We start from the raw sequence: 57,671 nt of genomic DNA on the forward strand, positions 1-57,671 counted from the left end.
TCAGCAGGGAACTGGACAAATCCATCAACCGCCTCTCTTTCAGCCTGATCATCGCCGCCCTCATCATCGGTTCATCCATCGTCATGCAAACCAACAAGGGTCCTCTCATCTTCGAATTTCCCGCCTTTGCCTTCCTCGGCTATACCATTGCCGGGCTGATCGGCTTCTGGTGGGTAATCGCCATCATCCGCTCCGGCCGCCTCTAGATAAGCGCAGTTGTTGCATTTTTGCAACAGCACAATCTTTTTTGCAACACCTTCCCACCTCCTGGACGACGGTTATTTTTTGTTTATGACAGCATAACAATTGTAAATCACAGGCCTTTTAAGATTATTGATTTCATGGCCCGCAATTTGCTAAATAATAAGCATACTGATTATTTTTAGCAAAGGAGTTAGCCATGGCTCTTCAGCAGACTGTGAGAAACAAAATTACCTTCACCGGCATCGGACTCCACTCGGGAAAGGAAACCCGTGTTACCCTTCGCCCTGCAGAACCGGGCAACGGCATTGTCTTTCACCGCACCGATCTTCTTCGGCCCATAACCATTGAAGCCACTGCTGCAAACGTCGTCAGCACCCGGCTGTCCACTACCATCGGCAGGAACGGCGCCGGCGTCGCGACCATCGAACACCTGATGGCGGCCCTCTTCAGCTGCGGCATTGACAATATCAACGTGGACATAAACGGCCCCGAAGTCCCCATCATGGACGGCAGCGCTGCCCCTTTTGTGGAAGCGATCAAAAAGGCAGGCATCCTGGTCCAGTCCAGACAACGCCGGTACCTTGTGGTGAGAAAGCCGGTAACCATCAGGGATGGGGACAAACGAATAACCATCATCCCATCCCGCCATTTCCGCATTTCCTTTGACCTCCGCTTCAACCATCCGGCCGTGACGCGCCAGTTCAGAACCATGAGGTTCGACCCGGAATGTTTTGCCGACGATTTCTGCCCCGCCAGAACCTTCGGCTTTGTCGCCGACATGGAGGCACTCCAGTCCCGCGGCCTTGCCCTCGGTGCCTCCCTGGCCAATGCGGTGGGCATTGATGACACGGGTGTCATCAATGGAGAAGGATTGCGCTTCGCCGATGAGTTCGTGCGGCACAAGATTCTTGACTGCGTGGGGGATCTGGCCCTTGCCGGCATGCCGATTATCGGTCATGTGAAGGCAAGCAAATCGGGCCATGAGCTGAATCGGCAGCTGATCTCCGAACTCCTTTCCCGGCCCGATTGCTGGACGGTGGCGGAAGACAGAAAGAGAGAGAATATTCTGCCTGTGGCGCTCGGCATACCAGAGTTGGGATGGCTTGAAGCCTGCTGAGGCATTTATCGACTAGATTTATCCCAAAAAGCAGCCCATCCGGCTGCTTTTTCTGTTTTTTTACCGGCTCGGCGGGTTGAAATATAGCCGGCTTTCATATACAGTGGGCAGGCATGACTACGGGAAAAGGATCAAAAGTGGGAACAAGTACGGAAAAGGGGCTGCCGAAAGCTGAGCTGCGCAAGAGAAAACGCGAGGGATTCATCGTCGCCTTTTCGCTCCTGCTCATCATTTTTCTCACCGTTACGGAAATCCATCTCTCCAAGCTCAGTTCCGACGTGCCCATGGGCAACAACATCGTCATCTTCGGCATCATCAACATCATCATTCTCCTCATCATCCTGCTCATCTTCATGGTCTTCCGCAACGTGGCAAAGCTCATGATCGAGCATCGCCGCAACGCCTTGGGGGCCAAGCTCCGCACCAAGCTGGTTCTCGCCTTTGTCGGCCTTTCGCTGGTGCCGACCATGCTGCTCTTCTTCGTCTCGGCAGGATTCATCACCAACAGTATCCAGAACTGGTTCAACAAACAGGTGGAGACCTCCCTGGACGAATCCATGGAGGTTGCCCAGACCTACTACAAGACCTCGGCGACGAATGCCCTCTACTACGGCGAACAGATCAGCGCCATCATAAAGGAGCAGAAGCTCCTCAACGAGGAAAACCTGCCGCTGCTCAAGGCGGTCATCAGACAGAAGCAGAAGGAATACAATCTGGGGGTCGTGGAGGTATATTCATCTCAGAAAGAAGAGCTGGTCAGAGCTGCGAACCCGAAGCTTCCTCTCGGAGAATTCACCAACCCCTCTTCTGAAGACATTAAAATCGCCCTGCAAGGCAAGCAGGTGACCAAGGTTAACTCCGTAGGCAAGGCAGACCTTATCCGGGGCATTGTTCCCGTTCATTCCAACTGGAACGAGGCAGAGGTGGTAGGCGTTGTTGTCGTGAACTACTATGTCCCCTACTCACTGGTAAGTAAGATGAAGGAAATTTCCACGTCTTACCACGAGTTCAGGCAATTGAAGATTCTGAAAAACCCCATTACCACCGGCTACATCCTCACACTGTTTCTCATCACCATGGTGATCATCTTCCTGGCGGTCTGGTTCGGTGTCTACCTAGCCAAAAGTCTCACCATTCCCATCCAGGAGCTGGCCGAAGCAACCAGGCAGGTGGCCGAGGGGAACCTGGACGTGCATCTGGGTGAGAAAGGTAATGATGAAATCGGCATGCTGATCGCTTCATTCAACAAGATGACCCAGGATCTGCGTAACAATCAGCTCGCCTTGAAAAACACCAATGAGGAATTGAGCCGCAGCAACTTTGAGCTGGAACAGCGCCGGCGTTACATGGAAATCGTGCTGAAAAACGTCAATGCCGGGGTAATCTCCGTGGATAAACAGGGGGTGCTGACAACGGTCAACAAGTCGGCCGAGCGGCTCCTCAATATCAATACCCAGAAGGTAACGGGCAAGAGTTTCCGCGAGGTCCTGCAGCCGGCCCACCTGGACATGGTCAAGGGCATGTTGCGCGACCTGATCGTCTCTCAGCAGGATACGGTCAACAAGCAGGTAACCATACCCATACGGGATACCAAACTCACCCTCCTCGTCAACCTGACGGTGCTCAAGGACGAAAATGACGAATTCGTCGGCACAGTCGTCGTCTTCGACGATATGACACAACTGATCAAGGCCCAGCGCATGGCCGCCTGGCGGGAGGTGGCGCGGCGCATCGCCCACGAGATAAAAAACCCCCTGACTCCCATCAAGCTCTCCGCCCAAAGACTGCGAAAGCGATATCTTGCCCGGTTCGAAGGGGAAGAAAAGATCTTCGACGAGTGCACCGGCATGATCATCAAATCCGTTGACGAGCTGAAGACGCTGGTGGATGAATTCTCCAATTTTGCCCGCATGCCGGCGGCACAACCATCGCCCAACAACTTGAATGAGATCCTCCACGAGGCGATAACCCTCTACCAGGAGGCACACCGCAACATTGCCTTTTCCCTCCGCACCGACGAAACGGTTCCTTTGATCCAGTTGGACCGGGACCAGATCAAGCGGGTGCTGATCAATCTGCTCGATAATGCAGTAGCCGCCATCGATGGTGATGGTAGCATTTCCATCGAAAGCATCTACAATCGGGAGTTGAAAATGGTTACCTTCACTGTGGCTGACACCGGCCACGGTATCCTTCCCGAGGACCGCTCCCGGCTCTTCGAACCTTATTTTTCAACCAAAAAAGCGGGAACGGGACTGGGGCTTGCCATAGTCAATACTATTATCTCCGATCACCACGGCTTTATTAGAACCAGGGACAACCAGCCCAAGGGTACCGTCTTCACCATCGAGCTCCCTGTCAGCGGCGCCTGGGTTTAGGCGGACGCCGGAACTGTTCAATCAAGGTGATGAGCAAACTTGCATTACCATGACGGGGGCTGTAACGTCGGATCGGGCAACGGTCCCGACATCTCACACGCTGTCCGAAACAGGCTTACATAATGACGACAAAAAAACGCTGCTTCATCTTCTTTCTCTTCCTGCTGCTGCTCTTTCTGGCAGGGGGGGGACTCTCCTTCCTCCTGGACAAACTGCTCCATCTGGATACCTATAAGGAGCAGATCATCGCCGAAAGCCAAAGGTTGCTGAAACGGCAGGTTTCCTACGAGGAAGGTCGGTTCGCCTTTCGGTTCGGTCCTTCTTTTACCTTCAGCAACGTCACGATCAAAGAAAAGGACGGAACCAGGGACTTCATCAGCGCCGAAAAAATCACCTTCAAGGTCGGACTACTCCCCTTACTGGAGAAGAAAATCGCCCTCAACGAGATTATTCTTTCCAATCCGAAGATAAACGTGAGCAGAGACGACAAGGGGGCCTTTAACTTCGACGATCTCCTGAAACAGACCGATTCCCCGGTGTCGGTACACCTGAAGGAAATAAAGATGGTCGGCGGCAGCATCAACTTCACCGACCATCTGGTCGATCGGGCAGGCTTGACCACCAGGCTGGCGGATCTCGATCTCCATCTCAGCCACCTGTCCAGGGGGAAGAAGTGCCGGGTCAAACTGGCCGCAACCGTTGCCGGAGGCCCTCCCAGCAAGGTCTCCGTCTCCGGTGCCATAAAGATTGCCTCTGCCGGCAAGCCGCTGATCGAATCGACGGCCGATCTGGATATCAAGACGAAAAATTTCGATGTATCCCATTACTGGCCCTATTACATGGCCCATGTTCCTTTTAAAAAAATTCTCGGTCGATTCGATTCGGAATTGAGTTTCAAGGGGAAACTGGGGGCCTTCACATCCAAAGGAGAGATTCGGGCTTCCGGGGTTCGCTTCGACTATCCCCAGGTATTCCATTCCGTCCTGACCCCCAAGAATGTCCATGTCCGTTACGCCATGGAGCTTACCGATCGCGACATCGCCGTCAAATCACTCGACCTGACCGTAGACCGGCTCAATGCCAAGGGGAAGTGCTCGATCCTGGACCTGCATAGCCAGGACCCCCGCATCGTCGCCGAAGCGGTTACCTCCACCTTCAGGCTGGAAGAGTTCGCCGGCTACATTCCCTATGGCATCATAGTCACCGACACCGCCGATTTCATCGAAAAACACATCAAGGGAGGCACCTACAAGCTTGACGAAGGACGGCTGAACGGGAGAGTAAGCCAGATCCTGCACATGGAACTGGGGCAGAACTATAACGTCCTTTTCATCAAGGGAACGGTGGAAAAGGGCCTGGTCTCCTTCGGCTCCCAGGTTCCCACCTTCAACACTATCAAGGGGGATCTGGAGATGCATGGCAAGGACTTCAACCTTATCCGCATGTCAGGCAACTTCGGCACTTCCCCCTTTACCCTGGACGGGAAAATCGCCGACTATCCGCTGACGACCCCCTCCTCATACCCCTTCACCATGAAAATCCTCCCCCGTCAACCTGAAGCGACCTGGCTTCTTGGTCAGCGCCGCGGCCAGTATCTGACCTTCGCTGGAAATTCGGAATTGAACCTCGCCGGCAATGGATTCACCAGCGGCTACAATTTGTCCGGCAGTTGGAATCTCAATAATGCAATCTATGCCTATCGGGATTACCTGAACAAACCCGCCAGGCAAACCAGCAGGCTTTCCTTCAAGGGAAGCCTCAACAAGGAGGAGGCGATACTATCATTCCTCTCCTACGACCTGGGTCCTTTGCATCTGGCCGCCAGCGCAGGCTATCGCTATACCGGAGCTGACAACCTGAACCTGGGGCTTCAGATCAAGACTGTCTCGGCCGGAGACGTGGTGCCGATGCTCCCCTTCATAAGGCAGTACAGTCCCACGGGCAAGCTCAAGGCAACGGTGACCGGCAAGGGTTCGGCCGACGACTTCGCCAGTTTTCGCTGGGGAGGGGATATCCAGTTCTCCGGATTTGCCTTAAAGCCCCCCGGTCCGGTAAAGATGCTGAGCAACATGACCGGCACCATTCATTTCAAAGGAGACGAGCTGGAAACTTCCCAATTATCTGTAAAAATGGGCAGTTCGATCATTTCCGGCAAAGGATCCCTGACCGGTTTCAAAAATCCGACCCTGAGCCTTGCCTTCTCATCCCCTGCACTGAATCTGGCAGATATCGGGTATGTCCTCCCCACCGCAGGCCAGGTGGTGGCGGAAAAGGTGCACGGTTCCATCTCCCTGCAGAACAGAAATCTTCAGATCAAGGAGCTTTCCGCCCAGATCAGAAACTCTCACCTTTCCATCAGGGGAGCCGTCAGGGACATGGACAATCCGGAAATAGATGTGGCCATCGCCTCACCCCATCTGGATTTGGAGGATCTGCTGGTGCTGACCAAATTGCAGCCGACCGGCAAGGGCAAACCGACTGGGGTCAGAGTGAAAGCCGCGATCAGAGCAGCATCGGGTAAATATGGCGAGTTTCCCTTCAAGAGCCTTAAAACAGACGCACTGATCGAAGACAAGATATTCTATCTGCAGCACCTGGAATTCGCAGCCTTTGATGGTACTATCTCCGCTAAGGGACGATTCGATACGGGATCAAACGACATACCGCACTACCAGGTAAATTTCAACATTGACAAGGTTTCCGCGGATAAGGTCACCCGCGCCATCGGTATGAAAAAGCAGGAGATCACTGGCACACTCAGCCTTCAGGGTGACCTTTCCGCAAAAGGAAGTACCGGCGCAGACATGAAGAAAACCGCCTTGGGATCGGTAAAGATTTACAGTGAAGAAGGGTCGCTTCGGCGATTCGCAACTCTTTCCAAGATATTCTCCATTCTCAACGTATCGCAGCTGCTCAAATTGCAATTGCCAGACATGGTTTCAGGGGGCATGCCATATAACAGCATTGCCGGGACGCTGGCTATTCGTGATGGTATCGTCTCCACCAACGACCTCTTCCTCGATAGCGATGCCATGAACATTTCCTGCGTCGGAAAACTGGACCTGTCAAAGGAAGAAATTGACGCCACCATAGGCGTCCAGCCCCTTCAGACCGTCGACAAGGTGGTAAGCCACATACCCATAGTCGGCTGGATATTGACCGGCAAAGACAAAACGCTGGTTACGGCATATTTTGAGGCAAAGGGGAAAATAGACGATCCCAGGGTCTCCGCTATACCGGTAAAATACCTGGCCAAGGGAGTATTCGACATATTCAGAAGGATGTTCGAACTTCCGGCAAAACTGTTTACAAACACCGGTGAGGTCATCATAGGCAAGTGAGATCATCGAAGAAGCAAAAATCAAGTGAGCTACCTGTAATTTTTTATTGTAAAAGAAATCGAAGGTATGTTATTTTAGCTCCCGTTTTATAACATCCCAACAGGAGGATTACGGTGAAGAAGACATTGGTAGTCATGCTGGCAATCGCTGCACTTGCAGTAACCGGCTGCAAGAAAAAAGAAGAGGCCCCACAAGGCCAAGCACCCCAAGGTGGAGCCCCCACACAGCAGGCACCGGCTGGTACACCGGGCGGCGATCCCCATGCCGGCCTGAAACCCCAAGAGATTCCTGCTGGCGCAGGACACAAAGGCAAAGTGCTTGAGACCATGGACTCCGCCGGCTACACCTACGTTCAGGTAGACGAGAACGGCCAGAAACTGTGGGTTGCCGTTATGCAGACTAAAGTGAAGGTCGGTGACGTCGTTGAATTCCCCGATTCCCCACCGATGGTCAATTTCCAGAGCAAGACCCTCAAGCGCACTTTCGACAAAATCATCTTTGCTCCCGGTCTGAGAATAGTAAGCAAGTAAATCCTGTTGAAACACGGGCGAAACCTGCAAAGGTTTCGCCTTTATTTTTCATTTTTGCCGGAGTGCCTCCCTGGCCTTGGCATCGTACGGATCGAGCTCAAGCGCCTTTCGGAAGTATTTGAGCGCCTCCCCACCTCTTCCCGTCAGCATCATCAGCTCTCCCAGGTCCGAAAAGGCCGGAGCATGCGCCGGTACAATGGTCATTACCCTTCTGTAGGCCATGCAGGCTTCATCCACCAAGCCCCGTCCGCCGTATAGCCCACCAAGAAGCAGCCAGCCCCATGGATTTTCCGGCTCTTTCTCGGTTATCTCGCGGTATTCTCTCTCTGCCAGGTGCCACTGGCCTCGCTCTTCGTACATTTCCCCGGCCATGATGTTCGTTCCATGGCAATAGCCGAGCACTTTCTTGTGGGAGCGAAAGTGTTCAGCACCGTACGAGGCCTTCTTGCCGGTCCGGACAACAGCTTGCAGCAACCTTCGGGTGGAAGCTTCGACAAACTTGTCTTTTCGTACGTATAGGGCTTCCTGTTTGTCTCTCTCAAAACTGTCCCCGGCAATAGAGCCATCAGCGACACCTTTGTTGAAGATCTCGGTGCCGGGATAGTAGGCCAGCGGGGATACCTGGCCATCGTGGGCTTGAATGGCCTCAACCAACCCGATGGTGGCATACGTGTCCCCATCGGTCTCGCCGCTTACCCCGGTAATCAGGTAAATGGACAGATTCATCCCTGCTTTCCTCACCAAGGCAGCGGCTTTTTTAACCTGATCGGTACCAATACCCTTGCCGAGAGCTTTCAGTATCCGGGGGGATCCGGATTCAACTCCGAACTGGATACACTCGCACCCTGCCCGTTTCATCTCAAGGAGCATCTCCCCGTCCACGGCAGTGACCCTGGATTGACAGTTCCAGAGAATATAGACCTTTTCCTGGCGGATGATGCGGCAAAACTCCAGAACCCGTTTCCTGTCGGCGGTAAAGGTATCATCGCGAATGGAAAAATAGATGAGCCCGAACCGGTCCCGGATCAGCTTTATTTCATCAACCATATTCCGTGGCGACCGCAGACGCAGGGACTTACCCCAGAACAAGGGTGAAGAACAGAAAAGGCAGGCTGCCGGACAGCCCCGCGAGGTAATGAGGAATTCCAGTTGTCGGTGCAAGTCTACGCCCACGCAGGCTCTATCCATTTGAGCTGCCGGAAAGGGAAGAGAATCAAGGTCGGCAATGGGGGGCCTTGCCGCGGTCTCGATAATGCCTTGGGCAGAGCGGAAGGCAATTCCCCTTACTTCCGAAAGGTCCCTGACCTCTCCCTCGAGGGTTGTCACCAACTCGCAAAAGGTCTCCTCACCCTCCCCCAGAACGACTGCATCCACATCCTGATGTCGCTCCAGAAGTTCTCGGGACTGATGGGTGGCATGGGGACCGCCGAAGACGACGAAGGTACCGGAATCGAGCTTCTTAGCCAGGGCTGCCAACTTTAATGCTTCGAACCGGTTGTGGGTAAATTGTGAAATACCCAGCACTTTTGGGCGCAGCCGCGTGACGGTCGCCTCCGTCTCCTTCCAGCTGAGCCGGGAAAAATTGGCAATTGTGGCATCGTATCCCCGCACCTTCAGCACGGCATGGAGGTAGCCGAGCCCTACCGGCAAAAGAGATGTATAGGGATCATTTGCCCCGGCAAGATTCGATTTATAGGCAAGAAGGATCTGGGTCAAGGAATCTCCATTGACAGCATTGCATAAAAAAAGATCCAGCTAAAAGCCGGATCTTTTGTGTAATTATTTGAAGGTGAAATTTTTATTTAGCCTGGGTCAGCCCCAGGGAGTCGTTGACCGTGACGTCATCAATGGTTTCCTCTTCTACGCCCAAAAGAAGATCGTCAAATTTGAAAATGTCGGGGTTGATCTCCACTATTCTCTTGGCGCCTATGAAGCGGGACCGGTAATAGTAGGTGTTGATGGGGGACACGACGACCCGGCGATCCCGTGACGAGGCATGAATCATCTTGTTGTTGCCCAGATAGATGCCAACGTGAGAGGGATAGGATGCATAGGTGCGGAAGAAAATGAGATCGCCTTTCTGCAGATCGCCTGGGGCAACCTCGGCCCCCATGCCGAACTGTTCGCGGGCCGTTCTGGGAAGAGAGACTTCCAGTTCGCGGAATACCTGCTGCACGAAACTGGAGCAGTCGATGCCACTCCTGGAGCTTCCGCCGAAGCGGTACCGGGTACCAAGGAAACCATAGGCAGACTTCTTCAATTCCTGAATATTGTCCACCTTCAATTCGGCGCTTTTTTTCAAGTCAACCTTCTGGTCAGGGTCGAGTTCGGCCAGTTCGGCCAGGCTCTGCTCGTAATCCTTTTCATTGAACAGATCGCTGTGGCGCAACTGGAGTTTTTTCGCCACATGCTGCACCGGCGCCTCATCTGCAACTTCCCGCTCACGAAGAACCAGGACCGTACCAGGTTTTACCTTGCTTCTGCTCAAATTGTTGAGGCGCTTGAGATCATTAACGGAAACGCCTGTTTTTTGGGCTATGCGGGAAAGGGTTTCGGTCTTTTTCACCTTATAGGTGGCAACCTTTGATTTGCTTTCACCACCATCTGCAGAGGAGGCCTCTACGGAGCGGGGTGGAATAACGAGCAGCTGTTTCGGTTTAATATGATTGCTGACTAGATTGTTGGTTGACTTAATATCTTGGACGGTGACGTGGTATTTCTTGGCAAGGGTGAAGAGAGTTTCGTTCTTTTTTACCCGGTGAGTTTTTGCTGCAAAGACAAAAGAAGGAAAAGTAAGAATAATGACACAGATTAATATAAACCTAATGTTATTAGTCATCTGCCCCCCTTTTTTGTTTTAGAATCACATAAAAAACAGCCTTTTTATATAACAATTTTTTGATCTTGTCAACCCCGGAAGCTCAGCCACCTGTTAAAAGACGTACAGTAACAGGCTCATCCCGCAATACCCGCAACTGGGGAGATGGTGAAAGCACCCTTCTCTCAACCACCGAGTTCTGCCGTATTGTCGACAAATCGATCTCTTCGGTCTGCACCTGATCGAACTGATTTATCACATGGGCAGGCCCTTCCACAACAACGGTCGGGGGTTCCACCCTTGCGGCACGCAAGCGCAATTTACCCGGCAGCCTCGAAACTGTCCCGGCTTTCACCGTCATATGGCGAACAACCTTCCGATCGGCAACAACCCTGATGGTGGAGCGGCTGACGCCGGCAATGATGACGCCCGGTGGAAGCTTGATCTCTTCGCTGCGGATCGCGATATTGTTAACCCCCTCTTTTATCCGCGACAGATCCACATCAGCAATGATGTCCATCTCCTTTGGAGATGGAATGAGATTGGAAAAAACCTTCAGCTGGACCTCGACCTCTTCGGGCGTGGTCTTGATCAGGGACAGCTCTTTGGGAAGGCTGTGGAACTTGACCGGCGCGTTGACAGTAAGGATTGCTCCCTGGCGGGACGTAATCAACAACCAGCACGCAAGGACGAAAAGCACAATGGCCAGTTTGGGTCCCATGTTTCCAAAGACGGTGCGACGTAGCGTCATGGTGCTCACCTCCTGGACAGGGGGCGAGAGAAGTGCATTAAGGGTATCATACAACTCTTCAGGCGAATGGATGCGGGACAGTTCCCCGGCCAGTGCAAGAAATACTGTTCCTCGCTCTTCCGAGACAATGACAACAGCTGCATCAGAACGCTCGGTCAGACCCACACCTGCGCGATGCCTGGTACCGAAATACTGGGGAATCTCGGTGCTGGAGGAAAGGGGAAGATGGCAGGAAGCCTGGGCGATGCGCCCGTCCCGAATGATGACGGCACCATCGTGGAGCGGTGCGCCATCCTTGAAGATGCTGTTCAAAAGCTGGTTGCTTGGAAGGCTGTCCAGCTGGATACCATGCAAAAGATAGTCATCCAGGCTCTCCCTGCGCTGAAAGACGATCAGCGCGCCTGTCTTCTCCTGGGCCAGAGCAAAAATGGTGCTTGCAATGTCCATGAGGTCAAGCTGGGAAGGACTATCCTGGCGGCCGAAGAGGTTCCTAAGAAGGCTGAAGCGATACAGAGCCTGACGTATTTCCGATTGAAATATGACGATAAGCAGGATGAAGAGGACGGTCCCCAGTTCCTGGAGAATCCAGCTGGTCATGAACAGCCCAAGGTTTTTGGTTATCACGTAGAGAAGCCCCAGGAATCCAAGGCCCATGACCACCTGCAGAGCCCGGGTGTTCTTGAACCAGCTGTAGAGCTGGTAGACAAGAAAGCTCATGATCAGGATATCGGCAATGTCTTGGGGGCGGAAATAGGAAAACAACGGTAACCCTCGTACGGCAGGGATTGAACCTGACGCCATGCTACGGCTGGGGCAGTGCAGCCGCATAACATTTTTTCTGGTATGCGTGCAACCTTTGTGTTAAAGATTCTGTCTCTCAATGGGAGCAAAACCACCGGACTTATATCATTTATACGGCCAAAAAGGTAGGAAAAATGTTCAGACTTACTGAAAAGGGTGAAAAGATCCAGGAGATGTTTGACACCATCGCCCCCCGCTACGATTTTCTCAACAGAGTCCTCAGTTTTGGCATCGACCGAAGCTGGCGGCGCTTTGCAGTAAAGAAAATCAAGTATGCTCCAAACGGTCGTGTCCTGGATGTCGCCACCGGCACCGGAGATGTGGCTTTGGAAATAGCAGCCCGGACCCCCTCGTCCGTCTCCATCGCCGGTATCGATTTCAGCAAGGAAATGGTCGAGCTGGGAAAGCAGAAAGTGGCCGCCTCCCCCTATGCCGGGCGCATAACCATACAGGTTGCCCCCTGCGAGGATATTCCCTTTGCCGATGGCACCTTCGACTCCATCACCATTGCCTTCGGCATCAGAAACGTGGTCGATCGCCTTCAGGGTCTGAAAGAAATGCATCGAGTCCTTAAGCCGGGAGGCCGAGTGGTCATACTTGAGTTTTCCACACCACGTTTCATACTGTTCGAACACCTTTACCGCTTTTACTTTCTCAAGGTACTCCCCGTGATCGGCGGGCTCTTCTCCAAGTTCAGCGCCTACAAATACCTGCCCGACTCGGTCCTTGAGTTTCCTTCCCAGGATCAGTTCAAATCCATGATGTCCAAGGCGGGATTCAGGGATTCTCAGCACTACGACCTGACCCTGGGCATCGCCACGGTCTATACCGGCGAAAAATAACCACTACCGGCCGGTCAGTTCGCTCCGCAGTGCATGAACCGGCTGTACTCCCCATCACTGCCTTTTATATGCTCCACGAGCCATCTCTGGAGGAAACCGAGCACTTCCACGGTGGAGGTGCCTCCATTCAGGATCAGTTCCCGCTGGAAAGCCACTACCCGGGATGAAAATTCCTCATGCTGTTTCTTGTGTTCTTCCCGTTTTGGGTAGCACAGCTTCACCATCCACAGTTCCTCGGCAGAAAAGTGGTAGGTGGCATAATCGATAAGTTCGTCTATTACCTCTTCCATGCATGATGGTTTTTCTCCGGCAATTAAGAGGTCGTAAGTCTCATTCAAGAGCCCCACCAGGTGCCGATGATGGTCGTCAAAAGGCTCGACCCCCAAGGCCAAAGACTCATCCCATTTTACCAGTTGCATGATCTCCCCCCGTAGATGAGAAATGCCATACTCTTCGGCATGGTTCTGCAGTTTGTAAAGCAAAACTTTGCCGACGAACGGGTTCACTTCCCCGGATTTTATGGTTAACTGAATACAGGGATTCCGGCGTATGTATGGAGATGAAGGATATTCAGCACAAAAAATCAGGTGGGAGAAGCCATGCAGGTACCGGTAACGATTCAGACCTATTCGGGGTACAAGGCCGACGAACGACCCAGCTCATTTACGCTTGGCGATCATACTTTTCGCGTCATGGAGATACTGGACCGCTGGTATGGCCTTGACGCGAACTATTTTAAAGTGGCAGCAGACGACAGCAGGGTTTATCTGCTGCGCCACGACCTGAATGAGGACCAGTGGGAGCTGGATGCGGAATGACTATTGTAATGGCGGTAATTCGTGGCGACAGTTCTTACACACCACCGCCCGCCACCTGACAAATTCCTTGCAGTTAGGGCATGACCTGAATTTCCCCTCAACCTGGCACAGCGGCCGGGAAAAGTAGATTACCAGCAGAAAAACCGGCAGCAATCCGGCAAGCAGAGACCAGCCGATAAAGTTCCGGCCCCTGTTTGCCGCCATCCAGCCCCCGCAAATCCCGGAAACAGCAACAATCAGAAATATCACCACTTCGGGTTTGACATAGCCAGACATCCCGACCTCGCTCGTATGGATCAGCATTTCCGATCGATCCGGCAATTAAAATTTCACCCGCACCCCCACTGCAGCATTATGGCTTTCATAGCGGAATTCCGCTGTGTCCAGGCCATCGCTGAATCTGGCCCTGGAGGTACCGAAGTAACGGTAACCGATATCAAGGGTAAGCCTGCGATTGAGCGCTATCCCTACGCCGGCGCCGGCCTGATAGGCAAAGACCGTATCATCATCCTCGGGATAGAGAAAAACGCGTTCTGGTCCATTGGAAGTGATATCGGTGCCGAATGTATCGCTCAGGTGCAGATTGGCAAAGCCAATCCCACCCCCCAGGTAAGGGGCGACTGGGCCTTTGTTGTGCAGATCAAAGAAAGCATTGCCCATCATGGCAAACACACCGATATTGCCGTCAGGGTTGCCAAATCTGAAACCATCTGCCCGGTCAGTAATGGTATTTATTTCTGAATGTTTGTATGAAAGCTCTCCTTCCAAGCGAAGAAATCCGAAATCATAGCCGCCGGTGCCGCCAATATTGATTCCCGGATCAAATTCCACCTCATCTCTGGCAGATAGAAAGGACCCATCTGCGGCAAGCTGGCTGCTGTCCACATTAGTGCTGCGTGGAACGCTAGCCCCGATGAAACCTGAGACATAAGCTCCCGGTCTGATAGAAGCCGACCAGGACAGTGCTGGAAGCAACAGAATGCAGGTGATGGCAAGCAGCTTGAGTCGTCTCTTCATGGTAATCCACCTCCCTGGATTTTTTCATCCTCCTAGAAGCCCCTTGGAGGAGAGAATAAGATTCATCGTTTCCATGTTATCACCACCAGCCCCACGAGCAACCAGAATGCCTCCCGTACTCTTCGCATGATACTGAAAGCCAGTCCCGCAGCAGCGCCGAGTCTGAAGCCGAGGGCAAGCAATACATTGCCCCCGTCCTGAACGCCAAGCTGTACCGGAATCATGAATCCGAGCGCAGTGAATATCATGGCCAGTGCGTCCAGGCACAATGCAAGCTGCCATGTTACCGGCTGGCCGAGCAGATGGAAGATGAGATACACCTCACCTCCCTGCAGAAGCCAGTTCAGGAACAAAAGCAGGAATGCCAGTGCACCTTTGCGCGGATACTGTCTGTAAAACCCGGCCATTGCAGCGTCCAGGCTTGCCAGCTCCGCCTCCTTCGCCTTGAGGACAGCGGGGCACTTACCCCACCGTTCCAGCATTCTGATCACCTGCACGCAGGGGTTTCGATGCTGCAAGACGACAAAAGCAACCCCTGCCCCGGACAATAGCAGCGTGCAGGAGAGGAGCAGCCCCAGTCTCACTCCGCCGGCAGGCATGACGAACGGCACCAGTGCAAGGCTCAGGATTATGTAGAGGGCGAGGCTCATCACCATCAGTCCTTTGTGGATGATGAGCGAGGCAGTGGCCTGTTGCCATGGAACACCGGAGTCTTTCAGCCTGATTGCCTTGAACGGCTCCCCCCCCAAGGAAGCGGTCGGCGTCAGTTGATTCAGTGACTCGCCCGCCAGCCTGAGCCAGAATAATCTCACCACCGGTACCGCTACAACTGAATCAACCAAGAGCAGCCGCCAGGCTACGGCAGTCAAAAGATTCATTATTCCGTAAGGCACGAGCAGGAGGATTCCCGGGTAACCGACCTGGTGAAAATACTGTTCCAGGGATCCCCATCCCACCTGCTTCAGCATCCCGTAAAAGAAGAAGACCGCTATGAGAAGCAGAATCAGATTGAGGCGTCCCATGGAACCCACCGACTTAACCAGCAATGAGCCTATGCACCTTATTTTAAGTTGTATGACCTGGTTCACATCTCTGGGGGAATTGAAAAGTGATCCATGTAAAACTGGAAGCGCCGTTTTTCAGTTTCCCGGTCCAGACCGAACTCCTCCAGAGAATAGTGGTGGGCACCGTTCTTATCCTTTGGATTGCCGGCAATGAAGGTTTTCATGGCCAACTCGGCACTGTTTTCGAGATCCCTGCCAAAATGGCGATAGATACCTTTGACCACGGACATTGGATCCCTCTCCAAATCGGTGAAATTTACATCGTAGAAGTGTTTCTGCAGATGGGGCCTGCTTTGACGGAACTGCAATGAGTGCCAGGCGCTTCCTTCCCAGCGGCTGCTCACTTCGATGCCTATTTTCCCGTTGTCCAGACCATTGGTAAAAGGCTCCCGCAGAACCCGGGTAAAGCTGGCGCACGAAGGAAGAACCTTGAGGGGATCACGATGGGTGACGACGATATCCGCGTCTGGATAGACGTCAAGCAGCGACTCCAGCGCCATCAGATGGCTGGGTGCCTTGAGTACCCAGTGGGTTCCCGGAGCACGCCACTGCAAGTGTTGTAAAAACCACCGGTGGAAATCGTAAACCGGGCGTTTGTCCTGTTTGTCATGCCATATGCGGTATGACGAAACGTGGTACATGGATTCAAAGACATAGCTCATGAAGGCATGACTGGTGATGGCGATGCATTCCTGTGGATAGCATTCGTGGATGAGATGAACCCGCTTGAAGTAAGGGATGAGAATGTCCAGCCATTTCAATTCCTTACCAGTCTTTGTAATGCGCGGATCGGAAGCATAGGAGACAGTCTCGGGAGGTGGTGAAGGATGCATGACTTCCCAGACCTGGGGCGCCCGGCATTTGGGGTCCTGGGCCAGCAGAGCGTGCAGGAAGGTCGTTCCGCTCCGGGGGAGACCGGTAATAAACAGGGGGCGGACGATGCGCTCATCGTCGATGGCGGGATAACGCTTCCTGTCTGCTACCATGAGAAGCCTGTTGCTCAGCATCCTTATCAACTCGGAATAGACACTGATGCGGCCGAATAAATTAAGATCGGCATCAGACTCGAATGATCGGAGCAGAACACCAAGGGGATGGAGAAAATTCTCTCCGCCGAAATCATCGAGCCCCGTACGCCTAATGCTCTTTTCCATCAATGCATGGGATTCGAGCTTTACAAATTCATAACCTTTTTTTTGAAAAAAGTGGTTTACTGAATTGATGCCGGTAAGAAGCCTGGACATCTTGATGTAACCCGGCTTGAAGAAGGGGGTGCCGTTGAGCTGGGGGGTCAGGATGGCTGGTTCGGTCACGGGCTGCTCCTCGGGATACCTTTAATTATTAACCGAGTTTAATTTTACTCCTTCCAGAAGGACCGTCAACCGGCCTTGCGCAATTAAGCTGAGGCGGATCAGTTCTTGATGTACAGGTTTTTACCCGTTTCAAAACTTCCTCTCGACAAATTGAATATTTTCCAATATATTTTCGCATACTGTATACAATTCACCGTTCGTATTACCGTGGCATGGCGTTCAGCGATCAGTTTTGCTTTGCACCTGCCTTAACCCATTCGAAAGGAGAAACATAGATGGCTGCAGCTAAAGAATTTCACTATCAGGACCCGTTTCCCGTCGCCAAGGACGAAACCACTTACCGCAAGATCGAAGGCTCTGAAAAGTATGTGCAGGTTGAGCAGTTCGCCGGCAAGGATGTGGTGAAGGTTTCTCCCGAAGCACTGACCATACTGGCCAACGAAGCCATGAGAGATGTCTCTTTCCTGCTGAGGCCGGCCCATAACGAGCAGGTTGCCAAGATCCTGCGCGATCCCGAGGCATCCATGAACGACAAGGGTGTGGCCATGGCCTTCCTGCGCAATGCGGAAATAGCCGCCAGCTTCGAGCTCCCTGTCTGCCAGGACACCGGCACCGCCACCATTGTTGCCAAAAAAGGACAGCAGGTCTGGACCGGCGTAAAAGACGAGGAATATCTCTCCAAAGGGGTGTACAAGACCTATACCGAGGAAAACCTCCGCTATTCCCAGACGGTAGCCCTTGATATGTACAAGGAAGTGAATACCGGCACCAACCTGCCGGCCCAGATAGACATCATGGCCACTGAGGGCGATTACTACAAATTCCTCTTTATGGCCAAGGGGGGTGGATCGGCAAACAAGACCATGCTTTACCAGGAGACGAAAGCGCTTCTCACCCCTGATAAACTGGAAAAATTCCTCATCGAAAAGATGAAATACCTTGGAACTGCCGCGTGCCCTCCCTATCACATCGCCTTCGTCATCGGCGGCACCTCTGCCGATGCCTGCATGAAAACAGTCAAACTGGCTACAGCCAAGGAACTGGACGGACTCCCGACCAGCGGCAATGAGCATGGACAGGCATTCCGGGATGTGGAGCTGGAAAACAAGCTACTTGAGGCGGCATATAAATTGGGAATAGGCGCCCAGTTCGGCGGCAAATACTTTGCCCACGACGTGCGCGTCATACGCCTGCCGCGCCATGGCGCCTCCTGCCCCGTAGGGATGGCTGTTTCCTGCTCCGCTGACCGCAACATCAAGGCGAAGATCACCAAGCACGGCCTTTTTGTGGAAGAGATGGACCGGAACCCGGGGCGGCTCATTCCCGACCAGTACCGGGGCAAGCATGAACACGGCGTCAAGATCGATCTTAACAGGCCCATGAAAGAAGTCCTCGCCGAACTCTCCAAACACCCCGTTTCGACACCGCTCCTTCTTTCCGGAACTATCGTCGTCGGCAGGGATATCGCCCATGCCAAATTCAAGGAGATTCTGGACAGTGGCAAGCCACTTCCGGAGTATCTGAAAAACCATCCCATTTATTATGCCGGCCCGGCAAAAACCCCGGCAGGCAAGCCGTCCGGCTCCTTCGGTCCCACCACCGCCGGACGCATGGACTCATACGTGGATCTGCTCCAGTCCCACGGCGGCTCCATGATCATGATTGCCAAAGGTAACCGCAGCCAGCAGGTTACCGATGCTTGTAAAAAATACGGCGGATTTTACCTTGGCTCCATCGGTGGACCGGCAGCAGTTCTCGCCGAAGAAAATATCAAGAAGGTAGAATGCATAGATTTCCCGGAACTGGGCATGGAAGCGGTATGGAAGATAGAAGTGGAGAATTTCCCCGCCTTCATCCTGGTGGATGACAAGGGAAATGACTTCTTTAAACAGCTGGGCCTCTGATAATAGCGCGGGGGGACAGAGCTTTTTCTGTCCCCCCCTTCATCAAATACCCGTCAGCTCCTGGATCTTCAAATCAAGATCGTCGCCGTTGACCCGGAGCACCGTCCCCCCTTTTTCCTCTGTTCTGATTACGCCTTCCGCGACCCATTCCAATATTCGCCCTTCATCGACGCCGAACTTGGCTGCTGCCTCTTCGAGGGTGTACCATGTCTTGATCAATGACATATGATCCTCCTATTGCTGATCTCCTCGGTATGTTTCTATTTACTTTCCTTTAGCCGATTGTCAATCTTTAGTGGAAGCCCCAGCATTAAATAAAACAAGGACAAGTTAATATAACGCCTTTTGAAATGTTAAAACCTGTTATTTCAAATAGTTACAGTGACAATAAAAATAAAACAAAAAGCCCATCCAAAGCAATAGCGATTCAAATAACACGACATTATAGACAACACCTTAATTTTTAACAGATTTTTTTGTTTTATTTCTTGCAATTGCCATGGCTTCTCTTTATAGTTTTATTAAAACCAAACAAAAAGAGAGGATATCACATCATGAATTGTCCGGTCTGTGGCAGCAATGAACATGTGGACATAGATTTACAGTCGGAAAGTTTCTACGAAGGGATACGGGAATGCACCGTCTGCGATTCTGTTTATGCCATAAATCACAACGTAGCCAACATCATAACGGATACCCAGGAGGATTCCTTCCTCGGCAACGCATCGCGACTTTCTTACAGTTTCGCAGCTTGAAAAAAGCAAATAAAAACACTTAAGCCCCGCAGGCAACAGCCGCGGGGTTTTTTTATGCAGGTCCGTCAAAAAGGGGACAGGTCATTTTTAATTTGACAGCTGATACCTCTAACGTATACAACTTCGTCGTTGCGCGACATAGTGTTCCGCCGCAACAGAAGCAAAACAGCCCAGCTAAGGAAGAGAGAACATTCTATGATGACCCTGAAACCGGAAGTTGTAGCACAACTGGAGCGCGTCCTTAGCTCAGTCGAGATGCTGCTGCCGAGAGCAATTGCCCCCATAGACTGGTCAGCCTGTTATGCTGCGAACTGGCGCCGACATTCCTTTTCAGGGTTTCTGGAGCCGGTACGGGTTACCGACACCACCACGCTGGAAGAGTTGCTGGGCGTGGAAAAGCAGAAGGAAATTCTGGTGAGCAACACCAGGCAGTTCCTTAAGGGACTGCCTGCCAACAACGCACTGCTCTGGGGATCGCGAGGCACCGGCAAATCCTCCATAGTCAAGGCACTGCTTAATGAGTACGCTGGACAGGGGCTGCGCATCATTCAGGTTGAAAAGGAAGATCTCGTCTATCTCTCGGATATTTTCACCCTGGTTCGTGAAGAGCCCTACCGCTTCATCCTTCTCTGCGACGACCTCACCTTCGAAGTGGGCGAGCTTAGCTATAAAATGCTCAAAAGCGCCCTTGACGGTTCGGTATATTCTTCACCGGAAAATGTGCTTATTTACGTAACATCCAATCGACGGCACCTCATTCCGGAATACGATTCGGACAAAATAGGGGGCAAATTCGTCAACGGCGAGTTACAGCAGAGCGAGGCAATGGAAGAGAAGATTTCCCTCTCCGATCGTTTCGGACTCTGGATACCCTTCCATGTGTTCACCCAGGAGCGATATCTACATGCAGTGCGCATGTGTGTGGAAAAACATGCTAAGGAGCGCCAGATGCAGATCCCTTGGACCAAGGAACTCGAAGAGGAAGCGATCCAGTGGTCCCATGACAAAAGCAAGCGCTGTGGGCGGACCGCCTTTCAGTTCTCCAAGAACTGGGTCGGCAAGCATCTGCTGGATAAATGAGCTTAAGCGAAAAGCCCGCTGCGAAGCGGGCTTTTTCATACCTGGGAAACATCACTTGTGGGAAACTTTGACAAAAAAATAGACTGCCAGCAAAAAGGGTAAAGATGAGAAGGCAGCCTCGAAGTTGCCCAGAAACAGCTGCCATGTACCGAAGGAAACAATGGAAAGTACGGCCGATATCAAAATCAGTGCGGATATTCTACCCATGGCACATAGTAGCTCTTTCCCGTAAATAATGTCCACGCTTTTACCCCCTCTTTTTGAAAAAATTAATTCTAAGGAAGCCTTTTTAACCTGCCAAGTGTGTGTTATTCTCCTGCAATCCTCAGGAGGACCTGCTCATTAGGAAATTGAGTCTGAAAATAACCATGGCTTTGGCAGTATCCGCGCTTTTCATCTGCTCCCTGGCGATACTGGCTTTCTTATCCATTTCTTACATGGAGGGCGAATACAAGCAGAGTATTGCCCGGCAGCAGTACACGCTGGTCTCCGCACTGGCCGAAAACGTGGACGACAAGCTGAGGATTGCTCAGAATGCCCTTGCTGCAGCCGCTGCAAATATCCCCCCCGATAAACTCAGGGAATCGGACAAGGCACAGCGATTCCTCGACGCCCAGTATTCCCTGCTGGCACTGTTCGATAATGCCCTTTTCATCTTTTCCCCCAAAGGGAGCATCATCGCCGAAAGCCCTTACATTGAGGGAAGGCGGGGGAGAGACATCTCCTTTCGCGACTATTACAAGGAAACGGTAAAAAGCGGCAAGCCGGTTATTTCAAGTCCGTATTTTTCCACCCACAATCCGGGCCAACCTTGTGTCATTCTAACTGTGCCCATCTTCGGCACAGACGGCAAGCTCACCGCCATATTTGCAGGAAGCTTCAACCTTCTCGGACAGAACTTTCTGGAGGATCTCTCCCATACCCGCATCGGTCAGACAGGCTACGTGTACCTCTTCGACAACCACCGGACCATCATCATCCATCCCGATAAAACCCGCATCATGCATCGGGACGTTCCGGTGGGAATCAACAGGCTTTTCGACAGGTCCATTGCCGGGTTCGAAGGAAGTGGAGAAACCCGCAACTCCAAAGGAATCGAGACCTTTTCCTCATTCAGGCATCTTAGGACCACCAACTGGATTCTTGCCGCAAGTTTTCCCATTGCCGAAGCCTATGCCCCTTTGAAAACCAACAGGATCTATTTCGTTACAGTCATGGTCGCCGGTGCGGCAGTGACCCTTATCCTTGTCTGGTTTCTCATGCAGCGCCTCACCGCCCCCCTGTCGGTCATCACCAGACATGTGGAAGCAGTGCCGAAAAAACCGGGAGTACACAATCTGATCGACCTGGACAGGAAAGATGAACTGGGAACACTGATCAAAGCATTCAACCGTATGGCCATTTCCCTCGACCAACATCAGAACGCCTTGCAGGAAAGCGAAAGCAACTTCAGAGCCCTGGCCGACAACGCCAACGATGGTCTGCACATTATCACCGGCAGCAACCGCCTGGCCTACGTCAACAGGAGAGCGGCGGAAATCATCGGCTACACCGTTGAAGAGATGCTCTTTGCCACCACTGAAAACATCGTCCATCCCGACCACCTGCCGGTGATGAAAGAGCGCACTATAAGAAAGGAGGCAGGAGAACCGGTACCCGAGCAGTTCGAAACGATGCTGGCTCACAAAGACGGCAGCTGCATCCCCGTCGAAGTCACGACCGCAAGAACTCTTTGGCAGGGGAAGCAGGCTGAACTTGCCATTGTCAGGGATATCACCGACCGAAAGAAGGCAGCAGTCGAAATCCAGCAGCTTGCCTATTACGATACCCTGACCGGGCTGCCGAACCGCTCGCTCCTCCATGACCGAATTAATCAGAGCATCGTTCAGGCAGTACGGTGCAACCGCAAGGTTGGCATCTTGTTTCTCGATCTCGACCGTTTCAAGGGTATCAACGATACGCTGGGGCACCTGGCAGGTGATGGTCTTCTGGCCGCTGTTGCCGAACGGCTGATGGGATGCATACGGGAAACCGATACGGTTGCCCGCATCGGCGGAGATGAATTTGTCATTATCATTCCCGCCCTTGAACACACAGAAGATCTGAGCAAGGTAGCGGAAAAAATTCTCGCGGTCATCTCCAAGCCCCTGGACTTGAAAGGGAAGGAGATTTTCATCACTGCCAGCATGGGCATTGCCGTATACCCTGACGATGGCAACGATGTCTACGGACTGCTCAAGAATGCCGACTTCGCCATGTACCAGGCCAAGGATCAGGGGAAAAATGCCTTCCAGTATTATTCACAGGAATTAAATGCCCAGGCGCTGGAGCACCTCATGCTGGAAAGCGATCTGCGCCGGGCACTGGAACGGAACGAATTCGTCATCTATTATCAGCCACAAATGGACCTGAACATAGGGCGGGTTGTAGGAATGGAAGCGCTGCTTCGCTGGCAGCACCCGGACTTGGGGCTGCTCCCCCCATCCAGGTTTATCTCCTTGGCGGAGGAAACAGGTCTGATCCTGCCCATCGGCGAATGGGCCCTTGAGACCGCATGTGCCAAGGCCAGGAAGCTGCTGGATATGGGATTAACGCAGCTCCGGGTGGCGGTAAACTTTAGTGGGAGCCAGTTCCGGCAGAAAAGGTTCGTGGAAATGGTTGAAGCGGTGTTGCAGAAAACGGGCCTGACGCCTCTCCAACTGGAGCTGGAATTGACGGAGAGCATGATCATGTCCAACGCGGAAGAAAACACCAACGTCCTGCGCAAACTGAAGGAGATGGGGGTAAGCCTGGCCATCGACGACTTCGGTACCGGCTATTCCTCCCTGAGCTACCTTAAGCACTTCCCCATAGACAGGGTGAAGATAGACCAGATGTTCATACGTGACGTGCCGGACAGTGCCGATGACAGCGCCATTGTCAGTGCTATAATTGCCATGGCCCACAATCTGAATTTGAAAGTAACTGCGGAAGGAGTGGAAAACATGAATCAGCTGGAATTCCTCTGCTCCAGGAATTGCAATGAGATACAAGGTTACGTGCTCTCGGCACCGTTGTCCGAAGTGGAATTAACCAGGTTCCTTTGGGGAGCATAACAACAGGTCGATCATCCGGTGAAAAACCATTAGTAAACGGCGTAGTTGTCAGGATCCGAGAATACTTGGCGCAGGAAGAGATTGTTCAGGTAATGTCCCGTTTTGTGCGCCTCCACCTTGCCAAGAAGGCGATACCCGCAGGTGTAGAAGTCGCCGATCAGGTCGAGTATCTTGTGGTTCACCAGTTCCTTCTTGTAACGAAGCCCCTGGGGATTGACGATGCTGTCGCCACCGATGACGACGGCATTTTCCAGCGACCCCCCTTTGGCCAGTCCCGCCTTTTTGATGGCCTCTATCTCTTCATGCAGGACGAAGGTCCGGGAGTTGACAATGGAGATTGCATTTTCCACGTCCATGACCCGCTTGCGCTGTTTTCCAACCGGCGGGCGAAACTCGATGGTCATGGTGATGTCCAGGGTATTCAGCGGTTTGACCTTGACAAAGGCATCGTTGTGGCAAACCTCGACCGGGCGGACAATTTTCAGATAGACTCCCGACTCGGGAAATTCGTAGATTCCGGCACGCCAGAGTTCGTGGTAGAACTCCCAGGCCGAGCCGTCCATGATCGGCACTTCGGGACCGTCAATGTAGACCAGACAGTTGGTGATGCCGGAAAAATAAAAGGCGGCCATGAGGTGCTCGATGGTGGCGACGGATGCCTCCCCCGCAGCAACCTGTGTGGAAAGCCGGGTGTCGGCGACCATGTCGTAGCGGGCAGGAATGAACTGACCATTGAAGATAAAAGCAATGCCGAATTCCCGCCGGGGCAGAAATTCCATGGTAACCTCACGGCCGGTATGTAAGCCAATGCCGGAGAGCTTGAAAATGCGATTTATGGTGGTCTGACGTTTAATCATGGTAAATAAAAAGACCTTTCCTGGAATTCGGTGGCAGTCCCTGCCGCCGATCGCAACTGGGGAAAGATACAAAAAAATCCGGCTTTTTGAAAGAAAAAAGGCACCGGGTGTCGGACCTCGGTGCCTTTATGCCGGCTAAACAATTCTGATCTCCGGCTTGCCTGGACGATTGCCGCGGCTTACTTGGCGTTCTCAAAACTCGGCATGCCGGGGGGTGCGCGGAAAGGGAATCACGTCCCGGATATTTTCCATTCCCGTCAGGTACATGAGGAGGCGTTCGAATCCCAGACCAAAACCGGCATGGGGGCACGAACCCCAGCGGCGGCTGTCCAAATACCACCACAGCCCTTCTTCGTTGATGCCAAGCTGCCCCATCCGCTCAAGGAGCAGATCAAGCCGCTCTTCTCGCTGACTGCCGCCGATTATCTCCCCCACCTTCGGCACCAGCAGGTCCATGGCCGCTACCGTCCTGCCGTCATCATTCTGCCGCATGTAAAAGGCCTTGATGTCCCGAGGGTAATTTATGAGGAAAACCGGCCCACCCACAACCTGCTCGGTTATGTATCGCTCGTGTTCGGACTGCAGGTCCAGCCCCCATTCCACCGGAAAGGCGAAGGGAACCGTCGCTTTCTTCAGGTGATCTATCGCTTCCGTGTATTCCATTACGGCGAACGATGACGATGCCACGGCCTCGATCCTCTGCAAAAGCCCATTGTCGATTTGATCGTTGAAAAAATTCATATCCTCCGTGCAGTTGTCCAGCACGTGACGACAGAGAAACTTGAGGAATTCCTCAGCCAGGGCCGCATCGGCCAATAGATCGGCAAAGGCCATTTCCGGCTCGATCATCCAGAACTCGGCCGCGTGACGCGCCGTATTGGAATTCTCGGCCCGGAAGGTGGGACCAAAGGTGTAGATATCGGAGAATGTCTGGGCGAAGAGTTCCCCCTCCAGCTGACCGCTGACAGTGAGCCCGGTGGCCTGGGCAAAGAAGTCGCCGGAATAATCCACCTCTCCCCTGTCAAGGGGTGGTTTTGCCATATTGAGCGTTGTGACGCGGAAGAGCTCCCCTGCCCCTTCACAATCATTGGCAGTAATGATAGGGGTATGGACATAGAGGAATCCGCGCTCGGCAAAGAAGCGGTGAATGGCCTGGGCAAGGGAGGAGCGCACCCTGAAGACGGCACCGAAGGTATTGGTGCGGGGCCGCAGATGGGCGATGGTGCGCAGGTACTCGAAGCTGTGGCGCTTCTTCTGCAACGGGTAGGTCTCGTCTGCGGTGCCGACTATCTGGATTTCTCCGGCGGCTAGTTCGTATCTCTGGCCTGCAGCGGGTGATTCCCGCAAAACGCCCCGCGCAACCAATGCACTGCCGGTGCTGAGATGGCTTACCTGCTGGTAATTGGCAAGGCCAGGTTCGACGACTACCTGCAGATTCGCCATGCACGAGCCGTCATTTACGGCAAGAAAGGTTATCTCCTTCCCCGCACGTACCGTCCGCACCCATCCCTTGACCAGGATTTTCCCCCCCGCTTCTGCCGCAGCCAGCGCGTCACGTACCCTGATTCTGCCATTCATGCCATTTCTCCCCTATGCATAATGGTAAAGCATACCGCAAACCCTGCAGTTATCCATTGTTGACAGTTCCAGGGCTCGGAGTATATTTTAGCTCGTATGCTCAAATCAATAGCCATCACCATATCCCTGTTCATCCTTGGGGCCTTTCCAGCCCTGGCAGCTAACTCCGCCACCAATTTCGGCGGTACAGGCATAGACGGCGTACCCTGGGCCAGTGGCCAGATTGTGGTCCGCCAGATGGTGAGGGGAGGACCAGCACATCTGGCCGGGATGAAGGTCGGAGATATCATCACCCACATTGACGGCAAACCCACGGAGGGAGGCGATTTCCGGGACATGGTCGAGCACCGCCTGCGCGGCGTGGCCGGCACCCAGGTAACCCTCAAGGTCCGCAGGCCCGGCATCGCTAAAGCTTTCACCTTCCATCTCACCAGGAGACAGCTGCTGATGCAAAAAACAAAGGGGAAATAAGAGAGGAGGCACTGCCATGGGAATGGTCGTCAGAATCCTCATCGTGTTTGCTTTATGGTGCATTGCCGCAACCAGCCAGGCTGCCACAGAAGAAGGTCTCCAGAGCCCCCTGAAACCGCCTGCAGGTGCCCGTCAGAAGTACCCGAAGATCGTCCTCTACTCTGTTTCCTGGTGCCCCCACTGCAAGGAGGCAAAGGAGTACCTGACCAGGAACAATATCCCCTTCATCAACAGGGATGTGGAAGTTGACAATGCGGCCATGAACGACCTTACAAAGAAATACAAGAGCCAGGGGGTGCCGGTGATCGTCATTGGCAATGACGATGCCATTCTCAAGGGCTTTGATCGGCAGAAATTCGAAAAAGCAGTGAAGGATGTGCAGAAAAGAAGATGACGTCTCTTGAAATCGTCTCTCAGCTGCCGCCGCTCTTGGTGATGAGCATGACGCCGAAGCAGACGAGGACGGTACCGGCCCAGCGCATGGGGGTAACCGTTTCGTGGAGAAAATACTGGGAGAGAAAGGCGACCAGCACGTAATTCAACGCCTGCATGGGAAGCGCCACGGAAAGGTCCTCCCAGGAAAGCACCGCCAGCCAGAGAAAGAAGAATACCGCCAGCATGGTCGTGCCGATGATCAGTTTGGGCGTCGTCAATGCCTGAATGGCCACGTTGAGGATGCCACGCAGATTCATGGCGGAAATGTCCCCCAGCTCCTTCATCCCCTTCGCCAGCAGAATATCACCGATAGTGCCGGCCGTTATGGCCATGAGCATAACAATTATCGTCTTAAGCATAAGCCTTCTTTTCTCCCCGGTAGTTGCGCAGGGTAATGCCCAGCGTCTTCAGCTTTTCTTTCACCGTCAGGCTCGTCAGAGCCGCCAGCTCCCCTTCATGCAGGTAATCGGGCATCCACTTCTTAAGCTCCTGGCATGGATAGCTGCCGGGATGGAAATAAATTTCCGAAAGCCCAGTCTGGAGCCGTTCCAGTGCCTTCAGCAGGTATCCCTCGGTCATCCGGCCCGAGTTGAGCAATCCCTTAACCTCACCGGCAAATGAAATCCGGCGCATTTCCAGTTCCGGTCTGCAGCGTTTTGCCAGGGAAGCAAAAATGAAGGCATCAGCTGCCTTGCCAAGCAGCCTCTGTCGATCGACAGCGATATTGTCTATAAAGCGCTCGCGACTCAGGCGGAAGGTGGTAATGCCGTATTTGGGCATCAGCTGCAGCAGGATATCAAAGACCACCGGATGCATGTGAATATTGAGATGACCGTCGATATGAGAAAGGGGGAGCCCCGTAGTCAGGAATTTTTCGATCTGCGCCTCGATTTCCCGGGTCAGCTGCTTGCGCAAGGGCTTGAGGAAAAAATAGCGCATGCCCGCCAGGGCCGGGTCATTGGTAAAATTCCCATCACGGTCCACCAGCGTTGGAAAACCCGAATGTTTCGCCACGGCCCTCCCCTGCACCAGGGTCAGATGCAATCCTACCTGCAATTCCGGATTGGCCTTGGCGAGAGAGACCGCTTCCTCGAAGGCGATACCGCCGACCATGAGGGAGGCACTGGTGAGTATACCCTCCTGCCACGCCCGGATTATGCCGCGGTTGGCGCCGCTGGAAAGGCCGAAGTCATCGGCATTGATGATGAGCTCTTTCATCGGGCTATTTGCAGCCCTGGGCAGCCTGCTTGCGCTTACGCATGTAGTTCAGGTACTGGCGACCTTCCTTGAGGAGCTTGCGCCGCTCTTCGCTGTTGACTATCATCCGGCCGATGCTGCGCAGAATGTACTTGGGGCGGAAGTAGAATTTATCATAGAAGAGCTCCACCGCATCGAAGATTTCCTTGTTGGAAAGATGGGGATAGTTGATGACGCAGGTCTGGTGGCCTGTTTCGTCAAGGAAGGCATCGGAGGTGATCCACCCTTCCTTCTTGCAGAGCTCATAAAACTCCGTGCCCGGATAGGGTGAAGCGAGGGATGCCTGGATGGAATTAAGATCAAGGGCCTTGGCGTATTCGATGGTTTCACGAATCGTTGCCCTGGTTTCCCCGGGGAGCCCCATAATGAAAGCACCATGGACGGAAAGGCCGAGTTTTTTGCAGTTGCGGGTAAACTCGATGGCCTGGGCCTTGGTCACCCCTTTCTTGATGTTCTTGAGGATCTGCTCGTTGCCAGTTTCATAGCCGACCACCACATGGCGCAGCCCTGCATCGCGCATGATGCGAAGGGTTTCGTAATCGCAGTTTGCCCGGGCATTGATGGTCCAGGAAATACCCAGCGGCTTGATCTTTTCCGCCACGGCTCGGGCGTGCTCCCGGTTGGCGGTAAAAGTATCGTCATCGAAGGAAATTTCCTTGACGCCGGGGACATTCTCCACGATCCATTTCACTTCCTGATAGACATTTTCGGCGCTCCGCACCCGCATGGCCCTTCCGGAAAAGGTCTGGGGCCAGAGGCAGTAGATGCACTTCGACGGACAGCCGCGGCTGGAGTAGATGGAAACGTAGGGATGCTTGAAATGAGGGATGATGTACTCATTGACAGGCAGGTCGCGCATGTAGACCTGGCTGGCAAAGGGCAGGGCGTCCAGGTCCTGGATTGGCGGACGGTCAGGGGTGCTGATCGTTTTGCCGTCCCGGATGAAGGTAATGCCATCCACGCTCTCCCATGCCCTCCCCTCGCACAGTTCCTTGGTGGAGTAGTCGAATTCCCCGCGGCAGACGATATCCACAGCTCCCGCGGCAAACTGGAGCGATTCCTCCGGCAGAACCGACACATGTGGACCGGCCAGAACAGTAACGATGGATGCTTTCTGTGCCTTGATTCTCCGTGCCGTTTCCACATCAATGGCCAGGGTAGGTGTAGAGGTATACATGACTACCATATCATAATCGAGGGCGATCTTCAGGCAGTCCTCCAGGGTCAGCCGTTGCACGGGTGCATCAACTACGCGGCTGCCGGGAATCATGCCCGCAGGGTAACAGAGCCAGGTGGGGTACCAGAAGGAGGTTACCTCACGGGAGGCCTGGTACCTGGCGCCTGCACCGCCATCGAAATCTTCGAAAGTGGGGGGATTCAAAAATAACGGTTTCATCAAGAACTCCTGTCACTCTGCCAAGTACGTAAAAACAAACGGCTAGGATATAGATAGGTGACCCTGTTGTCAAGATTAAAGCCCCTCCCCTCTTTCCTGTTGCCGGACCGGGGAATCTCTGCTACCTTCCCGGCGACAGGGGGAACAGGAATGACCATTTCGACCATCGGACTTATCGCTGCCATGCCGGAAGAAATCAAGCCGTTGTTGAGGCGTATCGGCACCTATGAAAAAGAGCAGAAGGAAACCTTCGAGCTGTACCGCTTCGTTGTGGGAGATAAAAAGGTGATGCTCATCCGTTCCGGCATGGGAGCCAGACATGCCACTGCAGCGACCAGGTCGCTCGTTGCCGCAGCAATCCCCGATATTATCCTCAATTTCGGCTTTGCCGGGGCAATAACTGCCGGACCCGACGTGGGAGACCTTGTCCTGGCCGAACGGGTATTCAGTTACGATGGTAGCAGCTTTACGCAGGGACCAACACCGTCTGCATCCCTGGTGGACAGCATGGAGCGACTGACTGCGAGCGACACAGCAGGTAGCAGCCTTTTCCGGGGCACCTTCGTTACGACTCTGAAGATAACAGAGAAACGCACCCTGGCCAAGGTCCTGCCCGACCACTGCCCTTGTCCGGCAGTGGAAATGGAAACGGCAGCCGTTGCCGCAGAGGCTGGGGCGGCCGGTATTCCTTTTGCCGCCATGCGTGCCGTTAGTGACGCGGCCGACGAGGAACTCGGCTTCAGCCTCGACGAATTCACTGACGGCGACATGAACATCCGCATGACGAAGGTTCTGGCAACGGTTGCAAGAAAACCGGGAATCATCCCCCAACTGCTGAGACTGGCAGGAAACTCCCGTACCGCCGGCGAAAGACTGGCGAAAGGGATGGAGGCATTCATAAGGGGAGTGTGAGGAAAAAAAGGATTAGTCGAAGCTGTCGGAAAAACGGGCAGCGATGACGCTTTTCAGATAGGATTCCGCTTCCTGTGCGGTGGCGTAGGTCATGGCGCGGGCGGCAACCGCCTCTGCTTCCTTTCTGGTGCAGCGGCGAAGGATATTCTTCACCCGGGGAATGGAAACGGCATTCATGGAAAGCTCATCGAAACCGAGTCCAAGGAGTATGGGCAGGTATTCAGGGTCCCCTGCCATCTCGCCGCATATGCAGGCCTCGATTCCCGCACCGTGGGCGGCATCCACGACCATTTTCAGGGACCTGAGTACCGCCGGGTGCAACGGCTCGTATAGGGACGAAAGATGTTCATTGGTGCGGTCGATGGCCAGAGAATACTGGATGAGGTCGTTGGTGCCGACACTAAAAAAATCCACCTCCCGGGCCAGAAGGTCCGCAATGATCACCGCAGAAGGAATTTCGATCATGATGCCGACCAGAATATCTTCGTCGAAGGGGATGAATTCACTCCTCAGCTCCTGCTTGACCTCCTCGACGATGGCCTTTGCCCTTCTTACCTCGTCGATACCGGAAATCATGGGGAAAAAAACCCGTGTCTTGCCATGGGCGCTGGCCCTCAAAATGGCGCGCAGCTGCGTCCTGAAAGCCTGCGGCTGCATGAGCGAAAGGCGGATTGCCCTGACCCCCAGAGCGGGATTCGCCTCATCCCCCAGGTTCAGATCGTTTAAAACCTTGTCCCCCCCCACGTCTAGCGTGCGGATAGTCACCGGATTAGGGGCCATTTTCCTTATGATCTCGGCATAAGCGGCGAACTGCTCTTCCTCGTCAGGCAGATTATTCCGGTTGAAGAAAAGCATTTCGGTGCGATAGAGGCCAATTCCTTCAGCCCCATGCCGTCTTACGGAAGGGACCTCTTCCACGATCTCAACATTGGCCTTCAGACTCATGGCAAAGCCATCGAGAGTAACGGCAGGAAGATCCTTCAGCTTGAGCAGTTCGCGCTCGACATATTCGTAATGCTGCTTGCGGCGAAGATAATCCCGGAACGTGTCCTGGTCGGGGTTGAGAATGACGGTGCCGGTTGAACCGTCGATGATGATGGTAACATCCCCATCCACCATGCCGGTGATGCGCTCCATCCCCACAACGGCAGGTATCTCCATGGCGCGGGCGAGAATCGAGGTATGGGACGTTTTCCCCCCCATTTCGGTGATGAAACCAATGGCCTTGGTCTTGTCCATCTGGAGGATGTCCGATGGCGAGAGATCGTGAGCAACGACGATAACCTTGCCCTCCAGGCCCGTGAGCGGTTCGTGTCTTTGTCCGACCATGTTGCGCAAAATGCGCTCGACTACCGTCTCCACGTCGGCGCCCCGTTCACGCAGATATTCGTCCTCAATGCCGCTGAATAAACTCTTCAGCCGGTGCAGAGTTCTTTTGAGCGCCCCTTCCGCATTGATGCCTTCCTTTTCAATCAGTGCCGATGTCTCTTCCACCAGCATGGCATCCTGGAGAAGGAGCAAATGGGTATCGATGTGGTGGATATGTTCATCACCACCGTTGGCCGATATGGTCTCCTTTACCCCCTCCAGTTCAATTCGGGCCATTTCCAGTGCCGTTTTCAGGCGATCCAGCTCAAAAGGAATCTCGTGCTCTTTTACCGTTGTTTCCACGACGGCAACACGTGCCCTGTCGGCAATCTTTGCCTGACCTATGGCAATGCCAGCAGAGACGCCGATTCCCTTCAAAATCATGTTGTCAATCTTCGCCGAAACCATTTCTTACGAGATCTCCGAGGGTCTCCATAGCCTCCCCCTCGTCACTGCCGTCAGCTCTGACGCGGATGACACTCCCTTTTGCCGCTGCCAGCATCATGATACCCATGATACTTTTGCCGTTGACTTCGATACCTTCCCTCTCAATCCTGATGTCCGACGCAAAGCGGCTGGCGGTCTTGACGAAGAGCGCCGACGCCCTGGCATGGAGACCAAGCTTGTTGACAATGGTTAATTCCTGCTCGAGCATGTTTGATGATCCCTCTTTCCGGTACCGCTACTTCTTCAGATACTCCCCGGCAACGGTAATACTCTCCAGGCCGCACTCCTTGAGTTTTTCGGCCAGCTCCGCAACACCCCATTTTTTTCGTTCTGTGGCAAACTTTATGACCATTGGCAGATTAACGCCGGTCAGGACCTCCACCTTGTTCTCCTCCAAAAATGAGAGACTGACATTGGAAGGAGTGCCGCCGAACATGTCGGTCATGATAATAACCCCTTTCCCCGATAGTTTGCCGATGGCACCCCTGATGTCGGCCATAATGCCGTCCACTTTGGCGTCGGCCTTGATACCGATGGTCTCTGCCATGTCAATCTTTCCCACTATCATTTCCGCAGCCGCAAGCAGCTCTTCTGCCAAGCCTGCATGGGTAACCAACAGTAATCCGATCATGATTTTCAGCCCTTTTCCATATCCCGATGGGACGCTTTCAGGTTCAATTGTTGCCGCTTTAAAAACTCTTTGATCTCTTCGGTGATGACCACCGACCGGTGCCTGCCCCCGGTACAGCCGATGGAGATTGTAAGATACGATTTGCCTTCACGCCGGTAGCCGGGCAAAAGAAACTCCAGGAGGTTCTTGAATCGGGCCAGGAACTCACCGGTCTCCTCATGCTTCAGCACGTACTCCCTGACCTTGGGGTCGAGCCCCGAGTACTGCTTCAGCTCGGGAATGAAGTAGGGATTGGGAAGAAACCGCACATCCATGACCAGGTCAGATTCGAGTGGTATGCCGAATCGATAGCCGAAGGATTGCAGGTGTACGGTCATATCCCGCCCCCCTACCCCCCCTTTGACCAGGGTTATGACGAGGTCTTTGAGCTGATGAACATTCAATTCCGAGGTATCGATGATCTGGGTGGCAAGGCTGCGCAGGCCTGCAAGCTGTTGCCGCTCGAAGCGAATCCCCTCCGGGACGGAACCGCTATCGCTGGCAGGATGGCGTCTTCTCGTCTCGGAAAAGCGCCTGATGAGGACTTCGTCTGTGGCATCGAAAAAAAGGATATCGACCAGGTGCCCTGCTTCAGTTATCTCCTGGAAAACCTTCTCAAAGCCCTTGTTGAAGTCTCTGCCGCGGATATCCATCACCAGTGCCACATCCCGAATACGTTCCTTGGCATTGTCCACCAAGTCGACAAAGGTGGGGAAAAGAGCCACGGGGAGGTTGTCCTGGCAGAAAAAGCCCTCGTCTTCCAGGGCACGGACAGCCGTCGATTTACCGGAACCAGAAAGCCCGGTAATGATGAGAATGCGCATCTTATTCCACCTCGTTGCCCAACGGTCTGACATCCATGCGGGCAAGGAGCTTTTCGTGGAAATCCCTGGCGGAATAATAGCCCATACCCTTAAGGAGGAAATTTCTGGCTGCCACTTCAATGATGGAGGTAAGGTTCCTTCCGGGACGGACCGGTATCATCAGGTGGGGGAGTTCGACCCCCAGAATGGTATACACACGGTCGTCGATTCCCAAGCGGTCGTATTCCTGTTCGGGGTCCCAATCGACCAGCTCCAGCACCATGTCGATGATCTTCTTCTCCCGGATGGAGGAAACACCATAGAGGTCTTTGATGTTGATGATGCCCAATCCCCTGATTTCCATGTGATACTGGATCGTTTCCGCAGCCTGGCCGACCAGGGCAGCCGGCATCTTCTTTTTCACATGGATGATATCATCCGCCACCAGCCGATGTCCACGGATGACCAGGTCCAGTGCGCATTCGCTCTTGCCGATGCCGCTTTTACCCAAAAGGAGGACCCCCACCCCGAGGACATCCACCAGGACTCCGTGGATGTGGGTGGTCGGTAAAAGGGTTTCCTCGAGAAATTTGGTAATCAGCGAAATAAACGTCGAAGACTGGTGGGGCGTTCCCAGCAACGGAATGCCGGCATCCTCGGCTGCCTTTTTAAGAAATCCGGGGGGGTTGAGCCCCTTGGTGACAATAAAAGAGGAAATGGGAAAGGTGCACAGCTTTTCGATGTAGAGGACGGCTGACTCCTCAGGAATCTGCCTCAGATATGATATTTCCGTATTGCCCAAGACCTGGAGGCGGTCCGGGTGGAGATGTTCGGTATATCCGGTCAGAGCCAGACCTGGTTTTTGTATCCTCGAACTATACAGCCTGTGGGAAAGACCTTTTTCACCCGCAAAGAGCTTCAGATCCAGACCGTAAACCTTGTCATCAAGAAGGTCTTTAATGGAAAGGCTGATGGTGTTCAATAGCTGCTATCCTGTTCCTTGATTACATTATAGACTGCGGCTGCGTCCGGTGCATCAAGCAGCTTCCTGCGGGTGGTCGGATCTTTGAGGATTCGGGAAATACGGGCCAGCATTTTCAAATGTTCGCCCACAGCCTGATCTGGAGCGACAAGAAGAAAAAAGAGCTGCGCCGGCCTTCCATCGAGCGAGTTGAAATCGACACCGGGAAGGCTGCGACCGAAGACCAGCATCAGCTCCTTTGCGTTTTTTACCTTACCGTGAGGAATGGCAACACCGTCTCCGATACCGGTGCTGCCAAGCCTTTCACGTTCAAGCAGAATTTTCAGCAAGTCCGCCAGGCTGATTTCGGGCTGCCGCAAGGCGACTCGTGCCGCCAGTTCCGCCAAGGCTTCTTCCTTTGTACCAGAGACGAGATCGGGAATAATGTCTTCAGGTGAAAGGAATCTTGTTATGGTGATCCTCCCCACAGTGGCGGCTACTCTTTGTTCGGTTCAATCAGGCCGTAGTTGCCATCCTTGCGACGATAGATCACGTTGATGTTTTCCGTAGCCGCTTCCGTATAGACCAGGAAATCCTTGTGCAGCAGATCCATCTGCATGACCGCTTCTTCCACTGACATGGGCTTCAAGGAAAAGGTCTTGGTCCTGATGATGACCGGTTCCTTCTGCTGTTCGATGCTTTCGGCCTCGACAATGCTTTTCTGGACGATCCTTTCACGGGTGTCGGTGGAAGGCTTATGGGCCTTGATCCGCTCCTTGTAGCGGCGCAGCTGACGCTCGATTTTGTCCACAACTGCATCGATGGCCGCATACATGTCGTTTGTTTCCTCGGCAGCCTTGATGGTAATACCCTTGGCAGTAATGGTCACGTCTGCAGAGTGACGGATCTTTTCAACGGTAAGGAATACCTGGGCCACTATGGGCTCGTCGATATATTTTTTTACCCTTTCCAGTTTTTCTTCTGTGTAGCTTTTCAGGGCGTCGCTCGGGTCCATATGCCTGAATGTCGTGGTGATCTGCATAAAAGTTACCTCCTGTCGTTTATTATAAGCAAACGCCGGTCTCTGCAATCCGGACATCTGCAATCGGCCACGAAGCTAAAAATGTTTTTTTCTTTCGGACGATGAGCCGATACGCAACATCTCCCTGTATTTCGTAACGGTACGCCTGGCAATGTTTATGTTATGGGCAGCCAGAAGCTCGGCAAGGCGCTGGTCGCTGTAAGGCTTTCGCTGGTCCTCCGCGTCCACGATCTCTTTGATCTTGTTCTTGACGCTTTCCGAAGCGATGAAGTCACCTTCATTGGTGGAAATGCCACTGTTGAAGAAATATTTCAGCTCGTAAAGCCCTTGGGGCGTTTGCATATACTTATTGGTCGTCACCCGGCTGATGGTGGATTCATGCATGCCGATATCCTCGGCAATATCCCGCAACACCAATGGCCGCAGGTATTCGATGCCCTTGTCGAGAAAATCCCTTTGGAATTTCACAAGGCTCTTAGCCACCTTGTACACAGTGCGTTGCCGCTGCTGAATGCTTTTGATCAGCCATAATGCGGAGCGCATCTTATCGTTGATGTAGGCTTCTGCCTTGGCGTCTGCGTTTACCCCGGCCTTTTCTTCAGTATTGTAGTAAAGCGGGTTGATGCGCAGATTTGGCAGACCTTCGTCGTTCAGCACAACGACATATTCTTCCCCGATCTTGTAAACGAAAATGTCGGCCGAGATATACTGGACATCATCCTGGCCGAATAGGCGGCCCGGCTTCGGGTCAAGACCGGCGATTATCCGGGTTGCCGCGAGAATATCGTTGACCTCGACCCCCAGTGCCCTTGCCGCCTGCTTATATTTGCGCGCCTCAAGATCCTTGAGGTGGTAGGTCAAGAGAGACTCCACCAAGCTTCCCCCAATACCCAGAGCTTTGACCTGAAGGAGAAGACATTCCCCCAGATCACGGGCAGCAACACCGGCAGGATCGAATTCCTGAATCCGCTTCAGCGCCCCTTCCACAGTGGATTCGTCGGTGCCGCAGACGGCGGCCACCTCACCAATGGAAGCACGGAAGTAGCCGTCCTCATCTATGTTACCGATTATTTCAGTGCCTATCTGCATCTCCTCATCCGTAAGCCTGGTCAGGCTCAGCTGCCACATGAGGTGATCGAACAAGGTGCTTTTCTTTGTCAGCAGGTTTTCGAACGAGGGGCGTTCCTCGTCGTCATAATACTGTTCGCCCGCACTATAATTATAACCGTCCAGATAGGATTCCCAGTCCATCTCCTTGGTTTCCTCGCCGGCGGTTACTTCCTGAAATTCGCTGACGGGCGCCTCTGGCTCCGGTTCCTTCTCATTCAGTTCGAGCTGCTCAACCTCCTTGGTTTCTTCAGCCTCAGCTATTTCATCCAGAAGCGGGTTTTCCTCAAGTTCCTGGCGGACCACGTCCTGCAGCTCAAGCCGGGACAGCTGGAGGAGTTTTATTGCCTGCTGCAGCTGGGGAGTCATAACCAGTTGCTGGCTCAATTTCATCTGTTGGCGCATCTCAATGGCCATAACTATTTACACCTTTGCACTGATGGAGTGCTGCTTTTGAAATGTCCACTGTCAGAACGGCACCAGGCCTAAAGCCTGAATTTGTCACCTAGGTAGAATTCGCGGGCTTTCTTGCTCTCGGCGATGTGAATCGGGTCGCCGTATTCCAGCACCTCGCCCGCATTCAGGATGTATGCCTTGTCGCAAACGCCGAGGGTTTCGCGCACATTGTGATCGGAGATGAGAACACCCAGTCCTTTGGACTTGAGCACAGTAATGATGTTCTGTATGTCGATCACGGCAATGGGATCGATTCCGGCAAAAGGTTCATCAAGCAGGATGAATCCCGGTTCAGTGGCCAGCGCCCTGGCTATTTCCACCCTGCGACGCTCGCCGCCGGAGAGGGCGAACCCCTTGCTCCTGGCGATATGGGTAATACGGAATTCCGAGAGCAGTTCGTCAGCTCTCGCCCGGCACTGGTTTTGGGTCAATTTCATCGTTTCCAGTACAGCGAGTAAGTTTTCTTCGACTGTCAGCTTGCGGAAGACTGATGGCTCCTGGGGAAGATAGCTGATCCCCTTGCGAGCCCTCAGATACATTGGCTCTTCAGTGATATCCTCGCCGTTCAGGAAAACCTTTCCGCCATCGGGACGGCAGAGACCCACCATCATATAGAAGGTGGTCGTTTTCCCGGCGCCGTTCGGCCCCAGAAGGCCGATCACTTCTCCGGAAGCAACCTGAAGATCGACTCCATTGACAACAGTGCGGCCGCTGAAGCTTTTTTTCAGGTCCCTGCTATTGAGGATATTCTCAGGGTTTTGGGTTGCCATCTTTCCCTTTGCCCCTGGGATGGATCTCGGCTTCTACCCGTCCTTCCGCACCATCGCCACCACCGGTGACAACACTTCTCTGTTCTTCCACGAAATAGGTAATGACCCTGCCGGAGACGACATTGTTGCCCTGATAGACTTTCGGGGATCCGTCGAAAACAATCTTGCCCGCCTTGTTGTCATACACGGCATGCCCTGCAGCAGCCTGCCGGTCCCCCTGGATAACCCGGACATTGCCGCTCGCCTCTACGGCGTCCACATCCCGTTCTTTTTCCGAATATTTGATGACCAGCCTGTCGGCATAAATGGTCATGTCCCCCTGTCGGGCCGCGACCTTGCCGACAAAGGTGGCTGTCCTACCAGCAGTATCGGTAAAAAGCTCGTTGGACTTTATTTTTATAGGCTGATTGCTTTTCAGCCCATCCGAGACACCGGCTGCAATAACGGTAGCCGCAAAGAGCGGCACTATTGCAGATGCGAAAGAAATTTTACCGATCACTTGCCGTGCCCACTTTTTATGTCTGCCGATACATCCTTCATTATCTTCAGATCCCGTGTTGCGACATTCAGCTCCATGCCGACGCCACTTAAATCGATTCTGCCGTCGATGAACCTTACTGGATCGTTTGTCCTGATAAGGGCTCTATCGGCAAGATAGCATGCTCTTTCCGATGAAAAGTGCATGCCCGAATCGCTTGTGGCTACAACATTTCCTGAAAGATGCACATCCTTGGTTTCACTGTTGTAATCTGCCTGATCGGCAGTAAGGGTAACACTCCCTACCCCGGCTTCCGCAGCCAGGACCAAGCGAACTGCTTTGAGGCGAAAGGCTTCCTTTTTTCTATCGAAAAGGGCCTGAGCAGCAAACAGATCCCACTTTTTGGCCCCATTTTTCACTTCGCTGTAGTGTACATTCTGCAGCGCCATTTCCACATTACGGGGCAGGGGCTCCAGCTTGCGAGGCTGCGAGTTTCGCTGCTCGACCTTCAGCATGACGGTAACAATCAGGGAAACACCAGCCAGAACGATGGCAGTGGCAAGAAAAAGCCTGATTTTCTTCTGTCTCGACATAATTCACCGGAAGTATAGCATCATAAAAAATAGCTGTAAAGCGCTTTGTGGCGGGCGATTATAATTTGGCATGGAGATTGAAAAAGGAGGAAAAAATCGGGAAGTGGTCAAGACAAAAAAACTGGGGCAGGATTATTTGTAGTAGCGCTCGGTAATTTCATCCCATACCCCCTGCTCTTTGAGGAGAAGGTCGCACACCTCGCGGACGGCACCCCATCCTCCACGGTTTTGGGTTACGAAATGGGCGTGTGGAATAACCTCGGCCACGGCATCTGCTGGGGCAGCAGCAAAGCCGGCACGCCTCATTACCGGGATATCGATCACGTCGTCTCCGACAAAGGCAACTTGGGCATGGTCGAGGCCGGTGGTCTCCAAAATCTTCAGGTACGGTGTCAGCTTGTCCAGGCACTTCTGGTAAACGATGCCGATCCCCAGCTCCGCCGCGCGGTTGACAACAACCTTCGATTCGCGGCCGGAAATGATCCCCACCTCCACCCCTGCCCTCTGCACCATTTTGATACCGTGACCGTCCTTGACGTTGAAGAATTTGCTTTCGATACCGTTGGAGTCAAAAATGATGCGGCCGTCGGTCATAACCCCATCCACATCGAGAAGGAGCAGCCTGATATTTTTCAGCCGGTCGGTCAAAGAGAGCGGTTCTACCATGAATAGGGATCCTTCTAGGCGATGCCTGCCTTCAGCAGGTCGTGAAGATGAACGATCCCCACAGGGGTCGCACCATTGTGTTCGAAAACGAAGAGTGAGGTGATGGAAAACTGCTCCATCTGCTGGAGCGCCTTGGCAGCAAGTTCCGAGCGCTTTATGCGTTTTGGGTTTTTGGACATGAGCTGCTCCACGGGGAGATTAATGATATCCAGCCCCTTTTCCAGAGCCCGCCGCAAGTCACCGTCGGTAATAACGCCGGTCAAGACACCGGAACCGCCAACAACGCCGGTAATGCCAAGCCCCTTTGAAGTGATGACGAACAGCGCCTCACGCATCAGGGTCCCCACCGGTACCAGGGGAACCGCGTCCCCCTGATGCATGATGTCTTCCACCTTCAGAATCAATTTTTTCCCCAGCGCTCCGCCCGGATGAAAAAGGGCAAAATCTTCCGCCTTGAACCCCCGCTCCAGCAGGAGCGCCACAGCAAGAGCGTCACCCATGGCGAGCGTGGCGGTTGTGGAAGCGGTAGGTGCCAGGCCCAGTGGACACGCTTCCTCTTTTACGGAAATATCGAGAAAAACATCCCCGGATTTGGCAAGGCTCGATGTTGGATTGCCGGTCATGGCCACAATATCCGCGCCGATGCGTTTGATGATGGGCAGGATACGCACCACCTCTTCAGTTTCGCCGCTGTTTGAAATGGCTATGACCACATCCCCCTTGATGATCATCCCCAGATCGCCATGGATACCCTCCGCCGGATGCAGAAAAAAGGCCGGTGTGCCCGTGGAGGCCAGGGTGGAGGCGATCTTCTGACCGATAAGCCCCGACTTGCCCATACCGGTAACTACGACCCTGCCGCGGGAAAAACGAATCAGATTCACCGCTTTTTCAAAATCGCCGTTTATATTATCGGCCAGCGCCAGCAGCGCTTCGGCCTCAATGCGAAAGACATTTCTTGCTGCTTCCAGAATACTCATATGTTCTTTCTCAAGCCTGGCAGTCCTTTATTTGACGATGGCGTCGATCGCCTTCAGTTTTTTCAGCAAGGCCGGAAGATCGTCCAGCTTCACTGAATTGGGGCCGTCGCAGAGGGCTTTTTCCGGATCTTCATGCACTTCCATGAAGATGCCGTCGATGCCGGTTGCCACCGCCGCCCTCCCCAGATATTCCACGAATTCGCGCTGTCCTCCCGAGGAGCCACCAAGTCCCCCCGGCAGCTGTACGCTGTGGGTCGCATCGAAAATAACCGGGTAGCCCAGTTGCCTGAGGATGGGGAAACTGCGCATGTCCGAAACCAGGTTGTTATAGCCGAAGGAGACCCCTCGCTCGGTGAGGATGACGTTGTCGTTACCGGTGGAAACAGCCTTGCCCACCACGTTTTCCATATCCCAGGGGGCCAGGAACTGCCCTTTTTTGATGTTGATGACCCGACCACTATTGGCCGCAGCGACGAGCAAATCAGTCTGCCGGCAGAGAAAAGCCGGAATCTGCATGACATCGAGCACCTCGGCGGCAGGCTCCACCTGCTCGATGGAATGGATATCGGAAAGGACCGATACCCCCAAGGACTCCTTGACCTTTTTCAGAATCTTCAGTCCCTCCTTCATGCCGGGACCGCGGAAAGAATTGACCGAGGTACGGTTTGCCTTGTCGTATGACGCCTTGAATATGAGGGGAATGGAGACGCCGTTGCAGATGGTCATGAGACGCTCGGCACAGCGCAGGGTCGCAGCTTCGTTTTCAATGACGCACGGACCGGCCACAAGCACCAGAGGCCGATTGCCGCCTATTTTGATCGAACCGACGGAAATTTCCTTAACCATGTCTCTATCCTTTGGGGCACTTTATGCGTGCCGTGTTTGTCTACACTTTTTTATTCTGCAGAGCAGCGGCTACGAACGCCTTGAAAAGAGGATGGGGATTGAGCGGCTTGGATTTGAACTCCGGGTGAAATTGGCAGCCGACAAACCAGGGGTGATCCGTTATTTCCACTATTTCAACCAGATCACCCTCCTTATAGATGCCCGACAGGACAAGCCCTTTTTCCACGAGGATATTCCGGTTTTTATTATTGAATTCGTAACGGTGGCGGTGACGTTCGGATATCTCCAGGGTGCCGTAGGCTTTCTGGGCAAAACTCCCTTTGGCCAGAGTGCAGGGATAGGCCCCCAGACGCATGGTTCCGCCCTTGCGGCTGACCCCTTTCTGCTCCTCCATGAGATGGATGACCGGGTTCAGGCAGTCAGGCTTGAATTCGCTGGAAAAGGCATCCTCAAGGCCGCAGACGTTGCGGGCATACTCCACCACCGCCATCTGCATCCCCAGACATATGCCGAAAAATGGAATCTTCCTCGTCCGGGCAAACTCAATGGCCTTGATTTTTCCTTCGGTCCCCCTCTCACCAAAACCACCTGGTACCAGGATGCCGTCCACATCCTCCAAAAGGCCGTCGATCCCTTCCTGCTCGATTTTTTCCGAATCGAGGTAGGTAAGATGCACCCGGCAGTCATTGGCAATGCCCCCATGGGTCAAAGCCTCGGAGAGGGACTTGTACGACTCGGTCAGGTTGACATACTTGCCGACAATGGCGATACGCACCTTGCCCTTGCTGGGATTCATCAGTTTTTCGACCACTTGTTGCCATGGGGTCAGATCCGGAGCCTTGGTCCAGATGTTGAGTTTTTCCACCACCTGTTCATCCAGCCCTTCCCGGTGCAGTGCCAGCGGCACAGCGTAGATATGCTCCGCATCCTGGGAGGTTATGACCGCCTTTTCTTCCACATTGCAGAAGAGGGCGATCTTTGCCTTCATGTCCCGGGGCAGGTCCTGTTCGCAGCGGCAGATGAGGATGTCGGGCTGGATACCGATCTCCCGCAGCTCTTTCACCGAGTGCTGGGTCGGCTTCGTCTTCAGTTCGTCGGCGGTCTTGATGAACGGCACAAGCGTAACATGGAGATACAGGACGTTGGCCGCGCCGCGGTCTGCCTTGAACTGGCGGATAGCTTCGAGAAAAGGGAGCGATTCGATGTCGCCGACCGTTCCGCCGATCTCGATGATAGCAATGTCGGACCCTTTGGCGTTCTCGATGATCTTTGACTTTATTTCGTCGGTAATGTGGGGGATGACCTGGACCGTTCCCCCCAGGTAGTCACCCCGCCGCTCCTTCTCAATGACGGAAAAATAGACCTGACCGGTGGTGAAGTTGCTCTTTTTCGACAGGCGGGCGGAGGTGTAGCGTTCGTAATGTCCCAGGTCCAGGTCGGTCTCCGCACCGTCGTCAGTAACGAAGACTTCGCCATGCTGAAACGGAGACATGGTTCCCGGATCCACGTTGATGTAGGGGTCGAGTTTCTGATGGGTAACCCTGAGGCCTCGGGATTCAAGCAGTGCACCCAAAGAAGCGGCGGCGAGCCCCTTGCCGATGGAGGAGACAACGCCGCCGGTCACAAAAATAAATTTGGTTTTCATCGCAGTAACTCCTGTAAAATCTTGGGGGAAATATGCTTATCCCCGGTCCTTCAACCGTTCCAGCACCTTTTCCAGGTCAGCGGGCGTATCGACGCCGATGGATTCGTAATCGGTTTCGACAACCTTGATACGATAGCCGTTCTCCAGGACCCGGAGCTGCTCCAGTTTTTCCGCCATCTCCAGGTAGGTAGGAGACATCTGGGCAAACTGGAGAAGGAACTCGCGCCTGTAGACGTACAGTCCCACATGCTTGAAGCACAGCAGTTTCCGGGACGAGAAAGCCTCGTCCTTCAGGTCGTTCCACTTGTCGCGGAAGTTGGGGAGCGGAGAACGGGAGAAGTAGAGAGCATAGCCCTCCCAGTCCGTTACCACCTTGACCACATTGGGGCTGAGAAAATCATGAAGGCTCTTGATGCGGGTTTTAAGAGTCCCCATGGGCAGGGAGGGATCTTCGGCAAGGGGTCTGATGGCCTCATCGATCATGGCCGGATCGATGAGTGGTTCATCCCCCTGGACATTGACGACGATGTCCGCTTCGAGCCGGGCTGCCACCTCGGCCAGGCGGTCGGTCCCGGTTTCATGGGACCTGGAAGTCATCTCCGCCCTGCCGCCGAAAGCACGGACAGCGGCAATGATACGCTCGTCATCGGTGGCCACCACCACGTCCGAAACCAGCGATGCCTTCAGGGTCCGCTCATAGACATGCTGCACCATGGGCTTTCCCTGAATCTGGGCCAAAGCCTTGCCTTCGAAACGGGTCGAAGCGTACCGTGCGGGAATAATTGCTGTTATTTTCATAGGGAAGGGGACCGTGAACAAGAAAAAATAGGATGTGTCCCTTCTCATCGGGCGGGACAAAGTACGTTACATCAAAAGAAAGGGCCGTGTCAAGGAGGGAATTAGACCATGTCGGTCAGGCTGCTGCTCCAGTTAAAGGTCTCCAGCTGGGCTTCCAGGAGGTGGTCGGGTGTCAGATTAGTCCGGCTCATGAGCTCGTTTGCCGACCTGAAGTCCACCTGTTCGATGATCTCCGTCAGCTGCAGTATGGCCCCGAGGACCCCCTCCCTCTTTAACAGGGCCAGCCGGATATCGCTGTCTAGGTTGAGCTGCTGCACCATTTCCTCCATGGACACCTCGAAGAGGCAATCCACCATCGACAGAATGCCGGTCATGAAGGCACGGTCGGAGAAATCAGCAGTCAAATGCGCAGCCGGCTGTTTTTTAACCAGCAGCTCCATCAGCTTGCCCCTCGCAGCCGCAATTTCCAGAAGCGGGTTTGATACCCCCTGATCGCCTTTGCTGGCATAGAGCGCAAGCACGATCCACCGTTTCAACTGTTGCAGGCCTAAAACCATGAGAGCATGGCGCAGGGTCTTAATATGCTCCCGCAGTCCAATGGCTACGGAATTCACCAGCCGCAGCAGGTTGTAGGTGAGATTGGGGTTTTCCTTGAAGGTCTCCTCGATTTCGCGGAGATCCGCTTCCCTTATGACCTGTTCCAGCAGTTTTGTCAGGGTCAGCTGGGCAATATCCACCCTTTTCTGCTTAAGAATGACCGGATGGGCAAAGTAGTACCCTTGGAACAGATCGAATCCCTCTGCAACACAAAAGGCATACTGCTCTGCCGTCTCCACCTTTTCCGCAAGCAGGGCAATGGGCCGGGACTTTAACTGTCTGAGCGTTTCCCGAATCGTCTCGGGGGGAGTCTGAAGGATATCCACCTTAACGATATCGGTTACGCCGTAAAGCGTTTCGAAGGCGGGATCATACTCGTGATCGTCGAGAGCTATGGTGAAGCCCTGTTCTTTAAGCTTTCTGCAGCGGCCGATCACCTCGTCGCATACGTTGATGGTCTCCAGCAGTTCGATCACCACCTGGTCCCTGGGCAGAAGCTCAAGGCTATCGCTCATGAGCATTTCCATGTCCACATTGAAAAAACCCTTGTGTCGGCCTAGGATTTCACGGGTGCCGAAATCGGTAAGGGCATTGATTATGACACTGGCGCTAGCCTGGAAGCTGTCGGAGATCATGGCGAAATTGACGCTTTCGGCCGAGCGGAAAAGAAGCTCGAAGCCGATTATCTGCTGATTCCGGTCCAGAATAGGCTGACGCCCGAGAAAAAACTTTTCCTGCGCCACGAAACTCTCCCCTGATGCTGTGCACATCCCGCTGCTTCTATCCCTATGCTACTCGCAGAGGCGGATTACCTCTCTCGCTATGCAATCCAGGGGCCGTACCAAGTCCACCCCACCCAGTTTGATGGCTTCATTGGGCATACCGAAGACCACCGACGTCGCTTCGTCCTGGGCAATGGTCTTTGCACCTGCCTCCTTCATCTCCAGCATCCCCCTGGCTCCGTCGTCCCCCATACCGGTCATGATAACTCCCACGGCATTCTTACCGGCATAGCGGGCGGCGGAACGGAACAATACATCCACGGATGGGCGGTGCCGGGAGACAAGCGGCCCTTCCTTGACTTCAACATAGTAGCGGGCACCGCTTCGCTTCAACAGCAGGTGATGGTTGCCTGGCGCAATTAAAGCCCGTCCACGCACCACCGTGTCGTTGTTCTCCGCCTCTTTCACCGAAACCTGGCAAATGCCGTCGAGCCTTTGTGAAAAGGCACGGGTAAAGCCCTCCGGCATGTGCTGGACGATTACTATGCCGGGAGAATCCGCCGGCAGCACCTCGAGGAATGCCCGCAATGCTTCGGTCCCTCCGGTGGAGGCTCCCACCACCACAACCTTTTCGGTGGTCTGGATCATAGCCTTGGAGGTGGGTTTGGCAATGATCACGTCGGCGGTCAGCTTCGGAGCAACGGCACGGGGCTTTGCTGCTACCCTTTTCAGCCTGGCCTGGCTGGCAGCCTTGACCACATCGCAGATGCGCACCCGGGATTCTTCCAGGAACTGCTTTGTCCCCATCCGCGGTTTCTGTATGATTTCCACTGCCCCGTATTCAAGCGCCTTGACTGCCGTTTCCGAACCGCTGTCCGTCAGGCTCGAGCACATCACCACCGGGATGGGATACTGACTCATGATCTTGTGGAGAAAGGTTAAGCCGTCCATGCGGGGCATCTCCACATCCAAGGTTATGACGTCGGGCACCTCGTGCCTGATCCGTTCGGCGGCGATAAACGGATCCGCTGCCGTGGCTATCACGTGGATCTGGGGGTCCGATTCAAGAATTTCGACCATTGTCTGCCTGACCACCGCAGAGTCATCGACGACAAGTACACGGATCTTTTCTTTCATATCCACCACTCTCTTGCCGGTTGGGATGTGATCACCGGAGTTTCCTGTATACCGTCGGGTGAACCGCCGTAAGGGGCACGTTCAAGCCGCTGAGCGTTTCCGAATGCCCCATGAAGATATGGGAACCGGGCGCCATGTGGGTATAGAAGTGGTTCAGCAGTCTTTCCTGGGTCTTTCGGTCGAAATAGATGATGACGTTTCTGCAAAAGATGATATCCAGCTGCTCCCGCATGCCGAAGTCGCCATCCATGAAATTCAGCCGGCGGAAACAGACCCTGTCGCGCAACTCGGGCACTATCCTGACCCGCGGATTGGCTCTGTCCTTGCTGCGCAACAGATACTTCCTCTTCAGGTTCGCGGGAACCGGAATGACCCGCTCCTCATCGTAAACGGCCACCTTTGCCTTCTCCAGAACCCGGGATGATATGTCGGTCGCCAGTATCTCGAACCTGAAGCCGGGACACATTTCGCCAAACTCCGACAGCACCATGGCCAGGGTATAGGGTTCCTCTCCCGAAGAGCACCCGGCGCTCCAGACCATCAGCTTTTTCCCCTGGTGTCTGTTTTCCCATTCGGGCAGTACCCTGTCGAGAAGGTAGTCAAAATGTTCAGGTTCACGGAAGAAATCGGTCTTATTCGTAGTCACCAAGTCTATCATCTGGATGATCTCTTCTTCCATTCCCTGGTCACTGAAAAGAAATTCGCAGTATTCGGCAAACGTGGGTATGCCCAGCGTCCTCAGCCGTTTTTGCAGCCGCGCCTCCAGCATGGTCTTTTTAGCCTCCGGCATTTTGATGCCCAGTTCCTCGTAAATAAACTGGCTCAGCCGGTTAAAGTCCTTTGAGGACAGGGATTGACGTCCATTGTGATCTGAAGCACTCTCCATTACTACCCCCTGAAAAGTTCTGCCGGTGCGACAGATATTCTTGCAGAACTTATCGGATCAAGGGAGCGCAATATTTAGCCGGTTGAGATGAGGAACACGAAAAAAGGCAGAAGGCCGGCTCACGCTCGACTTCTGCCCTTTGGATAGGTTATGTGTGAGATGGTCAGAATTTTTCGAAGTCGTGGTCCAGGCCATCGCTGATAGCATTCAGATCCAGATCGTGGCCCAGAGCCTGTTTTGCCGGTTTTACCTTTTCCGTCTGAGCAAGGTGCTGGATATGCACCTTGCGGGGCTGGACCGTCCAGTTGGAGGCGGGAGCCTGCACCGGCTTTTTCCTGGCGGATTCCCGCTCCTCGATGCGGAAAAAGGAGATACTGCACTGGAGCTGTTCCGCCTGGGAGGCCAGCTCTTCGGCAGTGGAAGCCATTTCTTCCGAAGCCCCGGCATTCTGCTGAATCACCTGGTCCAGTTGCTGGATTGCCTTGTTGATCTGCTCGGCTCCAGTATCCTGTTCCCGGCTGGCGGCGCTGATCTCCTGCACCAGCTCAGCCGTTTTCTGAATATCGGGCACCATCTTCGTCAAAAGATCACCGGCTCTTTCCGCCACTTCCACGCTGGAGGCGGACAGTTCGCTGATCTCCGCAGCCGCCTTCTGGCTTCGTTCGGCCAGCTTGCGCACCTCTGAAGCGACGACGGCAAAGCCTTTGCCGTGTTCCCCGGCGCGGGCCGCCTCGATGGCCGCATTGAGTGCCAGCAGGTTAGTCTGGCGGGCAATCTCCTCGATGATGGATATCTTCCCGGCGATATCTTTCATGGCGTGGACCGTCTCTTCCACCGCATTGCCCCCTTCCTGGGCATCGCCGGCGGACTTCACGGCGATCTTTTCCGTCTGCAGGGCGTTGTCAGCATTCTGCCTGATGTTGGAAGACATCTCCTCCATGGATGACGACGCCTCTTCGGCTGCCGCCGCCTGCTCGCTCGCCCCCTGGGACATCTCCTCCGAGGCTGAGGACATCTGCTGGCTCCCCGAAGCCACATTGTCGGCGGCATTCTTCACTTCGCCCACAATCTCCGTCAGTTTTTTCACCATCATGGAGAGGGCCTGCATAAGCGTGTCATTGGCTGAACGTTCGTTGACCTTGACCAGGAGATTCCCACCTGCTATTTCCTGTGCCAGGGTGGTGACCGTGTTCATGGCTTCGATGAGCTGGTTGATATTGTTCTTGATTTCGTTGAAATCGCCCCGGTAGGCATCGGTAATGACCGGCGGCAGGTCTCCCTTGCTGATCCGGTTCACGTACTGGGCGGTCATGGTGAATGGAGCGACGAAGGCATCCACCAGGCGGTTGATCCCATCCAGCAGTTCTCCCCACCCCCCTCGGTATGCTGAGGTATCCCCGCGCCGGTCGAGTTTTCCTTCCTGAATCGCCGTGATCAGAGCCGCCGTATCCTTGAGAATCCCCTTGATGGCTGCAACCATGGCAGTGAGGTTCTGACCCAGAAGATCCTTGTCCGAACGGATTTTGATATCCACCGACATATCCCCTGCAGCCACTCTTTCCGCAGCCAGTGCAGATTCCCTCAGGCTGTTGATCATGTTCCTCATGGCAGCCAGCAGTTGCCCCGTCTCATCGGCTGAGACGACGTCAATATCCACGGTCAGATCCCCGTCGGCCAGCCTGTTGGCCACATCGACCGCTTCCCCGATGGGTTTTTTGATGCTGCGGGTGATGAGGATGCTGATCAGGAAACCGACTGCTACGGCAATGAGGCTGACGATGATCATCAGCATGACCGTGCTGTCTCTTTTTCCCGTTACCAGCTTCTTGGCGCCTTCCATGGCCTTGTTGGCATCCTGGGCAAAATCGACGGCGGTCGATTCCATCTTATGAACTTCATCCTTCACCTCGCCGATGGCCTTGTTAGCATCGGCGGTGGTAGTGATCCTGCCCGCCTTGACCTGTGAATGGACCTTGTTGAAGCCGGAAACATAAGTGGCAAGGTTATCCTTGATGATCTGGACATGCTGCTTCTGCTCCGCGGCATAGACCGCCTTTTCCATGGCGGCAATACGCTCCTCGACCTTCTCGCGCTCGCCGTTCCACTTTTTGTAGTACTCATCAACCTTCTCGGCATTATCGATGTTGATGAACATATCCTTTTCGTAACGGCGCAAGCCGAGGATATTGGCACGGGCACGAGCCGAATGCTGGGCGATCTGTGCATCCGTGTCCAGCATCTTCACCGTCGTTCCCGAGACCGCGCTGACCCCCCAATAGCCCAATACCCCCACCAGCAGCAACAGGACCAGCACAAGCCCGAAACCGAAACCCAGGCGCACACCTATTTTCATATCGGCAATCTTCATTACACCCTCCTTCCCATTGCATCCAACTCCATCAGCCGTTGGAGACCTGGGAGATATCGTCATCCACGGCCTGTACCGCCGTCAAATCATCACCGGAAAAAATCTTGTCGATATCCAGGATCATGATGAACTGCTCGTCCCGCTTGCCCATACCGCGGATGAAATCGGTCCTCATCCTGGTGCCGATGCGCGGCGGGGGTTCGATCTGGTCGGGCTCCAGATCCAGCACCTCCTGCACCGAATCGGCCATGGCGCCAAGGACTGTAATTTCGCCGTCCACTGCCACTTCCACAATAATGATGCAGGTATTAACGGTGTTTTCCGTGGCATCTATGCCGAATTTCAGCCGCATGTCCACCACCGGCACAACGTTGCCCCGCAGGTTGATCACTCCGCGCATGAAATCGGGTGTTTGCGGCACCTTGGTCACCGTCGTGTAGTCCAGAACCTCCCGCACCTTTCCGATATCAAGAGCAAAAACTTCTTCGTCAAGGGTAAAGGTAAGATACTGCGTTGTTTCCCCAATACCGGCTCCATCCATGTTAATACCCCCTTTAGACAAAAAACTTTTTAAGCGGCTGAACTTACTTATCGTATTCTTCCGGTCATTTCTTTAGGACGAAGACCATGCAGAAAAAAAACGCGGCCCGCGGTGCGGCGTCCCCGACTATCATAGTGCCCTTAGAATTTCTCAAAATCATTGTCAAGATGATCGATCCCCAGATCCAGATCATGACCTGCAGCAGCTTTGCTCGGGTTGCCGTTGGTTTTTTCCGTCTTGACCGCCAGGTGCTGAATCTTTACCTTGTGGGGCTGCACGACTGTTTTCTTAAAGGATGGTGCCGAAGTGACATTCTTCCGCAGTTCCCGGTCGTCTATGGTGAAGAAGGAAATGGAAGATTGTAGCTGTTCCGCCTGGGAGGCCAGCTCTTCGGCAGTGGAAGCCATTTCTTCCGAAGCCCCGGCATTCTGCTGAATCACCTGGTCCAGTTGCTGAATAGCCTTGTTGATCTGCTCGGCTCCTGTGTCCTGCTCCCGGCTGGCGGCGCTGATCTCCTGCACCAGCTCTGCAGTCTTCTGGATATCGGGCACCATCTTCGTCAAAAGATCACCGGCTCTTTCCGCCACTTCCACGCTGGAGGCGGACAGTTCGCTGATCTCCGCAGCCGCCTTCTGGCTTCGTTCGGCCAGCTTGCGCACCTCTGAAGCGACGACGGCAAAGCCTTTGCCGTGTTCCCCGGCGCGGGCCGCCTCGATGGCCGCATTGAGTGCCAGCAGGTTAGTCTGGCGAGCAATCTCCTCGATGATGGATATTTTCCCGGCGATATCCTTCATGGCGTGGACCGTCTCTTCCACCGCCTTGCCCCCTTCCCGGGCGTCACCGGCGGACTTCACAGCGATCTTTTCAGTCTGCAGAGCGTTGTCGGCGTTCTGACGGATGTTGGAAGACATCTCCTCCATGGATGACGACGCCTCTTCGGCTGCCGCCGCCTGCTCGCTCGCCCCCTGGGACATTTCTTCCGATCCGGAGGAAAGCTGCTGGCTCCCCGAAGCCACGTTGTCGGCGGCAGTCTTCACCTCCGAGACAATTTCCTTTATCCGCTCCACCATATCCTTCATGGCTGCCAGCAGCATTCCCGTTTCATCCCTGCCGCAGACATCAATGGTCACGGTCAGATCCCCTTTGGCCAGGGCATTGGAGACCTCAACCGCCTCTTTGAGAGGCTTGGTGATGCCGCGGACAATGAAAATGCCGATGCCAATACCGAGGATGAGCGTGGCAATGGTCAAAAGTATCATCCCTTTGATGGCCAAGGCTTCGTCCGCCTCGATCCGCTTGGTGGTATCATCCACATTCTTGGAGGTGGTCTTCTTGAGGGTATCCAGGGCCGTCTCCAGCTGGTTCCCTTCCCGCTCCACCTTGGCCTCGGCGCCAGCTGCAGCAGCGAGTTTGCCTTGGATCAGCAGGGTCAGTACCTCGCCGACCTCTTTCTCGAAACCCTTGTATTCCCCCTCGACGGTTTTCAGCTGAGAGGCTATCTCGGTGAACTCCTTCTGGGATGCCGCATCCCCGGCCGTTTCCTTCAGGGCCTTGTTCACCAGGGCATCGGTCTTTTTCAGTATTTCGTCAGCTTCATTGGCGCTCTTGGAGAATTCCTCCGCCGTTTTGCGCAGTTCCGCCTGTTCATTGGTGATGCCCAGTCGCACGGCCCGATTGAAAATTACCAGCTGGTCCATCTGGACGCCGCCGACGTCGTTGATGGCCTCAGAGATGGGTATCTCCTGCTCTGCCAGCCCCTTGACCTCATCACCGGCATTCATCAGCTTGGTGATGCCAAAAGCGGCCAGAACAGCCATGAGAATCATTATGATACCTACCATGCCGAGAATCTTTGAGCCGATCTTGAAATTTTTCATGAAATGCATAGTCGTTTCCTCCAGTCCTAAAGATAAGGCTTATAGGTCAGCGTCGTTTCGCCGCTGTCCAGATCGTAATAGGCGCCGATGATCCGCACATTGCCGTCCTCCACCGCTTCAGCGACGATCGGGCTGGCAGAACGGATCTTCTCCGCCACCATCTTCACGTTGGATTTGACAGATTTGCATTGGAAATCGCAGCCGTGGCCTCCAGAACTTGCTGTCGTTCTGGCCTTGTCCACGGCCGGCTTGATGGTATCAACCAGCGTCTTGATGTGACTGGGAGCGTCTCCCCCCTTGATGGTGGCATCTACTGCGCCGCATCGTTCATGACCAAGAACGACGATGAGCTTGGCCCCCAGATGATCAACCGCATATTCGATACTCCCCAGGGCAATGCTGTCGACGATATTGCCCGCAGTGCGGATGACGAAGAGGTCGCCGAACCCTTGATCGAAAAGGAGTTCCGGCGGAACTCGCGAATCGGAACAGCCGATGATGATGGCAAACGGATTCTGCCCTTGGGCAATCGCTGCTCTCCGAGCCGGCTTACGGTTTGGTCCAGTTACCCGGGCTTCTACAAAGCGCTTATTTCCCTCAAGGAGCCGCTTGATTCCCTCTTCTGGTTCAACTGCTTCCACATGGTGTGCAGAGACCGCCCCGTGCTTGCGTGCGTCTGCCGTATGATGTGACGAAGAAGCTTTTTTCTTTTTAGGAATACCATCATGGCTACCTTTGCCCTGGGAGCTCCTGGTAGAATCCTGTGCCGCCGGCTCGACCTTTGAGTGTTCGGTCGTCGGCTGCCCCCCTAGTCCGGCCTTGAACTCCTGGACTCTCACATCCGTTTCGCTGCCGGCATGCACCTGCAAACCAATGAAAAGTATCGATGAAGCAACTGTCAAACCTCGAATGATTCCATTTCCCATATGCCCCCCTTAACCATTCGTTATATTATGAATGTCTATCTAGAATTTCTCGAAAACACCATCCAGATGGTCACCGGCATCACCCATGTCGATATCGTGACCTGACGCTGCACCGCGAAAGCTGGAAACCTGTTGGGCTTTGGCCAGGTGTTGAATCTTCACCTTTTGGGACTTGACATCCGTCCTTGAGGCCGAAGAGGAAACCATGCTCTTATTCCCCTCATGACGATTGTCAATCTTGAAGAAGGAAATAGCCGATTGGAGCTGTTCCGCCTGAGAAGCGAGTTCTTCGGCAGTGGAGGCCATCTCTTCCGAAGCCCCGGCATTCTGCTGGATCACCTGGTCCAGTTGCTGGATTGCCTTGTTGATCTGCTCGGCTCCAGTATCCTGTTCCCGGCTGGCGGCGCTGATCTCCTGCACCAGCTCTGCAGTCTTCTGAATATCGGGCACCATCTTGGTCAAAAGATCACCGGCTCTTTCCGCCACTTCCACGCTGGAGGCGGACAGCTCGCTGATCTCCGCAGCCGCCTTCTGGCTCCGTTCAGCCAGCTTGCGCACCTCGCTCGCTACCACGGCAAAGCCCTTGCCGTGCTCGCCTGCGCGGGCCGCCTCAATGGCCGCATTGAGGGCTAGCAAGTTAGTCTGGCGGGCGATTTCCTCGATGATGGATATTTTGCCAGCGATATCCTTCATGGCGTGGACCGTCTGTTCCACTGCCTTGCCCCCTTCCTGGGCATCGCCGGCAGATTTCACGGCGATTTTTTCCGTCTGGAGTGCGTTGTCGGCATTCTGCCGGATGTTGGAGGACATCTCCTCCATGGATGAGGATGCCTCTTCGGCGGCGGCCGCCTGCTCGCTCGCCCCCTGAGACATCTCTTCCGACCCGGACGAGAGCTGCTGGCTCCCCGAGGCCACGTTGTCGGCTGCCGTTTTGACTTCGGCTACTATACCCTTGAGCTTGTTCACCATGTCCTGCATGGCGGCCAGCAATATGCCCGTCTCATCCTTGCTGGTTACGGCTATTGCTACCGTCAGATCGCCTGCCGCAAGACGGTTCGATACGTTAACGGCCGTATCGATAGGTTTGGTTATACTCCGTGTGATCACCACGGCTATAACCAAACCCACAAGCAGAGCAAGGACACAAAAGCCAATGTCCATAGTGCGGGTAGACCTGTAGGACTTGTTGGCCTCCTTGTAGCGGAAATCGATGCGCCCCTCATTGTAATTGATCAACTCATCGAAGCAGTCCTGTACTGCCTTATTAAGCCTCATCCCGTCTTTCGCAAACATTGCGGCTGCCTCACTGGACCTGTTTGCCAGCGCAAGCTCCACCATCGCGTTATTGACCCCTTTCGAGCCCTCCATTGCGTCTTTGACCTTAGTGATCAGCTTCTTACCCTCGGCATTCTCCTCGAGCTTTTCCAGCTTGGCTATCGAATCTGCATAGACAGCCCGCAAGGCGTCTATTTGCTGTTTTTCCTCAAGCCTTTTCCCATGGTCATCAACAATGATCATCTGCTGGATCGCGGCAGTGGTTTTATACATAGATTCAGACGCTGCACTGGTCTCCTTGATCTTTTCATAATTGACATCGACTATGCGTTGCAGATGTTCTTCAACATTGGCCATACCTTTGATGGAAAAAAAGGTCAGTGTCACGGTAAGGAGTAAAACTGCAATAAATCCTGCCAACAGCCGGATGCCGATCCTGAGATTTTGTATGCCCATCTTTCGTCTCCCTGTATCTTTTTCGGTTTTAGAAGGTTGTAGGTCTATCCATTACAGAGGCTTATCGGAATGGGTCTTTTTTAACTTAAACCTTATTCGTCGCAACTTTTCATTTCAGTGGCAAGAGACGCAAAAAAAGCCATGGCGAGTACCATGGCTGTCGGCAAAAAACTGCTTCTGTGTTTTTTATAAATTGAAAAAGAAGGTCGCTCCCTTCTCGATCTCCCCCTCTGCCCATATCCGCCCTCCATGGCGGTGGATGATTCGCTGGACCGTGGCAAGGCCGATGCCCAGGCCAGAGAATTCTTCTGGATGATGCATGCGTTCGAAGGGCTTAAAGAGCTTTTTGGCGAATTTCATGTCGAATCCGGCACCATCATCGCGGATGAAATATACCCTTCGCTTTTTATGCTCCACCACGCCGAACTCAATGGTCGCCTGCTGGTGCTTTGCCGTGTACTTGCAGGCATTGTCCAGCAGGTTTCGCAACGCCAGCATCAAAAGCCTTTTGTCTCCCTTTGCCGCCACCTCCGGGGCCACGAGCCACTGAATGATCCTCCCGGCGTAGGTGAGTTGCAGGTCCTCCATGATTGCAAGGCACATCTCGCTCAGGTTCACCTCTTCCACCTGCAGATCGCCGCGGGTCAGCATCGTCAGCTCCAGGAGGATGTCGATAACCTCCTTCAGCTGAATGCTGTTACGTTGTATGCACTCCGCATAGGCGCGCCCCTGGTTATCGAGACTTTCGCAGCAATCCTCCAGAAGCGCTCGGCTGTACCCTTCCAACCTGGTAAGCGGAGCGCGGAGATCATGGGAAATGGCGTAGCAGAATCCTTCAAGTTCCCGGTTGGAAGCCTCAAGCTGGGCAGTCCGCTTCAGTACTCTCCCCTCCAGTTCTTCGTTCAGCAAGCGTATCTCGTCCTCGGCCCTCTTGCGGTCGCTAATATCACGGTTACTCCCCCGGATACCGATGAAGTTTCCATCTTCATCATAAATCGGCCGGCAGATATGACCGATCCAGCACAGGCTGCCGTCAGGCTTGATGATGCGAAAGGCTACCGGGTTCGTCCAGCGCCCCTCTTCAACCTCCCTTCTATGGGCGTCGTAGCATTTCAAGTCATCGGGAAAAATTATTCGGTTGAAAAGCCCCTGATCGGCAAGGAACTCTTCCGCGCCTCGGCCGGTAATTTCCCTACAGGCCGGTGATGAATAGACGAACCTCCCCTCGGGATCCTGCCAAAACTCCCAACCGTAGGTATTGTCCGCAACAATCCGGTATTTTATCTCCGATGCACGCAGCTTTGCTTCTGTGCGCAAGCGCTCTTCAATCTCCCCTTTCAGCCGCTGGTTGGCCCGTTCCAGCTCAGCCGTTCGCTCCATGACCTTCATTTCAAGATTTTGATTGGAGCGAAATAACGCCTGCTCCGCCAGATGCAACCGCTCCTCGCTTCGTCGCAGTCGTCTGCTCCCCAGATAGATCCCTCCCATCCCCACCAGCCAGAGAACGAGCAGGGAAAGGCTGTTTTCCAGGAGAGCGAGCCGCTCGATATCGCTTATGAGTGCCACTGCCGTAGCTGAGACGGAGAACGTCCAGATCAGGACCGAGTACCGCCCAACCTTCACGCATGCAGTATTCGGCCTGTTGACCCCATTTGCCATTGCGCCCACCAAAGCTTAATTTAAAAATGTTAACATTATATTCACCTAATTCTAAAAATAAAGAGAAATGTGCTGCTGAATAAAAAAGGCATGATCCATCAGGACCATGCCTTTCTCCAGCCCCAGCAATGGGGGGAAGGATCGCAAGCGGAATAAGCTGAGTATCCACATCGCGCTTAGCGCTAAAGTTATGTGTGAAAGTTACTGCAGGCTTTGGGCCTCCACCCCTTTTACCAGTTGGGGAATATCAACAATCAGCGCAACCGCCCCATCACCGAGGATCGTCGCACCGGAGATGCCTTCCACATTTTTATAGGCCCGCCCCAGGGATTTGATGACCGTCTGGTGCTCGCCGATGACATGGTCAACGACGACACCAACCCGCATGCCGCTGACCTGGGTAATGACGATCTGCTGGATTTCGGGGGGATCACCGGTGATGCGGAACTTCTCCCGCAGGGGAATGTAGGGGACCAGATGCTCACGCACGTTGGCCAGGTTCCTGCCATGGGATTTTTCGATGTCGCTGTCAGTCAGCTCCACGCATTCGTCCACCAGAGAAAGGGGCAGCAGAAAGCGGTCGCCACCGATCTGTACCAGCAGGCTTTCGATAATGGCCAGGGTCAGGGGGATCTTGACGGTGATGGTGGTTCCTTCTCCACGCTTGCTGTTCAATTCTATGGTGCCACGCAAAGCTTCGATGGCCCGTTTGACCACGTCCATGCCCACGCCGCGGCCGGAGACGCTGGAGACCTTCTTGGCAGTGGAAAAGCCCGGTTCGAATATCTGGGCAAAGATCTCCTTTTCGGACAGCTCGACACCCGGCGGAATCAGCCCCTTCTCCATGGCCTTGGCCCGAATAG

53 protein-coding genes (2 of these 53 cut by a window edge) are annotated in these 57,671 nt (G+C 53.9%); 14 read left to right on the forward strand and 39 right to left on the reverse strand.

Features of this window, described 5'->3' with window-relative positions; genetic code table 11:
• The 5 genes from ubiB to ML541_RS11275 form a co-directional block, all read left to right on the forward strand.
• Positions 1 to 206 carry the 3' portion of a 2-polyprenylphenol 6-hydroxylase gene (gene ubiB / locus ML541_RS11255; protein WP_243373003.1) on the forward strand. The gene continues 1,480 nt to the left of window position 1, outside the view, so 206 of the gene's 1,686 nt are visible here — the last part of the coding sequence; its start codon lies beyond the left edge, outside the window; the stop codon is at positions 204 to 206.
• 194 nt (positions 207 to 400) lie between these two features.
• Entirely contained in the window at positions 401 to 1,321 is a 921-nt protein-coding gene (lpxC, locus tag ML541_RS11260) for a UDP-3-O-acyl-N-acetylglucosamine deacetylase (RefSeq protein ID WP_243373005.1), read from the forward strand.
• Between the two features lie 113 nt (positions 1,322 to 1,434).
• On the forward strand, positions 1,435 to 3,699 hold the full coding sequence (locus ML541_RS11265; RefSeq protein ID WP_243373006.1) for an ATP-binding protein: 2,265 nt from the start codon (positions 1,435 to 1,437) through the stop codon (positions 3,697 to 3,699).
• A 122-nt stretch (positions 3,700 to 3,821) separates the two neighbouring features.
• Positions 3,822 to 7,040: an AsmA-like C-terminal domain-containing protein gene (locus ML541_RS11270; RefSeq protein WP_243373007.1), complete on the forward strand. Its 3,219-nt coding sequence runs from the start codon at positions 3,822 to 3,824 to the stop codon at positions 7,038 to 7,040.
• Positions 7,041 to 7,153: 113 nt separating this feature from the next.
• Positions 7,154 to 7,570, forward strand: coding sequence for a hypothetical protein (locus ML541_RS11275; protein WP_243373008.1), 417 nt, complete (start codon positions 7,154 to 7,156; stop codon positions 7,568 to 7,570).
• A 48-nt stretch (positions 7,571 to 7,618) separates the two neighbouring features.
• Here the strand turns inward: ML541_RS11275 and ML541_RS11280 are convergent, their stop codons facing one another.
• From ML541_RS11280 to cdaA, 3 genes are all read right to left on the reverse strand, one after another.
• Positions 7,619 to 9,286 carry a radical SAM protein gene (locus ML541_RS11280; protein WP_243373009.1) on the reverse strand — a complete coding sequence of 556 codons (1,668 nt, stop codon included), beginning with the start codon at positions 9,284 to 9,286 and terminating at the stop codon, positions 7,619 to 7,621.
• Between the two features lie 82 nt (positions 9,287 to 9,368).
• The gene (locus ML541_RS11285) at positions 9,369 to 10,409 is read right to left on the reverse strand and encodes a C40 family peptidase (protein ID WP_243373010.1); all 1,041 of its coding nucleotides are present in this window, start codon (positions 10,407 to 10,409) and stop codon (positions 9,369 to 9,371) included.
• A gap of 82 nt (positions 10,410 to 10,491) precedes the next feature.
• Complete coding sequence (gene cdaA, locus ML541_RS11290; protein ID WP_243373011.1) at positions 10,492 to 11,901, reverse strand: diadenylate cyclase CdaA; 1,410 nt, start codon at positions 11,899 to 11,901, stop codon at positions 10,492 to 10,494.
• A gap of 173 nt (positions 11,902 to 12,074) precedes the next feature.
• Between cdaA and ubiE the strand changes: the two genes are divergently transcribed.
• Positions 12,075 to 12,782 carry a bifunctional demethylmenaquinone methyltransferase/2-methoxy-6-polyprenyl-1,4-benzoquinol methylase UbiE gene (ubiE, locus tag ML541_RS11295; protein ID WP_243373012.1) on the forward strand — a complete coding sequence of 236 codons (708 nt, stop codon included), beginning with the start codon at positions 12,075 to 12,077 and terminating at the stop codon, positions 12,780 to 12,782.
• A gap of 14 nt (positions 12,783 to 12,796) precedes the next feature.
• Here ubiE and ML541_RS11300 read toward each other — a convergent pair whose 3' ends face one another.
• Positions 12,797 to 13,201 carry a bacteriohemerythrin gene (locus tag ML541_RS11300; RefSeq protein WP_243373013.1) on the reverse strand — a complete coding sequence of 135 codons (405 nt, stop codon included), beginning with the start codon at positions 13,199 to 13,201 and terminating at the stop codon, positions 12,797 to 12,799.
• A 180-nt stretch (positions 13,202 to 13,381) separates the two neighbouring features.
• On the opposite strand from ML541_RS11300, the gene ML541_RS11305 reads away from it, so the two are divergent.
• Positions 13,382 to 13,600 carry a hypothetical protein gene (locus ML541_RS11305; protein WP_243373014.1) on the forward strand — a complete coding sequence of 73 codons (219 nt, stop codon included), beginning with the start codon at positions 13,382 to 13,384 and terminating at the stop codon, positions 13,598 to 13,600.
• Positions 13,601 to 13,921: 321 nt separating this feature from the next.
• Here the strand turns inward: ML541_RS11305 and ML541_RS11310 are convergent, their stop codons facing one another.
• The 3 genes from ML541_RS11310 to ML541_RS11320 form a co-directional block, all read right to left on the reverse strand.
• A complete protein-coding gene (locus ML541_RS11310) occupies positions 13,922 to 14,617 on the reverse strand; it encodes an outer membrane beta-barrel protein (protein ID WP_243373015.1) in 696 nt (231 codons plus the stop codon).
• Between the two features lie 62 nt (positions 14,618 to 14,679).
• Positions 14,680 to 15,639: a lysylphosphatidylglycerol synthase transmembrane domain-containing protein gene (locus ML541_RS11315; RefSeq protein WP_243373016.1), complete on the reverse strand. Its 960-nt coding sequence runs from the start codon at positions 15,637 to 15,639 to the stop codon at positions 14,680 to 14,682.
• Between the two features lie 62 nt (positions 15,640 to 15,701).
• On the reverse strand, positions 15,702 to 16,994 hold the full coding sequence (locus ML541_RS11320) for a sulfotransferase (protein WP_243373017.1): 1,293 nt from the start codon (positions 16,992 to 16,994) through the stop codon (positions 15,702 to 15,704).
• Between the two features lie 275 nt (positions 16,995 to 17,269).
• On the opposite strand from ML541_RS11320, the gene ML541_RS11325 reads away from it, so the two are divergent.
• Complete coding sequence (locus tag ML541_RS11325) at positions 17,270 to 18,898, forward strand: fumarate hydratase (RefSeq protein WP_243373018.1); 1,629 nt, start codon at positions 17,270 to 17,272, stop codon at positions 18,896 to 18,898.
• A gap of 42 nt (positions 18,899 to 18,940) precedes the next feature.
• Here ML541_RS11325 and ML541_RS11330 read toward each other — a convergent pair whose 3' ends face one another.
• Positions 18,941 to 19,123 carry a helix-turn-helix domain-containing protein gene (locus ML541_RS11330; RefSeq protein ID WP_243373019.1) on the reverse strand — a complete coding sequence of 61 codons (183 nt, stop codon included), beginning with the start codon at positions 19,121 to 19,123 and terminating at the stop codon, positions 18,941 to 18,943.
• A 329-nt stretch (positions 19,124 to 19,452) separates the two neighbouring features.
• Between ML541_RS11330 and ML541_RS11335 the strand changes: the two genes are divergently transcribed.
• The 3 genes from ML541_RS11335 to ML541_RS11345 all read left to right on the forward strand — a co-directional run bounded on the left by ML541_RS11335 (position 19,453) and on the right by ML541_RS11345 (position 23,828).
• On the forward strand, positions 19,453 to 19,653 hold the full coding sequence (locus tag ML541_RS11335; RefSeq protein WP_243373020.1) for a hypothetical protein: 201 nt from the start codon (positions 19,453 to 19,455) through the stop codon (positions 19,651 to 19,653).
• A gap of 195 nt (positions 19,654 to 19,848) precedes the next feature.
• Entirely contained in the window at positions 19,849 to 20,733 is an 885-nt protein-coding gene (locus ML541_RS11340; protein WP_243373021.1) for an ATP-binding protein, read from the forward strand.
• Between the two features lie 368 nt (positions 20,734 to 21,101).
• A complete protein-coding gene (locus ML541_RS11345; protein ID WP_243373022.1) occupies positions 21,102 to 23,828 on the forward strand; it encodes an EAL domain-containing protein in 2,727 nt (908 codons plus the stop codon).
• A gap of 29 nt (positions 23,829 to 23,857) precedes the next feature.
• Here ML541_RS11345 and lpxC (ML541_RS11350) read toward each other — a convergent pair whose 3' ends face one another.
• Entirely contained in the window at positions 23,858 to 24,685 is an 828-nt protein-coding gene (lpxC, locus tag ML541_RS11350) for a UDP-3-O-acyl-N-acetylglucosamine deacetylase (protein WP_243373023.1), read from the reverse strand.
• 192 nt (positions 24,686 to 24,877) lie between these two features.
• Positions 24,878 to 26,263: an asparagine--tRNA ligase gene (gene asnS / locus ML541_RS11355; protein ID WP_243373024.1), complete on the reverse strand. Its 1,386-nt coding sequence runs from the start codon at positions 26,261 to 26,263 to the stop codon at positions 24,878 to 24,880.
• 96 nt (positions 26,264 to 26,359) lie between these two features.
• On the opposite strand from asnS, the gene ML541_RS11360 reads away from it, so the two are divergent.
• Both ML541_RS11360 and ML541_RS11365 read left to right on the forward strand, forming a co-directional pair.
• Complete coding sequence (locus ML541_RS11360; protein WP_243373025.1) at positions 26,360 to 26,734, forward strand: PDZ domain-containing protein; 375 nt, start codon at positions 26,360 to 26,362, stop codon at positions 26,732 to 26,734.
• A 16-nt stretch (positions 26,735 to 26,750) separates the two neighbouring features.
• A complete protein-coding gene (locus tag ML541_RS11365; RefSeq protein WP_243373026.1) occupies positions 26,751 to 27,128 on the forward strand; it encodes a glutaredoxin domain-containing protein in 378 nt (125 codons plus the stop codon).
• Between the two features lie 19 nt (positions 27,129 to 27,147).
• Here the strand turns inward: ML541_RS11365 and ML541_RS11370 are convergent, their stop codons facing one another.
• The 3 genes from ML541_RS11370 to hpnJ are packed head-to-tail and all read right to left on the reverse strand — an operon-like array spanning position 27,148 to position 29,822.
• Positions 27,148 to 27,528, reverse strand: a complete 381-nt coding sequence (locus ML541_RS11370; protein ID WP_243373027.1) for an EamA family transporter — start codon at positions 27,526 to 27,528, stop codon at positions 27,148 to 27,150.
• The gene (gene hpnK / locus ML541_RS11375; protein WP_243373028.1) at positions 27,521 to 28,387 is read right to left on the reverse strand and encodes a hopanoid biosynthesis-associated protein HpnK; all 867 of its coding nucleotides are present in this window, start codon (positions 28,385 to 28,387) and stop codon (positions 27,521 to 27,523) included. The genes ML541_RS11370 and hpnK overlap by 8 nt, the downstream gene beginning before the upstream one ends.
• 4 nt (positions 28,388 to 28,391) lie before the next feature.
• Positions 28,392 to 29,822: a hopanoid biosynthesis associated radical SAM protein HpnJ gene (gene hpnJ / locus ML541_RS11380; protein WP_243373029.1), complete on the reverse strand. Its 1,431-nt coding sequence runs from the start codon at positions 29,820 to 29,822 to the stop codon at positions 28,392 to 28,394.
• Between the two features lie 150 nt (positions 29,823 to 29,972).
• Here hpnJ and ML541_RS11385 point away from each other — a divergent pair, with 150 nt between their 5' ends.
• Positions 29,973 to 30,734: a nucleoside phosphorylase gene (locus tag ML541_RS11385; RefSeq protein ID WP_243373031.1), complete on the forward strand. Its 762-nt coding sequence runs from the start codon at positions 29,973 to 29,975 to the stop codon at positions 30,732 to 30,734.
• A 12-nt stretch (positions 30,735 to 30,746) separates the two neighbouring features.
• Here ML541_RS11385 and ptsP read toward each other — a convergent pair whose 3' ends face one another.
• The 26 genes from ptsP to ML541_RS11515 form a co-directional block, all read right to left on the reverse strand.
• Positions 30,747 to 32,510, reverse strand: coding sequence for a phosphoenolpyruvate--protein phosphotransferase (gene ptsP, locus ML541_RS11390; protein WP_243373033.1), 1,764 nt, complete (start codon positions 32,508 to 32,510; stop codon positions 30,747 to 30,749).
• Entirely contained in the window at positions 32,491 to 32,757 is a 267-nt protein-coding gene (locus ML541_RS11395) for an HPr family phosphocarrier protein (protein WP_243373035.1), read from the reverse strand. Before ML541_RS11395 ends, ptsP begins: the two co-directional genes overlap by 20 nt.
• Before the next feature lie 27 nt (positions 32,758 to 32,784).
• Positions 32,785 to 33,180 carry a PTS sugar transporter gene (locus tag ML541_RS11400; protein WP_243373036.1) on the reverse strand — a complete coding sequence of 132 codons (396 nt, stop codon included), beginning with the start codon at positions 33,178 to 33,180 and terminating at the stop codon, positions 32,785 to 32,787.
• 5 nt (positions 33,181 to 33,185) lie between these two features.
• Positions 33,186 to 34,043 (reverse strand): RNase adapter RapZ, encoded by an 858-nt coding sequence (gene rapZ, locus ML541_RS11405; RefSeq protein ID WP_243373037.1) that lies wholly within the window; start codon positions 34,041 to 34,043, stop codon positions 33,186 to 33,188.
• A 1-nt stretch (position 34,044) separates the two neighbouring features.
• On the reverse strand, positions 34,045 to 35,004 hold the full coding sequence (gene hprK / locus ML541_RS11410; RefSeq protein ID WP_243373038.1) for an HPr(Ser) kinase/phosphatase: 960 nt from the start codon (positions 35,002 to 35,004) through the stop codon (positions 34,045 to 34,047).
• Positions 35,001 to 35,471 (reverse strand): PTS sugar transporter subunit IIA, encoded by a 471-nt coding sequence (locus ML541_RS11415; RefSeq protein WP_347710803.1) that lies wholly within the window; start codon positions 35,469 to 35,471, stop codon positions 35,001 to 35,003. Before ML541_RS11415 ends, hprK begins: the two co-directional genes overlap by 4 nt.
• Before the next feature lie 8 nt (positions 35,472 to 35,479).
• Entirely contained in the window at positions 35,480 to 36,025 is a 546-nt protein-coding gene (raiA, locus tag ML541_RS11420) for a ribosome-associated translation inhibitor RaiA (RefSeq protein WP_243373040.1), read from the reverse strand.
• A gap of 75 nt (positions 36,026 to 36,100) precedes the next feature.
• Positions 36,101 to 37,549: an RNA polymerase factor sigma-54 gene (gene rpoN, locus ML541_RS11425; protein WP_243373041.1), complete on the reverse strand. Its 1,449-nt coding sequence runs from the start codon at positions 37,547 to 37,549 to the stop codon at positions 36,101 to 36,103.
• Positions 37,550 to 37,617: 68 nt separating this feature from the next.
• The gene (gene lptB, locus ML541_RS11430) at positions 37,618 to 38,358 is read right to left on the reverse strand and encodes an LPS export ABC transporter ATP-binding protein (protein WP_243373042.1); all 741 of its coding nucleotides are present in this window, start codon (positions 38,356 to 38,358) and stop codon (positions 37,618 to 37,620) included.
• The gene (gene lptA, locus ML541_RS11435) at positions 38,339 to 38,857 is read right to left on the reverse strand and encodes a lipopolysaccharide transport periplasmic protein LptA (RefSeq protein WP_243373043.1); all 519 of its coding nucleotides are present in this window, start codon (positions 38,855 to 38,857) and stop codon (positions 38,339 to 38,341) included. The genes lptB and lptA overlap by 20 nt, the downstream gene beginning before the upstream one ends.
• A complete protein-coding gene (gene lptC / locus ML541_RS11440; protein ID WP_243373044.1) occupies positions 38,854 to 39,429 on the reverse strand; it encodes an LPS export ABC transporter periplasmic protein LptC in 576 nt (191 codons plus the stop codon). Before lptC ends, lptA begins: the two co-directional genes overlap by 4 nt.
• A 132-nt stretch (positions 39,430 to 39,561) precedes the next feature.
• Positions 39,562 to 40,077: an HAD-IIIA family hydrolase gene (locus ML541_RS11445; protein WP_243373129.1), complete on the reverse strand. Its 516-nt coding sequence runs from the start codon at positions 40,075 to 40,077 to the stop codon at positions 39,562 to 39,564.
• A 32-nt stretch (positions 40,078 to 40,109) separates the two neighbouring features.
• Positions 40,110 to 41,075 (reverse strand): KpsF/GutQ family sugar-phosphate isomerase, encoded by a 966-nt coding sequence (locus tag ML541_RS11450; RefSeq protein WP_243373045.1) that lies wholly within the window; start codon positions 41,073 to 41,075, stop codon positions 40,110 to 40,112.
• 27 nt (positions 41,076 to 41,102) lie between these two features.
• Positions 41,103 to 41,921, reverse strand: a complete 819-nt coding sequence (gene kdsA, locus ML541_RS11455; protein ID WP_243373046.1) for a 3-deoxy-8-phosphooctulonate synthase — start codon at positions 41,919 to 41,921, stop codon at positions 41,103 to 41,105.
• A gap of 40 nt (positions 41,922 to 41,961) precedes the next feature.
• Complete coding sequence (locus ML541_RS11460) at positions 41,962 to 43,566, reverse strand: CTP synthase (protein WP_243373047.1); 1,605 nt, start codon at positions 43,564 to 43,566, stop codon at positions 41,962 to 41,964.
• A gap of 36 nt (positions 43,567 to 43,602) precedes the next feature.
• Entirely contained in the window at positions 43,603 to 44,364 is a 762-nt protein-coding gene (gene kdsB / locus ML541_RS11465; protein ID WP_243373048.1) for a 3-deoxy-manno-octulosonate cytidylyltransferase, read from the reverse strand.
• A 101-nt stretch (positions 44,365 to 44,465) separates the two neighbouring features.
• Positions 44,466 to 45,704, reverse strand: a complete 1,239-nt coding sequence (locus ML541_RS11470; protein ID WP_243373049.1) for an HDOD domain-containing protein — start codon at positions 45,702 to 45,704, stop codon at positions 44,466 to 44,468.
• A gap of 48 nt (positions 45,705 to 45,752) precedes the next feature.
• The gene (locus tag ML541_RS11475) at positions 45,753 to 46,820 is read right to left on the reverse strand and encodes a chemotaxis response regulator protein-glutamate methylesterase (RefSeq protein WP_243373050.1); all 1,068 of its coding nucleotides are present in this window, start codon (positions 46,818 to 46,820) and stop codon (positions 45,753 to 45,755) included.
• Between the two features lie 31 nt (positions 46,821 to 46,851).
• The gene (locus tag ML541_RS11480) at positions 46,852 to 47,706 is read right to left on the reverse strand and encodes a protein-glutamate O-methyltransferase (protein WP_243373051.1); all 855 of its coding nucleotides are present in this window, start codon (positions 47,704 to 47,706) and stop codon (positions 46,852 to 46,854) included.
• A gap of 163 nt (positions 47,707 to 47,869) precedes the next feature.
• Positions 47,870 to 50,074 carry a methyl-accepting chemotaxis protein gene (locus tag ML541_RS11485; protein ID WP_243373052.1) on the reverse strand — a complete coding sequence of 735 codons (2,205 nt, stop codon included), beginning with the start codon at positions 50,072 to 50,074 and terminating at the stop codon, positions 47,870 to 47,872.
• A gap of 31 nt (positions 50,075 to 50,105) precedes the next feature.
• Positions 50,106 to 50,615: a chemotaxis protein CheW gene (locus tag ML541_RS11490; RefSeq protein WP_243373053.1), complete on the reverse strand. Its 510-nt coding sequence runs from the start codon at positions 50,613 to 50,615 to the stop codon at positions 50,106 to 50,108.
• A gap of 140 nt (positions 50,616 to 50,755) precedes the next feature.
• On the reverse strand, positions 50,756 to 52,501 hold the full coding sequence (locus ML541_RS11495; RefSeq protein WP_243373054.1) for a methyl-accepting chemotaxis protein: 1,746 nt from the start codon (positions 52,499 to 52,501) through the stop codon (positions 50,756 to 50,758).
• 17 nt (positions 52,502 to 52,518) lie between these two features.
• The gene (locus ML541_RS11500; RefSeq protein WP_243373055.1) at positions 52,519 to 53,418 is read right to left on the reverse strand and encodes a carbonic anhydrase; all 900 of its coding nucleotides are present in this window, start codon (positions 53,416 to 53,418) and stop codon (positions 52,519 to 52,521) included.
• Positions 53,419 to 53,457: 39 nt separating this feature from the next.
• The gene (locus ML541_RS11505; protein WP_243373056.1) at positions 53,458 to 55,149 is read right to left on the reverse strand and encodes a methyl-accepting chemotaxis protein; all 1,692 of its coding nucleotides are present in this window, start codon (positions 55,147 to 55,149) and stop codon (positions 53,458 to 53,460) included.
• A gap of 186 nt (positions 55,150 to 55,335) precedes the next feature.
• Positions 55,336 to 56,808 (reverse strand): PAS domain-containing sensor histidine kinase, encoded by a 1,473-nt coding sequence (locus ML541_RS11510; RefSeq protein ID WP_243373057.1) that lies wholly within the window; start codon positions 56,806 to 56,808, stop codon positions 55,336 to 55,338.
• Positions 56,809 to 57,009: 201 nt separating this feature from the next.
• On the reverse strand, positions 57,010 to 57,671 hold the end of the coding sequence (locus ML541_RS11515) for a chemotaxis protein CheA (RefSeq protein WP_243373058.1). The gene runs 1,441 nt beyond the window's last position; 662 of the gene's 2,103 nt are visible here — the last part of the coding sequence; its start codon lies off the right edge, out of view; its stop codon occupies positions 57,010 to 57,012.

Origin of the sequence: Geotalea sp. SG265 (genome assembly GCF_022808985.1) — a bacterium.
GTDB lineage: Bacteria > Desulfobacterota > Desulfuromonadia > Geobacterales > Geobacteraceae > Geotalea.

Excerpts from the sequence above, each read along its gene's own strand:
- lpxC (WP_243373005.1), top strand. The coding sequence starts at position 401 with ATGGCTCTTCAGCAGACTGTGAGAAACAAAATTACCTTCACCGGCATC.
- ML541_RS11265 (WP_243373006.1), top strand. The coding sequence starts at position 1,435 with ATGACTACGGGAAAAGGATCAAAAGTGGGAACAAGTACGGAAAAGGGG.
- ML541_RS11270 (WP_243373007.1), top strand. The coding sequence starts at position 3,822 with ATGACGACAAAAAAACGCTGCTTCATCTTCTTTCTCTTCCTGCTGCTG.
- ML541_RS11285 (WP_243373010.1), bottom strand. The coding sequence starts at position 10,409 with ATGACTAATAACATTAGGTTTATATTAATCTGTGTCATTATTCTTACT.
- ubiE (WP_243373012.1), top strand. The coding sequence starts at position 12,075 with ATGTTCAGACTTACTGAAAAGGGTGAAAAGATCCAGGAGATGTTTGAC.
- ML541_RS11300 (WP_243373013.1), bottom strand. The coding sequence starts at position 13,201 with ATGCAACTGGTAAAATGGGATGAGTCTTTGGCCTTGGGGGTCGAGCCT.
- ML541_RS11305 (WP_243373014.1), top strand. The coding sequence starts at position 13,382 with ATGCAGGTACCGGTAACGATTCAGACCTATTCGGGGTACAAGGCCGAC.
- ML541_RS11310 (WP_243373015.1), bottom strand. The coding sequence starts at position 14,617 with ATGAAGAGACGACTCAAGCTGCTTGCCATCACCTGCATTCTGTTGCTT.
- ML541_RS11315 (WP_243373016.1), bottom strand. The coding sequence starts at position 15,639 with ATGGGACGCCTCAATCTGATTCTGCTTCTCATAGCGGTCTTCTTCTTT.
- ML541_RS11325 (WP_243373018.1), top strand. The coding sequence starts at position 17,270 with ATGGCTGCAGCTAAAGAATTTCACTATCAGGACCCGTTTCCCGTCGCC.
- ML541_RS11330 (WP_243373019.1), bottom strand. The coding sequence starts at position 19,123 with ATGTCATTGATCAAGACATGGTACACCCTCGAAGAGGCAGCAGCCAAG.
- ML541_RS11335 (WP_243373020.1), top strand. The coding sequence starts at position 19,453 with ATGAATTGTCCGGTCTGTGGCAGCAATGAACATGTGGACATAGATTTA.
- ML541_RS11340 (WP_243373021.1), top strand. The coding sequence starts at position 19,849 with ATGATGACCCTGAAACCGGAAGTTGTAGCACAACTGGAGCGCGTCCTT.
- ML541_RS11345 (WP_243373022.1), top strand. The coding sequence starts at position 21,102 with ATGGCTTTGGCAGTATCCGCGCTTTTCATCTGCTCCCTGGCGATACTG.
- lpxC (WP_243373023.1), bottom strand. The coding sequence starts at position 24,685 with ATGATTAAACGTCAGACCACCATAAATCGCATTTTCAAGCTCTCCGGC.
- asnS (WP_243373024.1), bottom strand. The coding sequence starts at position 26,263 with ATGAATGGCAGAATCAGGGTACGTGACGCGCTGGCTGCGGCAGAAGCG.
- ML541_RS11360 (WP_243373025.1), top strand. The coding sequence starts at position 26,360 with ATGCTCAAATCAATAGCCATCACCATATCCCTGTTCATCCTTGGGGCC.
- ML541_RS11365 (WP_243373026.1), top strand. The coding sequence starts at position 26,751 with ATGGGAATGGTCGTCAGAATCCTCATCGTGTTTGCTTTATGGTGCATT.
- ML541_RS11370 (WP_243373027.1), bottom strand. The coding sequence starts at position 27,528 with ATGCTTAAGACGATAATTGTTATGCTCATGGCCATAACGGCCGGCACT.
- hpnK (WP_243373028.1), bottom strand. The coding sequence starts at position 28,387 with ATGAAAGAGCTCATCATCAATGCCGATGACTTCGGCCTTTCCAGCGGC.
- hpnJ (WP_243373029.1), bottom strand. The coding sequence starts at position 29,822 with ATGAAACCGTTATTTTTGAATCCCCCCACTTTCGAAGATTTCGATGGC.
- ML541_RS11385 (WP_243373031.1), top strand. The coding sequence starts at position 29,973 with ATGACCATTTCGACCATCGGACTTATCGCTGCCATGCCGGAAGAAATC.
- ptsP (WP_243373033.1), bottom strand. The coding sequence starts at position 32,510 with ATGGTTTCGGCGAAGATTGACAACATGATTTTGAAGGGAATCGGCGTC.
- ML541_RS11395 (WP_243373035.1), bottom strand. The coding sequence starts at position 32,757 with ATGCTCGAGCAGGAATTAACCATTGTCAACAAGCTTGGTCTCCATGCC.
- ML541_RS11400 (WP_243373036.1), bottom strand. The coding sequence starts at position 33,180 with ATGATCGGATTACTGTTGGTTACCCATGCAGGCTTGGCAGAAGAGCTG.
- rapZ (WP_243373037.1), bottom strand. The coding sequence starts at position 34,043 with ATGCGCATTCTCATCATTACCGGGCTTTCTGGTTCCGGTAAATCGACG.
- raiA (WP_243373040.1), bottom strand. The coding sequence starts at position 36,025 with ATGCAGATCACCACGACATTCAGGCATATGGACCCGAGCGACGCCCTG.
- rpoN (WP_243373041.1), bottom strand. The coding sequence starts at position 37,549 with ATGGCCATTGAGATGCGCCAACAGATGAAATTGAGCCAGCAACTGGTT.
- lptB (WP_243373042.1), bottom strand. The coding sequence starts at position 38,358 with ATGGCAACCCAAAACCCTGAGAATATCCTCAATAGCAGGGACCTGAAA.
- lptC (WP_243373044.1), bottom strand. The coding sequence starts at position 39,429 with ATGTCGAGACAGAAGAAAATCAGGCTTTTTCTTGCCACTGCCATCGTT.
- ML541_RS11450 (WP_243373045.1), bottom strand. The coding sequence starts at position 41,075 with ATGAGTATTCTGGAAGCAGCAAGAAATGTCTTTCGCATTGAGGCCGAA.
- kdsA (WP_243373046.1), bottom strand. The coding sequence starts at position 41,921 with ATGGTTAAGGAAATTTCCGTCGGTTCGATCAAAATAGGCGGCAATCGG.
- ML541_RS11460 (WP_243373047.1), bottom strand. The coding sequence starts at position 43,566 with ATGAAAACCAAATTTATTTTTGTGACCGGCGGCGTTGTCTCCTCCATC.
- kdsB (WP_243373048.1), bottom strand. The coding sequence starts at position 44,364 with ATGAAAATAACAGCAATTATTCCCGCACGGTACGCTTCGACCCGTTTC.
- ML541_RS11475 (WP_243373050.1), bottom strand. The coding sequence starts at position 46,820 with ATGAAAGAAAAGATCCGTGTACTTGTCGTCGATGACTCTGCGGTGGTC.
- ML541_RS11480 (WP_243373051.1), bottom strand. The coding sequence starts at position 47,706 with ATGGAGAGTGCTTCAGATCACAATGGACGTCAATCCCTGTCCTCAAAG.
- ML541_RS11485 (WP_243373052.1), bottom strand. The coding sequence starts at position 50,074 with ATGAAGATTGCCGATATGAAAATAGGTGTGCGCCTGGGTTTCGGTTTC.
- ML541_RS11490 (WP_243373053.1), bottom strand. The coding sequence starts at position 50,615 with ATGGATGGAGCCGGTATTGGGGAAACAACGCAGTATCTTACCTTTACC.
- ML541_RS11495 (WP_243373054.1), bottom strand. The coding sequence starts at position 52,501 with ATGCATTTCATGAAAAATTTCAAGATCGGCTCAAAGATTCTCGGCATG.
- ML541_RS11500 (WP_243373055.1), bottom strand. The coding sequence starts at position 53,418 with ATGGGAAATGGAATCATTCGAGGTTTGACAGTTGCTTCATCGATACTT.
- ML541_RS11505 (WP_243373056.1), bottom strand. The coding sequence starts at position 55,149 with ATGGGCATACAAAATCTCAGGATCGGCATCCGGCTGTTGGCAGGATTT.
- ML541_RS11510 (WP_243373057.1), bottom strand. The coding sequence starts at position 56,808 with ATGGCAAATGGGGTCAACAGGCCGAATACTGCATGCGTGAAGGTTGGG.